This window comes from Caballeronia choica (assembly GCF_001544535.1).
Lineage (GTDB): Bacteria > Pseudomonadota > Gammaproteobacteria > Burkholderiales > Burkholderiaceae > Caballeronia > Caballeronia choica.
Genome location: NZ_FCON02000049.1, coordinates 1 through 54,003 on the forward strand (window position 1 = coordinate 1; position 54,003 = coordinate 54,003).

A 54,003-nucleotide genomic window follows, 5' to 3' on the forward strand; every position below is an offset into this window, starting at 1 on the left:
GCGCGCCTCGTCTACATGCCAACAACGATGAAACCCCGCTAACGACACTCCCCCGGTTGGACCACTCCGAGGGAACGGGCTAGAGGCACATGGCAAGCATTGGCGGTGGAAAGCTGCTTTCTTTGCTTACTTTCTTTGCAGCAGCAAAGAAAGTGAGTCCCGCCCCGGACAGGGGCAGAGCAAATAAACCACTAAGAAAACAAGTTCCATAGAAGCCCAAGCGCATCAAACGGTGTAAACATCACCCCACCCCCCAAGCGCCAGCGACAAAAATCACGCCACTCTTGAACGCCGCAAGAACGCAGGAATCGAAGTGACGATATCCGGCTTGCCCTGATTCCCGGCAATATAAGGACTCCACGGTTGCGCGCGAATCGCGGTCTTCGTCTTCCACACGACGTTGAACTGCCCGTCGCCGCGAATCTCGCCGATCATCACCGGCTTGTGCAAATGATGGTTGCCATCCATCGTCAACACGAACCCCGACGGCGCCGCCATTGTCTGGCCGATCATCGCGACGCGCACCTTGTCCACGTCCGCGCTCTTCGCCTTTTCAACCGCCTGCTTCCACATGTGAATGCCGACGAAAGTCGCTTCCATCGGATCGTTCGTCACCCGCTTCGAGCCGCCCGGCAGGTTCTGCGCCTTGACCCATTCGAACCATTCGGCTTCGAACTTCGTGTTGGTCCCGTTCTTCACCGACATGAAGTAGTTCCACGCCGCAAGGTGTCCGACAAGCGGCTTCGTATCGATGCCGCGCAGTTCCTCCTCGCCGACCGAGAACGCGACGACCGGCACGTCGGTCGCCTTCAGGCCCTGGTTGCCCAGTTCCTTGTAGAACGGTACGTTCGAGTCGCCGTTGATCGTCGAGATGACCGTCGTCTTTCCGCCCTGCGAGAAGGTCTTGATGTTCGCGACGATGGTCTGATAGTCGCTATGTCCGAACGGTGTGTAGACCTCTTGAATATCCTCATCCTTGACTCCCTTCGAGTGGAGGAAGGCACGCAAAATCTTGTTGGTCGTGCGCGGGTAGACATAGTCGGTGCCGAGCAGGAAGAAGCGCTTGGCGCTCCCGCCCTCAGGCCCCATCAGGTACTCGACAGCCGGGATCGCCTGCTGGTTCGGCGCCGCGCCGGTATAGAACACGTTGCGCGACATCTCTTCGCCTTCGTACTGCACCGGATAGAAGAGCAGGCCGTTGAGTTCCTCGAAGACCGGCAGCACCGACTTGCGCGACACGGAGGTCCAGCAGCCGAATACGACCGCGACCTTGTCCTGCGTGAGAAGCTGGCGCGCCTTCTCCGCGAAGAGCGGCCAGTTGGACGCCGGGTCGACGACGACCGGCTCGATCTTGCGGCCCATCACGCCGCCGTTCTTGTTGATGTCCGCAATGGTCATGAGCGCGGTGTCTTTCAGCGACGTCTCGGAGATCGCCATCGTGCCCGACAGGGAATGCAGGATGCCGACCTTGATCGGACCGGTATCGGCGGCTTGTGCTTTCGATATCGGCAACTGGCCCGCGAGGGCGAGCGCGCCGGACATCGAGCCGAACTTCAGGACACTGCGTCGTTTCATGTGTTTCCCCTTGCCGATATGTTGTGATGAGCCTGACGTGAGCCTGGGACCCAAGCATGTTCTGGCTGGCAGTCCGCCGTTGGCGGACAAGCAGCGCATTTCTTACTGCAAGGGATATGCCAATCTGCAACAGATGCTGAATTGGCGCGGGTTTGTGAGGCGCGAGGGCGTGCGGGGCCATCGGCTTTTCAGGCGGCGGTGGGGCGTTTTGGTGCATTGCGGGGAGGGCGTGCCTCTCGACGGTGCGTGGCGGCGCCTCGCTGAGGCCTTGCTGCTTTTGTCTTTCTATATGGCGGAACAAAGAAAAAGGGCTTCTGTCGCAGACAGAAGCCCTTGGGTCAGGCTGGTTCCCGGCGTGCGGGCGTCAGCGATTGACTGTCCGCGCCGGAACGCTCAACACGAGCAGCGCGCCGAGGATCAGGAATCCCGAGAGCATATACATCCCGCTCGAATTCGAGGCCGTCACCTGCTTGAGCCAGCCGACGAGATACGGGCTCAGGAACCCCGCGAGATTCCCGAGCGAGTTGATCATCGCGATGCCGGCGGCCGCGCCCGTGCCCGCGAGGAACGCCGTCGGCAGGCTCCAGAAGAGCGGCAGCGTCGTCAGGATGCCCATCGTCCCGAGCGTGAGACCGAGCATCGCGAGCGGCGTGTTGTTCGCCCAGATCACGGAGAGCACCAGCCCGATCGAGCCGACCAGCGCCGGGATCGCGATGTGCCAGCGGCGCTCGCCGCGCCTGTCGGCGCTCCTCGCGACGAGCAGCATCGCGACCACCGCCGCGCCGTACGGAATCGCGGAAAGCAGGCCGATGGAGAGCGCATCGGTGACGCCGGTCGCCTTGATGATCGTCGGCAGCCAGAAGCTCACGCCGTAGAGGCCCATCACGAACGAGAAGTAGATCAGGCTCATCAGCCACACGCGCGGGCTCGACAGGATCTTGCCGATCGGCATGTCTTCCTTCTCGACGTTGTCCGCGACGATGTTGCGCTCCAGCAGGTCGCGCTCTTCAGCCGTGAGCCACTTTGCTTTCGCGATGCGGTCGTCGAGCATGATGAGCACCAGGATGCCGACGACGATCGACGGAATCCCTTCCAGCAGCAGCAGCCATTGCCAGCCGTGCCAGTTGTTCGTCCCGTCGAAGTTCTTCATGATCCAGCCCGACACCGGCCCGCCGATCAGGCCGGAGAGCGCGATCGCCGTCATGAAGAGCGTGGTCATGCGCCCGCGCCGGTGCGCCGGATACCAGTAGGTGAGGTACAGGATGATGCCGGGAAAGAACCCGGCCTCCGCGACGCCGAGGAGGAAGCGCATGACGTAGAACATCGTCGGCGTGGTGATGAACATCGTGAGCGCCGAGATGATGCCCCACGTGATCATGATCCGCGCGATCCAGACCCGCGCGCCGACCTTGTGCAGGATCACGTTGCTCGGAATCTCGAAGATGAAGTAGCCGAAGAAGAAGATCCCGGCGCCGAAGCCGTAGACGGCGTCCGACAGACCCAGGTCGGTGCTCATCTGCAGCTTCGCGAAGCCGACGTTCACGCGATCCAGGTACGCGACCACGTAGCAGATCAGGAGCAGCGGCGAAAGGCGCCACGCGACCTTGCGATAAGTGGCTTCTTCGAACGCGGAAGGCGCCCCCGCGCCGGGGCGCGGCAGGGGATTGGCGGTGCTGGCCATGCTTGTCTCCTCGATTTTTTTAGGTGAAATGGTTCTGTAAAGAAGAACCCGATGCTGCTGGATTCTAGCCGCTTGGTTGGGCGCCAAGCGGCTAATCCTGATGGGGAAAACACCGATGAACGAACGCTGGTGCGCTCGTTCCGTGGCCTTCACACGCAGCGTCCGCCGTCGACTTCGAGGCTCACGCCGGTGATGAATTCGGCGTCGTCGGAGGCGAGGTAGAGCGCGGCGTTCGCGATGTCCTGCGGCGTCGAGAGACGCCCGAGCGGAATCGTCGCGAGGAATTTCTGGCGGTTCGCGGGCGTGTCCTCCATGCCCATGAATTCGGACAGCAGCCCGGTTTCGCCCATCACCGGATTGATGCAGTTCACGCGAATCCGGTCCGGCCCGAGTTCCACGGCGAGCGCCTTGCTCGCGATGATCACCGCCGCCTTGCTGCCGTTGTACCAGACGAGGCCGGGACGCGGCCGCACGCCCGCCGTCGACGCGATATTGATGAACACGCCGCCGCCCTGTGCGCGGAAGTACGGCACGAACTGCTCGACGCTCCAGTAGAGGCTCTTCACGTTGACCGCGTAGACGCGGTCGAACTCGGCTTCCGTCACGTCCAGCACCGGCTTGTTGCGGTGCGTCGTGCCGGCGTTGTTCACGACGACCTGCACGCTGCCGAAGTCTTCGATCGCTGCATCGAAGAGCGTCTTCCAGTCGTCGCGCTTCGTGACGTCGCCGGCCACCGAGATCGCGCGGCCTCCAGCCAGCGCGATTTCGCTTGCCACGCGCTCGGCGGCCGGCCCGTTCAGATCGTTCACCACGACGTTCGCCCCTTCGCGCGCGAACGTCTTCGCGATGCCCTCGCCGAAGCCCGAGCCGCCGCCGGTCACGATCGTCGTTTTGCCTTGCAGTCGCATGTTGTCTCCTGGTGGTTTGTTTTAGCCGTGCTTGATTGCAATCGTCTTGAGAACCGTGAAGCCATAAAGCGCCTCGAAGCCTTTCTCGCGGCCGTGCCCCGAATGCTTGACGCCGCCGAACGGCAGTTCGACGCCGCCGCCCGCGCCGTAGTTGTTGATGAACACCTGTCCCGAGCGCACGCGCCGCGCGAGGCGCATCTGGCGTCCGCCGTCGCGCGTCCAGATGCCGGCCACCAGCCCGTAGTTCGTGTCGTTGGCGAGCCTGAGCGCATCGTCTTCGGTATCGAACGGCATCGCGGCGAGCACCGGGCCGAACACTTCCTCGCGCGCGAGTCGGTGAGTCGGCGGGACGTCGCGCAGCAAAGTGGGCGCCTGATAGAAGCCCGCTTCCGGCGCGTCCGATACCACTTCGCCGTGCGCGGCCATCGCAATGCCGTCGTGCTGCGCATCGGAGAGGAAATCCCACACGCGCTGTTGCTGCTTCGCGCTGATGAGCGGCCCGCAGTCGAGGTCGAGCTTGCTCGGGCCCACCTTCAGTTCGGAAAACGCCTCCGCGAGCCGCGCGAGCAACGGCTCGTACGCCGCGCGCTCGATCAGCACGCGGCTGCCCGCCGAGCACGTCTGGCCCGCGTTCTGCACGATCGCCGCGACGAGCACGGGTAGCGCGGCGTCGAAATCGGCGTCGGCGAAGACGATCTGCGGCGACTTCCCGCCGAGTTCGAGCGTCACGGGGACGTGGTTGTCGGCGGCCATCTTGACGACCGCCGCGCCGGTAGCGGGCGAGCCGGTGAACGAAATGTGGTCGATGCCCGGATGCCGCGCGAGCGCCGCGCCCGCCTCGTAGCCGTAGCCCGTGACGATGTTCAGCGTGCCGTCGGGCAGGCCCGCTTCCGCCGCGAGTTCGGCGATGCGCAGGACCGACATGCACGCGTCCTCGGCCGGCTTCACCACGCACGCGTTGCCGGCCGCGAGCGCCGCCGCGACGCTGCGCCCGAAAATCTGCAGCGGGTAGTTCCACGGCACGATGTGGCCGGTCACGCCATGCGGCTCGCGGATTGTCAACACCGTGTAGCCGGTCTGGTAGGGGAGGGTCTCGCCGTGCAGCTTGTCGGCGGCGCCCGCGTAGAACTCGAAGTAGCGCGCGATGCCGGCCGCGTCCGCATGCGCCTGCTTGAGCGGCTTGCCGGTGTCGCGCGCTTCGAGTTGCGCGATCTCGTCGTGGCACGCGCCGATCAGCATCGACAGGCGCGCGAGGATGCGTCCGCGGTCGGCGGCGCTCGTGTGGCCCCACGGACCGTCGTAGGCGGCGCGGGCGGACTTCACGGCGCGGTCGATGTCGGCGGCGTTGCCGCGCGCGAGTTGCGCGAACATTTGGCCGTCGGAGGGATCGATCACGGGTATGGTTTCGCCGACGGCCGGCGCGACCCATCGGTTGCCGATGAAATGCTTCGCTTCTTCCATGCGTTGTTCCTCCTTACTCTGGTCCCATGCAAATCGCGGTTCCCTGGCTTCGGCACGCGTCTCGCGTGACCACACAGCCCGATTATCGCGCCATCGGACGAGTCTGATCGCGTGCCTCGATTGGCTATAATGACGCATTCGCGCATTTTCTTGCTTCTCTTGCGCGCGGGGCGCAGTGTCAACGCGTGGCCGGCGGCGCCCGTCGCCACGTCAGGCGGTGCGCGTCATCCGGCTTCAGAACCTCAACTTTCTCAGAGAGCGCTCATGAGCTTCAATAACGTACCCCCGGGCAAGGATCTTCCGCAGGATTTCAACGTCATCATCGAAATCCCCGCGCAAAGCGATCCGGTCAAATATGAAGCGGACAAGGACATGGGCCTGCTCGTCGTCGACCGCTTCATCAGCACCGGCATGCGCTACCCGGCCAACTACGGCTTCATCCCGCAGACGCTTTCCGGCGACGGCGATCCGGTCGACGTGCTCGTCATCACGCCGTTTCCGCTGCTGGCGGGCTCGGTGGTTCGCGCACGCGCGCTCGGCATGTTGCAGATGACGGACGAAGCGGGCGTCGATGCGAAGCTCGTCGCCGTCTGTCACGACAAGATCTGCCCGATGACGGCGCACATGAAGTCGGTCGACGACGTGCCCGAATACCTGAAGGACCAGATCAAGCACTTCTTCGAGCAGTACAAGGCGCTCGAAAAGGGCAAGTGGGTGAAGGTCGAAGGCTGGGCGGGCGTCGATGCCGCGCTCAAGGAAATCACGGACGGCGTCGCGAACTACAAGAAGTAAGCGGGTCGGTTCGGACGGTCGCAAACCAAAAGGCCGCGCGTGCTTCGAAGCACGCGCGGCCTTTCGTATTTTCGGCGCCGGTGCGCTAGGCAGCGCTTTCGGCGTCATCCGTTTCTTCACGCACCGGGACGACAGTCTCCAGTGTGCGCACGCCCGCGATCAGCGCGCGCTTCTCGATCGCGCTCAACCGCTTGACCCAATACTCGGCGCGCGACGCCTCCGATCTGCCCGTCAGTTCGAACGAAGCCAGCACCCGCAGCGGTTTGCGCGAACGCGTATAACGCGCGCCCTTGCCGCTCGAATGCTTTTCGAAGCGCGCGTCGACATCGGTCGCGATGCCGGTGTAGATGCTGCCATCGGAACATTCGATCAGGTACAGGAACCACGGCATGGCGTCGTGCGGTTGCTCGCGAGGAAAGGCGGGATTGCCGCGCATTATCGCCGAGAGCACCGCTTTGGGGCGAACTCAAAGCGAACTGCCTACGACTGCCCGGACGGCGCGTTTTTTCGACATGCGCGAGAATAAGCCCTTTCGCGGCGCGCGCCGCTCGTCAGTCGCGGCGCCGCGCATCGTTTATCCAGCGAGGAAGGCTCTTGAATCGCGACGTCGAAATACATGTGGTCGATACACTCGAAGGCGTCACCGTGCACGACTGGAACCGGCTCGCCGGCGACAATCCATTCGTGCGTCACGCGTTCCTGTCGGCGCTGCAGGACACGCGCTGCGCGATCGCGCGCACCGGCTGGCGCGCGCAGCATCTGCTGCTCAAGCGCGGCGGCCAGCTTGCCGGCGCGATGCCGCTCTATCTGAAGTCGCACTCGCGCGGCGAATACGTGTTCGATCACGCGTGGGCCGATGCCTTCGAGCGCCACGGCATCCGCTACTACCCGAAGGCTTTGTCCGCGGTGCCGTTTTCGCCCGTGACGGGTCCGCGCCTGCTCGCGGCGAATCACGAAGACCGCGTGATGCTCGCGCGTGGTGCAATCGAGTTGACGAAGCGCCTCGGTCTCTCGTCGCTGCATGTGCTGTTTCCGCAGGCGGAGGATCTCGAAGCGCTGACCGATGCGGGCTACATGCTGCGCGAAGGCGTGCAGTTCCATTGGGAGAATCTGCCCGGCGACGGCTACGGGAACTTCGCCGCCTTCCTCGCGACGATGAGTCACGACAAGCGCAAGAAGGTGAAGCAGGACCGCCGCCACGTGACCGACGCCGGCGTGACCTACACGTGGCTGCGCGGGGCACAAATCGACGACGAAGCGCTCGACTTCTTCTACTCTTGTTATGAGAACACGTACCGCGAGCACTGGAACCCGCCGTACCTGACGCGCGAGTTCTTCGCGCAGATTCACGCGGCCGCGCCCGAGAGCGTGCTGCTCGTGATCGCCGAAGCCGATGGCGAACGGCTCGCGTGCGCGCTGAACATGATCGGCGGCGACGTGATGTACGGGCGCTACTGGGGCACGCGCCAGTTCGTGTCGGGGCTGCACTTCGAGACGTGCTACATGCAGGGGATCGAATATTGCATCGAGCACGGGCTCGCTCGTTTCGAGGGCGGCGCGCAGGGCGTGCACAAGATGTCGCGCGGACTGCTGCCGACGCCGACATGGTCCGCGCACTGGATCGCCGACCGCCGCTTCGCGCATGCGATCGGCGAGTTCCTCGACGCGGAAACCGCCGCGATGGACCAGCACATCGAAGAGCTGGAAGCGCATACGCCGTTCAGGAAAAAGACGTAAACCCGCATGCGATAATCGTTTGCCTTCGAGCCCCGTTTCAGCGCATCCCTCACTTGCCGACATGAAAACCCGAATTGCACTAGCCCAGCTCAACGTCACGGTCGGCGATTTCGCCGGCAACGTCGCGAAAATCGTCGATGCCGCGCGCCGCGCGCATCACGATGGTGCGAAGCTTCTGATTGCGCCTGAACTCGCGTTGTCGGGCTATCCGCCGGAAGACCTGCTGTTGCGTCCCGCGTTTTATCGCGCGAGTGCCGGGGCGCTCTTCGAGCTTGCCGCGCAACTGAAGGCGTTCCCGGGCTTGCGCGTGATCGTCGGGCATCCGCATCGCGAGCATGACGAGACGCACAACAACGCTCCGATCCCGCGCGGCGTGCCGCCCGTCGACACGTACAACGCGGCGTCGCTGATCGTCGACGGGGAGATCGTCGGCACGTATCTGAAGCAGGACCTGCCGAACGCCGAAGTCTTCGACGAGAAGCGCTACTTCGCCTCCGACCCGAAACCGTTTGTGTTCGACCTCGATGGCGTGCGCTACGGCGTCGTGATCTGCGAGGACGCATGGCATGCGTCGGCGGCGCAGCTCGCGAAGGCGGCGGGCGCGCAAGTGCTGCTGATTCCGAACGGCTCGCCGTTTCATCTCAACAAGGAATCGGTGCGCTTCGACATCCTGCGCGCGCGCATCCGCGAGACCGGCATGCCGATGGTCTACGTGAATCTCGTCGGCGGACAGGACGAGCTGATCTTCGACGGCGGCTCGTTCGTGCTCGATGCCGAAGGGCAAATCGTCGCGAAGATGGCGCAGTTCGAAGAAGACATCGGCTTTGTCGAATTCGACGGCACCACGCCGGTGCGTGCCGCGATCGCCAGCGATCAGTCGCAAGAGGCGCAGGTGTACCGGGCGCTCGTGGTCGGCGTGCGCGACTACATCGGCAAGAACGGCTTTCCGGGCGTGATCATCGGCTTGTCGGGCGGCGTGGATTCGGCGCTCGTGCTCGCCGTCGCGTGCGATGCGCTCGGCCCCGAACGCGTGCGCGCCGTGATGATGCCGTCGCGCTATACGGCCGATATCTCCACCACCGACGCCCGCGAGATGGCGGCGCGCGTCGGCGTGAAATACGACGAGATCGCGATCGCACCGATGTTCGAGGCCTTCCGCGGCGCGCTCGCCGACGAGTTCAAGGACCGCGCCGAAGACGCCACCGAGGAAAACATCCAGGCACGCATTCGGGGCACGCTCCTGATGGCGCTGTCGAACAAGTTCGGCTCGCTCGTGCTCACCACCGGCAACAAGAGCGAGATGGCGGTCGGCTACTGCACGCTCTACGGCGATATGGCGGGCGGCTTCGCGGTGATCAAGGACATCGCGAAGACGCTGGTCTACAAGGTCTGCCACTACCGCAACCAGACCGATGCATACGGCCGCCGCGACGTGATTCCCGAGCGGATCCTCACGCGCGCGCCGTCGGCGGAGTTGCGCGAGAACCAGACCGACCAGGACAGCCTGCCGCCCTACGAAGTGCTCGACGCGATCATGCGCATGTACATGGAAGAGGACCGGTCGCTCGCGGAGATCGTCGCCGCCGGCTACTCGCCCGACGACGTGAAGCGCGTCACGCGCCTCATCAAGATCAACGAATACAAGCGCCGCCAGGCGCCGATCGGCATCCGCGTGACGCATCGCGCGTTTGGCCGCGACTGGCGTTATCCGATCACCTCGCGGTTTACCGAACCGCTGGCTTGATCAAAGGCGTCTAGAATCGAATGCATCTGTCCTGAGTTCCGACCATCCGATAGACCACCGAAACGAGGCAAGCCATGAAACGCATCACTGCAATCATCAAACCGTTCAAGCTCGACGAAGTTCGCGAAGCACTGGCCGAAGTGGGCCTCACGGGTCTGACGGTCACGGAGGTGAAGGGCTTCGGCCGCCAGAAGGGCCACACCGAGCTATATCGCGGCGCGGAGTATGTCGTCGATTTCCTGCCGAAGGTGAAGATCGAAGTCGTCGTCGCGAACGACCAGTCCGAGCAGGTCATCGATGCGATCGTCGGTGCGGCGCGCACGGGCAAGATCGGCGACGGCAAGATTTTCGTGGCCGACGTCGAGCGCGTGATCCGCATCCGCACCGGCGAGGAGAACGAAGCGGCGGTGTGATCGCTGCAGCGGATTCTTCGGAGTAGCAAGCTTTTTCATGACGACCGGGCGCGTGCACCATTGCGGCGCGCGCCCGGGACGCGCTCGAACGGCGCCGTCGCTTCGCGCGACCGGCCGCACGTATCCCGTTTCTGTTTCCCACCCACGCGCTTTTTTGAGACCGCTCGCGACCGTTGAAAGTCGATGCGGTAATATCGCCGTCTCTGTATACTTTTTGTAAGGATTTGTGGATGCACCACGCGATCGGCTTCATTCAGGATCTGGCGGTGATCATGGCGATCGCGGGCGTCGTGACGGTGCTGTTTCATCGGTTGAAGCAACCTGTCGTGCTCGGCTACATCGTGGCGGGCGTGATCATCGGGCCGTACACGCCGCCGTTCCAGTTGATCCACGACGAAGCCACGATCCAGACGCTCGGCGAACTCGGCGTCGTGTTCCTGATGTTTTCGCTCGGGCTCGAATTCAGCTTGCGCAAGCTCTTCAAGGTCGGCGCGACGGCGTTTGTCGCGGCGCTGTCCGAGATCGTGCTGATGATCTGGATCGGCTATGAGATCGGCCGCTGGTTCGGCTGGAACTCGATGGATTCGCTGTTCCTCGGCGCAATGCTCGCCATTTCGTCGACGACGATCATCGTCAAGGCGCTCTCCGAACTCGGCATGAAGGGCGAGGGCTTCGCGCAACTGATCTTCGGCATCTTGATCGTCGAGGACATTCTCGCGATTGCGATGCTCGTGCTGCTTTCCGGCATCGCGCAGACGGGGTCGGTGAGCGCGGGCGTCGCGTTCGTCACGCTCGGGCAACTGATGCTTTTCATGACGGTGTCGCTCGTGGTCGGCATCCTGATCGTGCCGCGCGCGCTCGATTACGTCGCGCGGGCGAAAAGCGACGAGATGCTGCTCGTCACCGTGCTCGGCTTCTGCTTCGGCTTTTGCCTGCTGGTCGTGAAGCTCGACTACAGCATCGCGCTCGGCGCGTTCCTGATCGGGGCGATCATGGCGGAGGCGCGGAGCCTCCATCGGATCGAAAAGCTGATCGCGCCGGTGCGCGACATGTTCTCCGCGATCTTCTTCGTGACGATCGGCCTCTTGCTCAACCCGGCCGTGCTCGTCGACTACGCGTGGCCGATCGCCGTCATCACCGTGGCGGTCGTGGTCGGCAAGATCGTGTCGTGCGGGCTCGGCACGTTCCTCGCGGGCAAGGACGGGCGCACGTCGATGCGCGTGGGCATGAGCGTCGCGCAGATCGGCGAGTTCTCGTTCATCATCGCGTCGCTCGGGTTGTCGCTGAAGGTGACGAGCAGCTTTCTCTATCCGATCGCGGTGGCCGTTTCCGCGCTGACCACGCTCTTCACGCCGTACCTGATCCGCGCCGCCGATCCGATCACCTTGCGCCTCGCGCGTTCGATGCCCGCGCCGGTCGCGAACACGTTCGGGCTCTATTCGCAGTGGCTCGCGAGCCTCGGGCCGGAATCCGGCGGCCCGACCCTCTTCAGCATGACGCGGCGCATCGTGCTGCAGATCGCGGTGAATCTCGCGCTCGTCGCGGCGATTTTCATGGGCGCGACGTACGCCGCGCCGTACGCGACCGGGTACCTGTCGCGCTGGCTGCAAACCAGCGACGCGCAGCGCGTCGTGCTGTGGAGCGCGGCGCTCGTCGTGTCGCTGCCGTTTCTCGTCGCGGTGTATCGCAAGCTCGGATCGCTCGCGCTGCTGCTCGCCGAGGTGAGCGTGCAGCCGGCAAAGGCGGGGCGCTTCACCAGCGCGATTCGCTCGACGATCTCCGGGCTGATCCCGATCGTCGCGATGTTCGGCGTCTTTCTGCTGGTGGCGGCGCTGTCGGGCGCGATCCTGCCGCCATTCGGCCTGATGATCGCGGTGCTGCTTTGCGCGGCGCTGTTGCTCACGGTATTGTGGCGCTGGTGCGTGAAGATCCACGCGACGATGCAGATTGCGTTGCGCGAGACCTTCGAGGAACCGCCCGATCATCCCTGATTCTTTTTGCGGGTTTCGCGATTTGTCCGGTTACGGCAATAATGTGAGCAATTGTTTGATGGTTTGCCGCGTCCGGACCAGAGGCGGATAATCAAAATCTGTCCATTCTCACAGCGCACCATGCGCCTGAAACGGAATGAGCGAAAACAATACGCCTGACGCCGGAACGACCGGCAATCAATCTTCTTCAAGCGCTGCGGCAGCGTCGGCCGGTACCGGCAGCAAACCGGCCGCGTCCTCGACGGCGCCTTCGAGTTCCACCTCTCCTTCTTCCGGCATTCCCGCGGCGGCTGCGCCGGGCCCGCAAGCGAGTGCCGCCGAGCGCGCCTCGACCGACCAGCCCGCCAGCGCGTCGAATGTCGAGCCTGCCGACAAGGCAGCCGCCCAACGCGCCGAAGCACGCGCAACCGCCGCGCAGGCAGCCGGTTCGCAGACGAGCAGCGAGGCGTCGGCGAAGGCGAGTCTTGCCGCGAAGATCGAGACCGCGACGGAAGCGGAGGCCGCCCTGGCGGCCGAGGATGTCGAATCGGTCGAGGTCCGCTCGACGAGACTGCCGCCCGAATTCAGCGCCACGCCCGATCTCACCGCAGCGAATCCGCCGCCGATCCCGCCCGGCGCGCCCAACCCGACCCAGGCGCCGCCGGCCTATTTGCGGCGCACGGATTCTGCATGGTCGGTGTTCGGCCGCGTGATGGCGGCGCGGGCGCGCCAGATCTTCGACCGCGCCGGCCAGCGGATCACGCAGCGTACGTTGCGCATCGGCGTGTCGGCGCGCATCTTCCATCCGGAGCCAGGCGCGAAGGGCCTGCGCGGCAAGACGCTGCAGTATCTGGAGGAGTCGATTGCGCACTGGGTGATGTCGCGCGACGTGCTGGTGTTCATGATCCCGACGGTCGGCCATCAGGGCATGCTGCATCCGAGCAATATCCGGCTGCGCGATTACGCGAAGCATCTCGACGGCCTGTTGCTGCAAGGCGGCGCCGATGTCTCGCCGCAGTCGTACGAAGAAGCCGCGACGCGCCCCGAATGGCCCGGCGATCGCGTGCGCGACATGTACGAACTGGAGCTGCTGCACGAGTTCATCGAATCGGGCAAGCCCGTGCTCGGCGTGTGCCGCGGCTGTCAGCTGATCAACGTCGCGTTTGGCGGGACGCTGTATCAGGACATCGCCACCGATGTGCCGACAGCCGGTATCCACGTGAACGAGCAATACGACCAGCATCGCCACTCGATCCGCTTCCCCGACGGCTCGACGCTCGTCAACATGTTCCCGGGACGCCAGGAGGCGCTCGTCAACTCGATCCACCATCAGGCGGTGCGGACCGTGGGGCGCGACCTGAATATCGAGGCGGTGTCGGCCGGCGACGGCATCATCGAAGCGGTGCGCTACCGGCGCGCGCCGTTCGTCGTCGGCGTGCAGTGGCACCCGGAGTTCCACCGCGCCGGCGGCGACGAATTGCTCGATTGCACGCCGCTGCTCGACACGTTTCTGCGCGTCGCGCGGGAGACGCGGTTCTGATTTGCGCGTGTCGGTGAGCCGGCGCGAAAGGCGGGAAGCTCGAGGGAAGGCAGTCTTTCAGTCGAGCAGGTAATCCGCCGTTTGGGACGGCGGCACCGGCGTGCGTTCGAAGTCCGGGTCCGCCGCCATGTCGTGCAGCGCGATCTCCAGCGCCTCGCACATCGTGTTCAGCGCGAGGTCGTTCTCCTCCGTGCCGAACGGGTCCTCGATCTGCGCGGCAATCGCCTCCAGCGCCATGAACGCGTAGGCAAGCAGCAGCGCGAACAGCGGCGTCAGCAGCCCGGCTCCATCGACGAGACCGAACGGCAGCATCACGCAGAACAGATAGACCGTGCGGTGGATCATCACCGAATACGAGAACGGCAGCGGCGTCGTCGCAAGACGCTCGCATCCGCCGATCACCTCCGACAGCGCGTTCAAATTGTGCTCGAACGCAAGCAACGCATAACCGTCGATCGACCCTTCGCGCGACCGCGCGGCCACCCATTCGCCAAGCCACAGCAGGATCGTCGCGGGGCGGAATTGCGCTGCGAGCACGCGTGCGTACAGCTCGGGCGGCAGGCGCGGCGCGAGGTCGTCGCGGGCATCGGTGCCTCGCAACTGGTGACGCAGCGCGTGCGCGAAGCCGCCGAGCGCGGCGATGAACGGGCGCGTCCGGGCGGCGTCGGGTTCGCGCGGCAGCGTGAGCGCCTGCCGGGTCAGCGAACGCGCGCTGATCGCGAGCGTGCCCCAGAGCTTGCGGCCTTCCCACCAGCGCTCATAGCTTGCGCCATTGCGAAAACCGAGAAACACCGCGAGCGCGATGCCGACGAGCGCGAACGGCGGCGTGCCGAGCCCGGCGGGATAGCTGCGCAGGTGATCGTGCAGGAAGATCGCGACGATCGACAGCACGAAGATCAACGCGAGCCTCGGCAGAAGCTGCGGCAGGACGGACCCGCGCCAGACGAAGAGCATGCGGAACCAGTGGAGCTTGGGGCGGATGATCATGGGGTTCCTGATCAGCGTGCGGGGGATCGGTCAGGCATGGCCAGTTGCCTCGCTGCCGCCAGCAATCTCGCTATCTGTTCGCGGTTCGGCGTGATCGCATCAAGGCTCGTTCCCAACAAGTTTTGCAAGGTCATGCTCGCTTCCCACGACAAAGGTCTTCGGTTTCGACAGCAGGTCGAGCGCGAACGCATCGCCGCGCTGGACGCTGCTTCGCCAGTCGGCCGGAGCAATCACCTTGGGATTGATCTCGCGCCCGAGCGTCGACTGCGCCGGATATAGCTGCGTGACCGCGTCGGCGAAGCCCGTCGATCCGATCATCATCAGGTCGATGTCGCTATCCGCGCGCTCCTGCCCGCGCGCGACCGGACCGAAGATGAAGGCAACCTCGATGCTGGCGGCAAGCGGCGCGAGCGTATTGGCAATGACATCCGCGACGCCCGACGTCTTGCGCATGATGCTCGCGAGTTCATCGTAGATCGGCGAGGCGCGGTTGGCCAAGTAGGCCAATTGGTTACCGCGACGCTCGCTCTTGAGGATGCCGGCTTGGGCGAGCCTGCTGAGTTCCTTGTGGAGTGTTCCGGCTGATGTGCCGGTCAGGCGCGCAATCTCGCGGACGTGGAATGCTTCGTCCGGGCGCAAGAGCAAAAGCGCCAGGACGCGGCGGCGATATCCGCTGAAGAGCGTATCGGAGGGGGAACGTAGCATGATTGGCTACGATCGTAGCTTTTTTGGCTACGTTATTCAAGCCGCGTGCATGCATTGCGAGCGCTCTAAGTTTTAGTGGAACCTATCCAGACTCTCGACGGCGGCGCGCGTATCGGTCTGATTGCGCACGTCGATTTGCTGCGTCGTTGCAGCCAGCGAACGATGACCGCGGCGGATGCTGCTCAAGTTTGCCGATCTCATGCCGATATAGAGCCTGTATGTCCATTCGGCAAAACGATTTCATCAGTTGGAACACTCAAATGCAGAGACGACTACTATCGATTCTTATCGTGAGCGCAAGCACAGGTTTCTTCGGCGGATGCGCCGCTACGCTGCAGACCCAGGACAATGCGCCGTCGGGTGAAAGGACCTCGGTAGCCAGCATCGCTGTTCCACCTGCTTCAACCCATACAGTTGTTCTGCGCATGAACGGATCAAAGGTAGCCACGGCCTCGTCCGACTGGCCGCAGGTGCAGACAGAATGGCGGGAAGCCATGCAAGGTGCCTCAAACCCGGAAGGACTTGACTTCATCGATGAAACCGCAGGAATAGCATCCCGGAGCGGCGCCGGCACAGTCGTGGATGTCTATGTTGACGACTACCACTTCGTCTCTCAAGGTGCACGGATCGCATTTGGAATCATGACAGGCAATGCCTTCATGCGAGCCAAGGTGACTTTCCGCGATCTGCAGACTGACCAGGTATTCGGGGAGCGCTCCTACAACACCAAGTCTTCGGCATGGCAGGGCATCTTCGCACCGACTACCGACAGGCAGACCCGTGCCATCGTGGCTGATGTCGTGAAGCAGATTAATCCGCGTTAGCGCATCGCGTCCGCCGTGCAACGCGCGGTTGGCGTATCCGGTTTTAGCGATGCAGCAGAAAGCACCGCCCAATACGGATACCCCTTTTCTTGATTAGCGAAAACGCGCGGACCACCTCGCTTACAACGCCGCCCGCGCCGCCTTCACCGCCGCCCGAACCTGTTCCGGCGCCGTCCCGCCGGCATGATCGCGGCTCGCCACCGATCCTTCGAGCGTCAAATACTCGAACACGTCATCGCCAAGCAGATGCGCGACCCTCGGCAACTCCTCGCGCATTTCCTCCAGCGACAAATCCGCCAGATCGCAGTTGCGATCCACGCAGATGCGCACCGCATGCGCGACCGCTTCGTGCGCATCGCGGAACGGCAGGCCGCGCTTCACCAGATAGTCGGCGAGATCGGTTGCCGTCGAGAAGCCCTGCAACGCCGCCGCACGCATCGCGTCCGGCTTCACCGTGATGCCCGCCGCCATCTCCGCGAAGATCCGCAGCGTGTCGGCGACCGTATCGACGGTGTCGAAGAGCGGTTCCTTGTCTTCCTGATTGTCCTTGTTGTACGCGAGCGGCTGGCCCTTCATCAGCGTGAGGAGCGCCATCAAATGCCCGTTCACGCGCCCGGTCTTGCCGCGTGCGAGTTCCGGCACGTCCGGGTTCTTCTTCTGCGGCATGATCGACGAGCCGGTGCAGAAGCGGTCCGCCAGATCGATGAAGCCGACGCGCGGGCTCATCCACAGCACGAGTTCTTCCGAGAAACGCGAGACGTGCGTCATCACGAGCGCCGCCGCTGCCGTGAATTCGATCGCGAAATCGCGATCCGAAACCGCATCGAGCGAATTCGCGCAGATGCCGTCGAAGCCAAGCGTCTTCGCCACCGCGTGCCGGTCGATCGGATAGCTCGTGCCCGCGAGCGCCGCCGCGCCGAGCGGCAGGCGGTTCACGCGCGCGCGGCAGTCGCGCATGCGCTCGCTGTCGCGGGTGAACATCTCGACGTAGGCGAGCAGGTGATGCCCGAACGTCACCGGCTGCGCGACTTGCAAGTGCGTGAAGCCGGGCATGATCGTGCCGGCGTGCTGCTCGGCGAGATCGATCAGCGCGAGGCGCAATCCCTTCAGCAGATCGCCGATGCGGTCGATTTCGCCGCGCAGCCACAGGCGGATGTCGGTCGCGACCTGGTCGTTGCGTGAGCGGCCGGTGTGCAGGCGCTTGCCGGCATCGCCGATCAGCGCCGTGAGGCGCGCTTCGATGTTCAGGTGCACGTCTTCCAGATCGAGCTTCCACTCGAACTCGCCGCGCTCGATTTCGCCCCGGATCTGCGTCATGCCGCGTTGAATCGCTTCCAGGTCGTCCACGCCGATGATCTTCTGCGCAGCGAGCATCGATGCATGCGCGAGCGATCCTTCGATGTCGACGAGCGCGAGCCGCTTGTCGAAAAACACCGACGACGTATAGCGTTTGACGAGTTCCGACATCGGCTCGGAGAAGCGAGCCGACCAGGCTTCGCCTTTTTTGTGCAGTTGGGACGTCATGGTGATTTCAGGTTCGGGACAGTGAGCGGCAGCAGGCGGCGCGAAGCCGGGGAATCCGCGATTTTAGCATCGGAGTTTTCGTAAAACGCGCTCGTGCGCCGGCCCCGGGCGCGCCCGGGCGGCGCACGGGACGGCGCGCATCAAGCCGCCGGAATCACTTTCCCGGTGTAGACGACCGGCCCCGTCGGCCCGTTCGGATTCGGCGACCCGCCAAGCGGCTCGACCGACACCGCGAGCGCCGGGAACGCATTGACCGATGCCGCCTTGATGCGCGCCGTGCCGCCCGCCGGCAACACGCCGAGCGACACCGGATGGCCTTCTTTCGGAAGGCCCCAGAGTTGCATCGATTTGTCGGCGGGGTCGGCGGCTCCGCTCAGGCGGCGCACGGTCAGTTCCGAGGTCCGGTCGTCCCAGGTGACGAGCATGAACGCGCGCGCGTCCTTGTCGGCGAGTGTCACGACGTAGCCGACGTGCGGTTCCTGCGCGACTTGCGGCACCGGCACGGGCGCGGACACTGGCGCGGACGTCAACTGCCGCAGCGCGACGACGAGCGCGAGCGCGGCCACCGCCGTCGCGGCAATCGACCAGCCGCGCCAGAACGACAGGTTTTCGAACCAGCGCGGCGCGGGCCTCGGCTTCGCTGCGACGACGGCTTCCCGCGCGGCGCCCGGGAGATTCAGGCGCCGCTCGATCGCCGCCCAGACGGATGGCGGCGGCGCGGCGCCCGGCGCGAGTTCGCCGAGCGCCTCGACATGCGCTCGCCACGTTTCGATCGCGACGCGAATCGCCGGATCGCGTTGCGCGATGCTTTCGAAGCGCCGCCGCGAAGGGCCGCGCATCACGCCGAGCGTGTATTCGGCGGCGAGCCGGTCGACGAGTCCTGCGTGCCGGTGCAGGTCCATCACAGACCTCCCAGGCAAGCCTTGAGCTTTTCGAGGCCGCGCCGGATCCACGATTTCACCGTGCCGAGCGGGACTTTCATCACCTCGGCCACTTCGCTGTGGCTCTGATCACGCAGATAGGCGAGCGCGACAGCCTGACGCTGGTTCGCTTCGAGCCGTTCCATGCAGAGCCTGAGCTGCCGTGCTTCCTCGCTCAGCAGCGTCTGTTCCGACGGATCGGCCTCGTTGCCGGGCAGGGTGTCGTCCAACGCTTCGCTCCATTGCGTCTCCGCGCTCGCGCCGTTGGCCTTCTGCCGCCGCAGGTAGTCGAGCGCGCGATTTCGCACGATTGCCGCCATCCAGGTCATCGGCGCGGAGAGTCCCGCGCGATAGTCGCCCGCATAGCGCCAGATGTTGACGAAAGCGTCTTGCAGAACCTCCTCGGCCCACTCGCGCTTCACCAATATACGAAGCGCGAGGCCGAACAGTTTCGACGAAGTGAGGTCGTAGAGCGCGCGCAGCGCGGCGGCGTCCTCGCTCGCGACGCGATCCAGCAGTTGCACGAGCGTGTCGGGTGTCGGATCGCGGGGGAGGGCTGTCGTCATGGGACCGGTCGCGTGAGGCCGTTCGAAGGGAGCGTTCGAAGGCGCGCGACCATCTTACAGAACTAACGGGCGTCGTCCGACCCCGTATTTTTCTGGATGAGTCTGCATCCGATTGGATCGCCGCAACGTAGGGAGGGTGACGGCGTGCAGGAAACGCGTGCATCCGCTCGAATCGATGCGGCGTAAGGAGAGACAACAGCCGGGAGACCGTTCGGGGAAACGAGAAACCAGAAACGCCGGGCGTCGCGCGCCGTGCGCGGCCACGCTCACCGCGTGTCCCCGTTTTCCCTGGCGCATCCGGGGAAGACGGTTTTTACCCGGCCTTCACGGCCGGGTATTTTTTGTGTGCTTCCGATGCGGCGCACTCATTCGCTTCCCACCAGGATCACGAGCTTCAGGTCTTCGCGATGCGCGGGCTTGAACGTGATCTGGTGATAGACGAGCCGCCCATGCGCCGGATGGTTGAACGCGCGTTCGCCGCCTTCCCGCTCACCGACATCCTGCGACGCCCAGAAGCGCGCAAACGCGTCGCTCGCCGAGCTCAGGCCGTCGATCAGCGCGCGGGTGGGTGCGTCGTTCAGATGGCGGATCGAATCGGCGCGAAACTCCGCGACCAGCCGCCGCGCGCGCGTCTCCCAGTCGACGACCAGTTCCTGCGCACGCGGCATCGTGAACATGTAGGTCAGCAGGTTGCGGTCGTTTTCGCCGTCGAGCCAGCCGACGAACAAGTCGGCGGCCTGCGGGTTCCAGCGCAGCGCGTTCCACTGCCGGTCGAGCACGTAGGCGGGCGCGCCGATCAGCGCGACCGTCTGCAGCAGCGCGGCCGGCGCGTCCTGCGCCGCCGGATCGGGCTCGGCGGGATCACGCTGGGCGGCCAGTTCGAACAGATACGCCCGTTCGGCGCGCGACAACTGGAGCGCGACGGCGATGCGCGCGAGCGCATCGGCGGAAGCGGACACCGGGCGGCCTTGCTCGATCCACGTGTACCAGGTCGGGCTGACGCCGCACAACTGCGCGACTTCCTCGCGGCGCAGGCCCGGCGTGCGGCGGCGCGGCCCGGGCGGCAGGCCGACGGCGAGCGGCGAAAGCCGCTCGCGATGCGCGCGGATGAAATCGCCGAGCGCGCGCGCGGGCGTCGCGTCGAGCGGAGGCGGAGCGGTCTCGTTTTTTTCTGTGGACGGCGTGATCATCAGACTCGGGGCCGGCTGGATAATCCGGCGGGTAGTTTAGATACCAGAATAATTGCTTGACTTGTACTGGTACAAGGCGGGCTCTATTGTAGCGGCTCGGACCCCCGATAACGCGCTGTCAAACCCACTGCACGGAGCATTCAATGAAACACCACGACCAGGTCGCCGACGCGTTCGGCACCACCGCCGCCGCCTATTTGACGAGCGCCGTCCACGCGACGGGCGCCGATTTGCAGGAACTGGCGCGCCAAGTCGCCGCGACACCGGGCGCCGTCGTCCTCGACCTGGGCTGCGGCGCGGGTCACGTGAGCTTCGCGGTGGCGCCGGGCGCGCAATCCGTGGTCGCCTACGACATCGCCGAGCCGATGCTCGCGACGGTCGCCGGCGCGGCGCGCGAGCGCGGCCTCGACAACATCCGCACGCAGCAAGGACCGGCGGAGAAACTGCCGTTCGCCGATGCCTCGTTCGACTGGGTGCTCTCGCGCATGAGCGCGCATCACTGGCACGGCGTGCCGGCGGCGCTCGCCGAGGTCCGGCGCGTGCTGAAGCCGGGCGGACGCGTGCTGTTCGTCGATATCGCGGGCGCCGATCATCCGCTCCTCGACACGCACATCCAGGCGATCGAGTTGTTGCGCGACGGTTCGCATATCCGCGACTATCGCGCCGACGAGTGGATCGCGTTGTTTGAAGGCGCGGGCTTTCAGGCAAAGGTGAAGAGTCGCTGGCGCCTGCCGCTCGAATTCGACGCGTGGGTTAAGCGCATGCGCACGCCGCCGGAGCGCGTGGTCGCGATCAAGTCGATGTGGAACAACGCGCCCGACGAAGTGCGGCAGTACTTCGCGGTGCAGGAAGACGGCTCGTTCGAACTCGACGCGTTGATGATCGAGGCGAGCTGATTTCCTGGAGGCACCAATAAAAACGGCACGGATCATTTCCGTGCCGTCGTTTTTTCAACGCCGCCGATCAGCCCGTATTGCGCAATCCCGCCGCGATGCCGTTGATCGTCAGGTGAATCCCGCGCCGCAAGCGCACGTTCTGGTCGCCGGCGCGGTGACGCTTCAGTAGCTCGACCTGCAAGTGATTCAACGGATCGAGATACGGGAAGCGGTTCTTGATCGAACGCGCGAGGAGCGGGTTGTCGGCGAGGCGTTCGCTCTTGCCGGTGATCTCCGCCAGCACGTTCGACGTGCGCTCCCACTCGCCGACGATCCGCTCGAACACGTGCTTCCTCAACTTCTTGTCCGCGACGAGTTGCGCATAGCGAGAGGCCACCGCGAGATCCGTCTTGGCGAGCACCATGTCCATGTTCGACAGCAGATTCGCGAAGAACGGCCAGGTCTTGTGCATCTTCTTTAGCGTGGCGAGACGCTTGTTGCGCTCGGCGTCGGTGTCGGCGCTGTCGAGATATTCACTCACCGCGCTGCCGAAGCCGTACCAGCCGGTCAGCAGCAACCGGCATTGACCCCACGAGAAGCCCCACGGGATCGCGCGCAAATCCTCGATCTTGCGCTGCTTCGGGTCTTGGAGCTTGCGCGAAGCCGGCCGGCTGCCGATGTTGAGTTCCGCGATTTCCACGATCGGCGTCGAGGAGAAGAAGTAGTCGGTGAAGCCCGGCGTTTCGTAGACGAGCGCGCGATAGGACGCCATTGCCGCGTCCGACAGCGTCTGCATCGCCGCTTCGAAGAGCGGCAATTGCGCGGGCGCGTTTTCGTGCGGCAACAGCGACGCTTCGAGCGTCGCCGCGACGACCGTCTCCAGGTTGCGCCGCCCGATTTCCGGATTGCCGAACTTGCTCGCGATCACTTCGCCCTGTTCGGTCAGCCGGATTTGCCCGTCGACGGTGCCGGGCGGCTGCGACAGGATCGCCTGATAGGTCGGGCCGCCGCCGCGTCCGACCGTGCCGCCGCGTCCGTGGAACAAACGCAAAGTCGTGCCACGCTGCTTGAACAGCGCGACGAGCGCCAGTTCCGCGCGATACAACTCCCAGTTCGACGTGAGAAAGCCGCCGTCCTTGTTGCTGTCGGAGTAGCCGAGCATCACTTCCTGCTCGCCGCCCTGGTTTTCGACGAGCGCGTCGATGCCCGGCAGCGCGAAGAATTCGCCCATGATGTGCGGCGCGTTGCGCAAGTCGGCGATCGTCTCGAAGAGCGGAATCACCATCAGGCCGTTGCGCGCGGCGTCGTCGTCGCTGCCGAGACGCCCTTGCAGCACGCCCGTTTCCTTTTGCAGCAGCATCACTTCCAGCAGGTCGCTGACGGTTTCCGTATGCGAAATGATGTAGTTGCGCACGGCGCGCTCGCCGAATTTCTCGCGCGTCACGCGGGCCATTTCCAGCACGCCGAGTTCGCTCTTCGCGAGATCGGAGTAGTCCGCGTAGGGCAGGCGCAGCGGCCGCGGCTGGGCGAGTTCCTTGAGCAACAGGCTGCGCTTCTCTTCTTCGGAAAGCGCGGCGTAATCCGCCTCGACGCCCGCGCGCGCGAACAATTCCGTGATCACCGCCTCGTGGATGTCCGAGCTCTGCCGCAAGTCGATACTCGCCAGATGGAACCCGAACACTTCGGCCGCGCGAGCGAGCGGCGCGAGACACTGCGTTGCGAGCGACGCGCCGTGATGCTGTCCGAGCGAATCGATCAGCACGTGCAGATCGCGCGCGAACTCGGCGGCATCGGCGTACGGCGTCGCGCGAACCGGTGCGGCGCCGCGCCCGGGGCTCCGCACCGACACGACGCCTTCGCCGAGCCGCACGCGGGCGCTCGCCGCGAGCCGGGTATAGATGCCGATCAGCGCGCGCCGGTACGGCTCGTCGGTGCGATGCGGCGACTGGTCGGGCGATGCGTCGGCGAGCGCCTTCAGCGCATCGCTCGAACCGCAGAGCAGGTTCGACACCGACAGTTCCGCGCCGAGCTTGTGCACCTGCTCCAGATAGTGTTCGAAGATCACCGTCGCCTGCCGCGTGATGGCGGTTTCAAGCGTCGGGCCGGTGACGTTCGGATTGCCGTCGCGATCGCCGCCGATCCAGCTTCCCATCTGGAAGAACGGCGGCAGTCGCGCGGCCAGACCGTGCTCGGCGAGCGCGTTCTCGATGTCGGCGTAGAGCGCGGGGATTTCGGCCAAAAAGGTCGCGCGGTAATAGGAGAGCGCGTTCTCGATTTCATCGCCGACGGTCAGGCGCGCGTCGCGCAGCATGCGCGTCTGCCAGAGCGACGTGACGCGTGCGCGCAGCAGCGATTCGTTGTGCGAGCGCTCGCGGGCCGTCAATTCCTGGTCGCGCTCGGCGAGCAGGCGCGCGATGTCGTGTTGCGCGTCGAGAATGCTCTTGCGCTGGACTTCGGTCGGGTGCGCGGTGAGTACGGGGACGATCAGCGCGTCGTCGAAGAATTTCTGCAGCAGCCCTTTTGTCTCTTCGCCCTTCGACTTGGCCTGCATCTGCTCGATGGCATAGGCGATTGTGCCGGCCTGCGGCGCGGACCCGGCGAGCGCGTGAATGCGGCGACGCCGGTTGTGATGCCGGTCTTCCGCGATGTTCGCGAGATGCGAGAAATAGCTGAACGCGCGCACGACGCTGACCGTCTGTTCCGGCGTCAACTGGCGCAGGCGCTTTTCGAGCGTCTGCGACGCCTCGCCGTCATCTTCGCGGTGGAACTTGACGGCCGTCTGGCGAATCGCTTCGACGACGTCGAATACCGCGTCGCCTTCCTGTTCGCGCAGCACTTCGCCGAGCAGGCGGCCGAGGAAGCGGATGTCTTCGAAAAGCGGCCGGTCCTTGTCTTCGCGGGCGCGGGTGGGCGCGCGTTTCGACGATTCCGCCGGCGCTGCGTCCGCGCCGTTCGGCTTGTCCGCCGCCGCGGGTTTCACAGCCGCGGGCTTTGCAGCCGACTTCGGCGTCTTGACCGCGACGGCCGTCTTCGACGCCTTCGTGGCGGTCGCGGCGCGCGTGACGACGGTGGATGACAACGACGGCGCCGGACGCGAAGCGTCGGACGGGGAGTCGGGCAAAGCAGCATTGCGGCGCGCGCGGCGCGCCGATCCGGAAGACGTCACGTTGGGTTCCTCATGGAAGCCAAGGCCCATATACAGAGGGAGACGGCATCGCGGCGCAATGGGCGCTCATCGAATGCACTGCCGCTCTGTCGATCGTGCGTGCGAGGAGAGGGTGAAGCACCTGCAGTCCGGGACCTCGCGGTCCCTCGTCTCCTTCCACGACGCCCGCCTGACGGCCTTGCACAGGCTCTAGGCGGGTTATCCGTCTGTAAATGGACCCTGGCGTGCGTGCTACCATTGTTTGTTATCCATCCCGTCATTCGATCGAGCATCAATGAATTCCGAGACACATTCCACGACACCACCCAAGAGCCTTGTGATCGCTTCTAGGGAAAGCCGGCTCGCCATGTGGCAAGCCGAGCACGTGCGGTGTGCGCTGCACAAATTATATCCATCTTGTGACACAAAAATCCTCGGAATGACGACGCGCGGCGACCAGATTCTTGATCGCACGCTCTCGAAGGTGGGCGGCAAGGGCTTGTTTGTAAAGGAACTGGAAGCCGCGCTCGCCGAAGGCCGCGCGGATCTCGCCGTGCATTCGCTGAAAGATGTGCCGATGGAATTGCCCGACGGCTTCGCGCTCAGCACGATTCTCGAACGCGAGGATCCGCGCGATGCGTTCGTGTCGCAGTTCGCTTCTCTGGCGGAGTTGCCGGAAGGCAGCATCGTGGGCACGTCGAGCCTGCGTCGCGAGGCCATGCTGCGCATGCATTTTCCTCACCTCGACGTGCGTCCGCTGCGCGGCAATCTCGACACGCGGCTCGCCAAGCTCGATCGCGGCGACTACGCGGGGATCATCCTTGCCGCGGCCGGTTTGAAGCGGCTCGGGCTGGAGGCACGCATCCGCGCGCTGCTCGATGTCGACGAAAGCCTTCCGGCCGCAGGGCAGGGCGCGCTCGGCATCGAGATTCGCGCCGATCGCGCGGACCTCGCCGCGTGGCTCGCGCCGCTGCATCATCCGCAGACGGCCGCGGCGGTCGAAGCGGAACGCATGGTTTCGCGCTCGCTGGGCGGTAGCTGCGAAGTGCCGCTCGCCGCGTACGCGACATGGCACGACGGCACGTTGCGCCTGCGCGGTTGCGTGGCGACGCCCGATGGCCAGCGCGTGCTGACAGCCGAAGGCACAGCGGCCGCGCCGGACCTCGAAGGCGCGCTGGAACTGGGCCGGCGCGTTTCCGCCGATCTCGAAGCGCAGGGCGCGATGGAGATCGTGCGCGCGCTTTCCACGGCAAGCGGCGCGCGCGTGCCGCCCGCCGCGACGCCCGCCGCCTGATGACGAGCGCGCGTCGTGCAACCGTAGTCGTCACCCGGCCGATCGGCCAGTCCGCCGCGTTGCTCGCGCGTCTCGCCGCAGACGGCTTCGACACACTCGAATTCCCCCTGATCGACATCGCCCCCGTCAGCGACGACGCCCTGCTGCGCGCCGCGCTCGACGAGCTCTACGGCCCGCGCAAGTACGCGCTGGTGGTGTTCGTGTCGCCGAACGCCGTCGACTACGCGTTCGGCAAGCTCGGCGCTTCGTGGCCGGCGGATGTGCCGGTGGGCGTCGTAGGTCCAGGCAGCATCGCGGCGCTCGCGCGGCAGGGCGTGGCGGCGCCCGGCTATTGCGTGATCAGCCCATCGGCCGAACACCCCGATCCGCGTTTCGATTCCGAAGCGCTCTACGTCGCGATCGAAGCGCACTTCGGCGCCGAAGGACGCGGGGGCCTCGAAGGCAAGCGCGTGCTGATCGTGCGCGGCGACGGCGGCCGCGAATGGCTCGCCGAGCGGCTGACCGAAGCCGGCGCGACGGTCGAGAAAGTGGCGGCGTACCGGCGCATCGTGCCCGAGCCGTCGATGCAGAAGTGGGAGCGCATCCACGCGTTGCTCGCCGACGTGTCGAACGGCGCACACGGATGGCTGCTGACGAGTTCCGAAGGCGTGCGCAATCTCGAGGAACTCGCACGCGAGCATCTGAGCCGCGATGAAACCGCGCAATTGAAGCGCGCGCCGCTCGTGACGCCGCATCCGCGTATTGCCGAAGCCGCGCGGCAGGCGGGTTTTGATAGGATTACGGTGTCCGGTGCCGGCGACGAGCGCATCGCGGAGGCGATCAGGGCAACGCTTGCCGCCACAGACGCAGCCCCGGCCGCACGAGATGCCGCTCCCCAGTCGACGCAATCGAGACAATCGACCATCGACGCTTCGAAGAACTCCAATGCGGAATCCGCGCCGACGGATTCCAAACCGGCCGCAGCGCCGGCCCACCAACCGGCTCAATCACGCATGACTGATTCGAACGATTCCAAGAAAGCCCCACCTCAGCCGACTGTGACACCGCCCTTGCCGCCGAACACGCCATTCACGCCCTACGAGGCGCAACCGAAGCGCGGCGGCGGCGCGGGCACTGCGTTGTTGTGGGCCGTGATCGTGATCGTCGCGGTGGCGGCGGGCGCGGGTGGCTTCCTGATCAACCGCAAGTTCGAGCGAACCGACCAGCAGTTCGCCCAGCGCCTGCAAGCAGCCGACACCGAAGCCGCCGACCTGCGCGCCAAAGCCGATCAGGCCGCGAGTTCCGCGGGCGCGCTCAACACGCAGATCATCCAGTTGCAAGGCAAGCTGAACGACGCCGAGACCCATAGCCAGGCGTTGCAGCAGCAGTACCAGGATCTCGCCAGCAACCGCGACGACTGGACCATCGCCGAAGTCGAGCAGATTCTCTCCAGCGCGAGCCAGCAGTTGCAACTCACGGGCAACGTCCAGCTGGCGCTCTTCGCGCTGCAAAGCGCCGACACACGCCTCGCCGCGACGAACGGCCCGCAGGTCGTCACGATCCGCAAGGCCGTCGCGCAGGATATCGACAAGCTGAAGTCCACGCCGAGCACCGATCTCACCGGCCTCGCGATCAAGCTCGACACCGCCATCGACCAGATCGACCACTTGCCGCTCGCGGGCGAGGCGCCGATCGATCGCGCCACCGCGCACGCGGCCGCGCCCGCGAACAGCGCGACGATCGCGGCGGCGACCGGCCAGCCGCGCTGGAAAGTGCTGTGGCAGCAGTTCACGAGCGGCATCGGGCAACAGTTGTCGAGCCTGGTTTCGGTGCGCCGCATCGACAACGCCGACGCGATGCTGACTTCGCCCGACCAGGGCTATTTCGTGCGTGAGAACGTGAAGCTGCGCCTGCTGTCGGCGCGCCTGTCGCTGCTCTCGCGCAGTGAGCCGACGCTCAAGTCCGACCTGCACGCCGCCGATGCCGCGCTTGGCCGCTACTTCGACCCGTCGTCGAAGAAGGTCCAGGCCGTGCGCGATCTCGTCAAGCAGGTCGACCAGGCGTCGCTCGCGGTCGCCGTGCCGAACCTGAACGCGAGCCTCGCGGCCGTCCACCAGTTCAAGCGAGGCGGATGATGACGATTCGTGGACTCATCTGGCTGGCGCTGCTGTTCGCGGTCGCGGTCGTGGTCGCCACCGTCGGCGGCTTCGATGGCGGGCAGGTGCTGCTCGTCATGCCGCCGTATCGCGTGGACGTGTCGCTAAACCTGTTCGTCGTGGCGCTCGTCGTGCTGTTCATCGTGCTGTACTTGCTGATCCGGGCCGTGCGCACGGTCTGGAAGATGCCGCAGCGGGTGGCCGCCTATCGCGCGCGCAGCAAGCTGGCGAAGGCGAACGCGTCGCTGCGCGATGCGATCGGTCATCTGTATGCCGGGCGCTTCTCGAAGGCGGAGAAGGCGGCGCGCGATGCGCTCAACGTCGACGAGAACAAGGGCGCAGCCGGCCTCGTCGGCGCGAACGCCGCGCACCGGATGCACGAGTACGCGCGCCGCGACGAGTGGCTCGGCCAGATCACGGGCGCCGACTGGCAGGACGCGCGCCTGATGGCGACCGCCGACATGCGCGCCGACGGCCGCGATGCCGACGGCGCGCTGGTCGCGCTGACCGAGATGCAGGCGCAGGGCGGCCGGCGGCTACACGCGCAGCAGATCGCACTGCGCGCGCAGCAGCAGTTGAAGAACTGGGGCGAGGTGCTGAAACTCGTCAAGACGCTGGAAAAGCGCGAGGCGCTGCATCCGGCGGTGGCGGTGCGTCTGCGGCAAGTCGCGGCGGAAAACCTGCTCCGCGATCGCCGGCACAACCCGGACGCGCTGCTGGAACTGTGGCAGTCGTTGTCGCCGGCGGAGCGTCAGTCGCCGCGTCTCGCCGACCTCGCCGCCGAACTGCTGATCGCGCTGGATCGGCGGACGGAGGCGCGCAGGATCGTCGAGGAAGCGTTGGCGCACAATTGGGACGCGCGCTTGCTGCGGCGTTATCCCGACTGCGTTTCCGGCGGCGATGCGTTGCCGCTCATTCAGCGCGCGGAAGCGTGGCAGAAGGAGCGGACCGAAGACGCCGACTTGCTGTTCACGCTTGGGCGCTTATGTCTGCATCAGCAGTTGTGGGGCAAGGCGCAGGCGTTCCTCGAATCGGCGCTCAAGCTAGCGGATAACGAACCGCTCAAGATTCGCACGCATCGCGCGCTTGCTCGGTTGCACGAACAACTCGGCGATACCGAGAAGGCGAGCATGCACTATCGTGAGAGTGCGCTGGCGATGAATGTGGTTTGAGCCGCCGCTGGAAGGGACAAAAAAAAAGCCGCATGCGCTTCAAACGCATGCGGCTTTTTTATCGGTGGGGCCGGCAGGGCGGCGGACGCTCAATAAACCGGCACGCCCGGGTCAACCTGACGCGACCACGCATCGATACCACCGTAAAGGTTGTACACGTGCGTGAACCCACGCGATTCGAGGAACATGCCCACTTGCGCGCTGCGCGCGCCGTGATGGCAGATGCAGACGATTGGCGCTTCGTCGTCGAGTTCTTCGCTGCGCGCGGGAATGTCGCGCATCGGAATCGCCACGATGTTGGCCATTTTCGCGGTCTGAAGCTCCCACGGCTCGCGCACATCGAGCAAAACGGGCGCGGGACGCGACGAATCGGCGAGCCACGCGGCGAGGTCGGTGACGGACAGGTTCTGCATGATCAGAACTTGAAACGCGACGGCTGCACGGCGTTCTTCAGCGGCGCGACGAGCGTTTCAAAGATATCGGAGACGCGGAACTGCTTCTCGTCGACGCGCGTGATGATCTGCGCCTTCATGACCGGTGCGTCGCCGACGAACGCCGCGATCCGGCCGCCGACCTTCAACTGTTCGAGGAATTCCTGCGGCATCAGCGGCAGGCCGCCCGACACGCAGATCACGTCGTAAGGCGCGCCGTCCGGCCAGCCGAGCGAGCCGTCACCGGTGACGACGTGCGCATTCGACACGCCGTTCGCCGCCAGATTCTGCTCCGCGAACGCGGCGAGTTCCGGCGCAATCTCGACGGTCGTCACGGCGCGGCCGCGCGCCGCGAGAAGCGCGGTCATGTAGCCCGAGCCGGCGCCGATTTCAAGCACCGTTTCACGCTTCGTGATCGCGAGTTCCTGCAGCACGCGCGCCTCGACCTTCGGCGACAGCATGCGCTCGCCGCCCGGCAGCGGAATTTCGAGGTCGGCGAACGCGATATTGCGGTACGCCGCGGGCACGAAGTTCTCACGCTTGACCAGCGACAGCAGGTTCAGCACGTCCTGGTCGAGTACATCCCAGGGACGAATCTGCTGCTCGATCATGTTGAAACGCGCTTGCTCGATGTTCATGTTCAGTCTGCGGTTGATCGCGGGGGTTGATCTATTGGGGACTGGCTGATTGTAGCAAATCGCAATGCGGCAAGCGTCGTTGGCGCTAGTGCGGCAACCGGATGTCAAGCTTGAACGTGACGAGCCGCGCGACGAGGATAAACGCCGTAGACAGCAGTACGTTGTAGATCGTATCGACGTCGAAGCGCTCGAGCGCCAGATACATCCAGCAGCCCGCGAACGCGCACACGGCGTAAGGCCGCGAGTCGCGCAGGATCAGCGGCACCTCGTTGCACAGCACGTCGCGCATCACGCCGCCGAACACGCCGGTCACCACGCCCATCATCACGGCGGTGAACGCGGGCATCTGCGCGTCGAGCGCGATCGACGTGCCCGAAATGCTGAACAGGCCAAGGCCGATGGCATCGGCGACGAGCAGCATGCGTTCGTCGACGAGCCTCGTCGTCATCCTGAGCAGCATCGGCGCGAAGATCGCCATCACGAAGATGACCACCACGTACTCCTGGTGCTGGACCCAGTAGAACGGGCGGCGCGAGAGCAGCACGTCGCGCACGGTGCCGCCGCCGAACGCGGTCGCGAGCGCGACCATGAACGCGCCGACCGCATCGAGCCGGCGCTTTCTTGCTTCGATCAGGCCGGAGATCGCATAGGCAAAAAGCGCGAGCGCCTCCATCACGGAGATGGCGAGCGTGAGCCTAGGATGCACTGCCGGGGTCCTTGCGCGGGCCTTTGTCCTGCGGATGCCCGTGATGGCGCGGCGTGCCGCCCGGCTGCAGCAGCACGAGCACAGCCCCCGCGCCGCCGTCGTGCGGCCGGGCCTGACAGAACGCGATCACTTCTTCCTTCTGCACGAGCCACGCGCGGACCTTGCCCTTGAGCACCGGCTCCCGCCCGATCGAGCCGAGCCCTTTGCCATGGATCACGCGCAGGCACCGCAGCCCGCGCTTCACGGCCTCGCGGATGAATTCCGCCAGCGCCTCGCGTGCTTCGTCGCGGCGCATGCCGTGCAGATCGAGTTGCGCCTGCACGATCCACGCGCCGCGCCGCAGCTTTCGCACGACTTCCTGGCTGATGCCATTACGGCAGTAGGAGAGCGTTTCGTCGATTTCGAGCAGGCTTTCGGGGTCGTATTCGTCGGAAAGCGCTTCGTGGAGCACCGCTTCCTCGTCGCGTTGGGTCTGCAACGGGAGCGGCAGCGGCGGGACGCGCGTCGCCGTGTTGCGCGGCGGGGTTTTCAGCGGCTCGACCTCGCCGATCGAGCGGCGAAACACGTCGGCGTCTTCGTTGGCTTCGCGCTCCGCGCGCTCCACCGTCACGCGTTCGATTTCGCGTTTCGCGGTGTCGGCTTTCAGCGCACGGCGCAACGTGCCCAACCCCGCGAGGCCGTCGCGCTTGACGGCTTGCTTGACGTCGTCGAGCGTCGCGGACGGCTTTTCCGCGGGCGCAGCGTGCCGCGGGGCGGGGTTGCGTCTCGGCTTCGGTTCGTTCGGATGCGGCAGATTCTTGGGCATCGCACTTGAGGCGGGTAGGGAAGCGGTGCTTGCGGGAGGCTTCGGATTCGGGAAATGTCGAGCGCTCTTTCTAACACGGCCGGCATGAAAAAGGGCCGGCGGGAAACCGCGCGGCCCTTGTCATGCGTCCGAATGCAAAGGCGCCGGCTTCGAATCGTCGCCGGCTTCGAATCGTCGCCGGCGCCCTGATTTCAGAATCGTTCAAAAGCGCGGCGACACCATTTTACCGGCCCGCCGTGCCGCTCGCGTTTCAACGATCCTTTTCGTGGCTCATCGAATGCGGGGTCGGCGTTTCGTCGATGCTTTCGAGGTAGCGCTGCGCATCGAGCGCGGCCATGCAGCCCGTGCCGGCGCTCGTGATCGCCTGGCGATAGATGTGGTCCTGCACGTCGCCCGCGGCGAACACGCCGGGGATGCTCGTCGCGGTGGCGTCGCCGCTCGTGCCGCCCTTCGTGATGATGTAGCCGTTCTTCATCTCCAACTGGTTGATGAAGAGATCGGTGTTCGGCTTGTGGCCGATCGCGACGAACACGCCTTGCAGTGACAGGTCGGTCGTGTCGCCGGTCTGCGTGCTCTTGATCCGCAGCGCGGTCACGCCGGTTGCGTCGCCCTGCACTTCGTCGAGCACGTGATTCCACTTGATGTCGACGACGCCTTCCTTTTCCTTCGCGAGCAGGCGGTCGATCAGGATCGGCTCGGCGCGGAACTTGTCGCGGCGATGCACGACCGTCACCTTCTTCGCGATGCCCGCGAGATAGATCGCTTCCTCGACGGCCGTATTGCCGCCGCCGATCACGGCCACGTCTCCGTTCTTGTAGAAGAAGCCGTCGCAGGTCGCACAGGCGGATACGCCCTTGCCCATGAACAGTTCTTCCGACGGCACGCCGAGATACTGCGCCGACGCGCCCGTCGCGATGATCAGCGAATCGCAGGTGTATTCACCGGAGTCGCCGATCAGGCGCAACGGCCGTTCGTTGAGCTTCGCGGTGTGAATGTGGTCGAACACGATCTCGGTGTTGAAGCGTTCGGCGTGTTCCTGGAAACGCTGCATCAACTCCGGGCCTTGCACGCCCAGCGGGTCGGCGGGCCAGTTTTCGACATCGGTGGTCGTCATCAGCTGGCCGCCCTGCGCGAGGCCGGTGATGAGCAGCGGCGACAGGTTGGCCCGCGCCGCGTAGACAGCGGCCGAGTAGCCAGCGGGACCGGAACCGAGAATCAGCACTTTGGCGTGTTTGGGCGAGGACATGAGAGCAATTCCGTTGTGGATGGTTTGATCGAAGGGGCAGGTTTCGGGGCCGAGCGGCGGAGAGTTCGCGCTTTGGCCCCGTGGCAATCTGCTTCGATGAACCGTAGTTGGGTGCAAAGCGGACATTATAAAGGTCCACAAGAAGACTCACCCGAGTGAACCTTTCAATGGCGGCGATAGCAGCCGCAAGCCTTTCGGGCGTGTTACAGGATGCAACGAGCGCCCGTTTTTGACCGTTCCCCGCAATGCAGCGTTTACAATGGGCGACCGACACATTCGGCCCCGCGGTTTCGCTGCGAGGCCGTGAAAAAAGCCTCACGGATCAATGGCAAAAGCTACCTATTCTGCGAGCGCGCAGGCGTTGCCGCACCGCATGTCGCGCCTCTTCACCGAAATTCGCTGGATTCTCCAGGTCGCGGTCGGTCTGTTCCTGCTGATGGCGCTCGTGAGCTACAGCCGGCGCGACCCGAGCTGGACGCACGCCGCGACCGTCGATCACATCGGCAACTGGGCGGGCCGCGTCGGCGCCTGGACATCCGACATCCTGCTCCTGCTCTTCGGCCTGTCTTCGTACTGGCTGATCGTGCTGCTGGCGCGGCGGATCATCGCGAACTATCGCCGCATCACGCAGCCGGTGGCGCCTGTCGAGGACGGCGCGAAAGACCGCACCTGGCTCGCCGAGGCCTTCGCGTTCGTGCTGGTGCTGCTCGCGAGCGACGGCGTCGAGGCGTTGCGCATGTGGTCGCTCAAGGTGCAACTGCCGCGCGCGCCGGGCGGCGTGGTCGGCGAGGCGGTCGCGAAGCACATGTCGCACGCGTTCGGCTTCACCGGCGCCACGCTGTTCCTGCTGATCGCGCTCGCGATCGGCTTGTCGCTGTATTTCCGCTTCTCGTGGCTCTCCGTCTGCGAAAAAACCGGCGACGGCATCATGTCCGCGATCACCGGCGCGCGCCTGCGCCGCGAAGCCGGGCGCGACCGCAAGCTCGGCGAGGAAGCCGCGTCGACGCGCGAAGGCAAGGTCGTCCGCGGCCGCGTCAAGATCGAGGATCACGAGCCGGTCGTGATCGTGCCGCCGGTCACGACGCCGGCGAAGTCCGAGCGCGTCGAGCGCGAAAAGCAGGTGCCGCTCTTCAAGGACCTGCCGGGCGATTCCACGCTGCCGCCGATCGCCTTGCTCGACGCCGCGCCGGAAGTGAAGGAAACCATCTCCGCCGATACGCTCGAATACACGTCGCGGCTGATCGAGAAAAAGCTGAAGGATTTCGGCGTCGAGGTGAGCGTGGTCGCGGCGTATCCGGGGCCGGTCGTCACGCGCTATGAAATCGAGCCGGCTACCGGCGTGAAGGGCAGTCAGATCGTCGGATTGGCGAAGGATCTGGCGCGCTCGCTGTCGCTCGTGTCGATTCGCGTCGTCGAGACGATTCCGGGCAAGAATTTCATGGCGCTCGAATTGCCGAACCAGCGCCGCCAGACGGTCAAGCTCTCCGAAATCCTCGGCTCCGAGGTCTACGCCGACGCCGCCTCGCCATTGACGATGGGCCTCGGCAAGGACATCGGCGGCAAGCCCGTCTGCGCCGATCTCGCGAAGATGCCGCACTTGCTGGTCGCCGGCACGACGGGCTCGGGCAAGTCGGTCGGGATCAACGCGATGATCCTGTCGCTGCTCTACAAGGCGAGCGCCGATCAGGTCCGCATGATCCTGATCGACCCGAAGATGCTCGAAATGAGCGTCTACGAAGGCATTCCTCATTTGCTGTGCCCGGTCGTCACCGACATGCGGCAGGCCGGCCACGCGCTCAACTGGGCGGTGGCGGAGATGGAGCGCCGTTACAAGCTGATGAGCAAGATGGGCGTGCGCAATCTCGGCGGCTTCAACAACAAGATCGACGAAGCCGCCAAGCGCGACGAGAAAATCCCGAATCCGTTCAGCCTCACGCCGGACGAGCCGGAACCGCTCACGCGGCTGCCGAGCATCGTCGTGGTGATCGACGAACTCGCCGACCTGATGATGGTCGTCGGCAAGAAGGTGGAAGAGCTGATCGCGCGGATCGCGCAGAAGGCGCGCGCGGCCGGCATCCACCTGATTCTCGCGACGCAGCGGCCATCGGTCGACGTGATCACTGGCCTGATCAAGGCGAATGTGCCGACGCGCATGGCGTTCCAGGTGTCGTCCAAGATCGACTCGCGCACGATTCTCGACCAGCAGGGCGCCGAGTCGCTGCTCGGCATGGGCGACATGCTCTATCTGCCGCCGGGCTCCGGCCTGCCGGTGCGCGTGCACGGCGCGTTCGTGTCGGATGAGGAAGTGCATCGCGTGGTCGACAAGCTGAAGGAGCAGGGCGAGCCGAACTACATCGAAGGCATTCTCGAAGGAGGCCTCGCCGGCGACGGCGACGAAGGGTCGGCGGGCGCAGCGGGAACCGGCGGCGCCGATGGCGAGTCCGACCCGCTATACGATCAGGCCGTGGAAGTCGTGATCAAGAACCGGCGCGCTTCAATCTCGCTCGTTCAGCGGCATTTGCGCATCGGCTACAACCGCGCGGCGCGGCTGCTCGAACAGATGGAGAATTCGGGGCTGGTTTCGGCGATGTCGTCGAATGGCAATCGCGAAATCCTCACGCCGGCACGCGACGCCGAGTAAGCGCTTCATCCTTGGAGAAATATATGCAGCACAAGTGGCTCAATCGCACGTTCGGGGCGTGGCTCGCCGGTGCGTCGATGCTGATTGCCTCGCAGGCGTTCGCAAGCGGCACCGAGCAGTTGAAGGCGTTCGTCTCGCAGGTGCATGCCGCGCGCGGCACGTTCGTGCAGCAGGAAGTCAAGGCGCCGAGCAAGGCGAATGGCGCGAGCCAGACGGTCGCGCCGAGGCCCGGAGGCGGGACGTCGAGCGGCACGTTCCTGTTCGCGCGTCCCGGCAAGTTCATCTGGTCGTATGAGAAGCCGTATTCGCAAATCCTGCAGGCCGACGGCGACAAGCTCTACGTCTACGACAAGGACCTGAACCAGGTCACGGTGCGTCCGCTCGGCGGTTCGCTCGGCGCGAGTCCGGCGGCGATTCTCTTCGGCAGCAACGACCTGGACAAGAACTTCACGCTGCGCGACGCAGGCGTGAAGGGCGGCATCGACTGGCTCGAACTGACGCCGAAAGCGAAGGACACGCAGTTCCAGACGGTCGGCATCGGCTTCAAGGACGGCAATCTCGAAGCGATGGAACTGCACGACGTGTTCGGCAACGTGACGCTGCTCACGTTCTCGAACATCCAGAAAAATCCGCCGCTGAAGGCCGACACGTTCAAGTTCAGCGTGCCGAAGGGCGCGGACGTCATCAACGGCTGACCTGCGTTTCACCCACCACCGCGTGCGCGGCGTTCATGTCCTCGATGAACGCCTCCACGATCTCGTTTCTCAATTGCCGGCCGCGCGTGACCATCTGGAACGCGACGCGGTAGCGCATCTTCGCCGGGTTCAGCGGCGCGAGCAGTCCCTCTTTTTCATACGGCGCGGCGAAGTGCCCGGGCAGGTAGCCGAGATGTCGCCCCGATAGCACGAGCATCGCGACGGCTTCCATGTTGTCGGCGACCGCACTGATGTTGCGCGGCGCCATCGCGTCGGCTTCCGGCAGCGGATAGCTGCGCCACGCCCATTCGAAATCGGCGGCGTAGTCGGGATCGATGTCGCCGGCCTGCTCGAAGAGCGGATGGCGGCGCGCGCAATACGCGAACTGATCCTCGGCGTAGATCTGCGCATAGTCCAGCGACGGCACGCGATGCCAGAAATAGCCGATCGCAACCTGAATCCGCCCGGCCAGCAGCAATTCCTCCAGTTCGCCCGGCGAGCGCACCAGCACGGCAAACCGCACCGATTCGTCGCGCTCCCTAAACCTCGCGATCGCCTCGCTGATGCGCGCGCTCGCGCTGATCGGCGTATGGCCGATGATCCCGATCGTGAGCGTTCCCACCAGTTTTTTGCCGACATTGCGCGCGGTCATGTCGAACGTATCGACGGCCGCCAGCAGCGCGCGGCACGCCTCCACGAACTGCTCGCCGCGCGAGGTCAGCGCGAAACCGCCGCGTCCGCGCTCGCACAGCCGGTAGCCGAGACGGGTTTCGAGCGTCGCGAGCTGCGTGCTGATCGTCGACTGGCCGACGTTGAGCGTCGCCTGCGCGGACGAAATCCCGCCCGCATCGACGATCGCGAGAAACACGCGGATCAGCCGCAGGTCGAGATCGGAAAGATGCGTGAACATGATTGCGCCCGATACATCGATGGAGATCGATGTGAAGTTAATTTCGTCGCCATTTTAACTTCCGCCGCGAACGCCTATTAATGTGGGGTGAACCGATCAATCTTCAACGGGAAATCATCGAACGCCATGAATACATCCTCGCTTTTCGCTCCCGCCGAGCACTTCGACTCCCATTTCACCGCGCCGGATCATCGCAACGAGCGTCCGCAGCCCCTCTCCGGCAACCAGATGCCGCGCTGCGGCGGCATCACGACGATGATGCGCTTGCCGCATGTCCACTCCGCGGCGGGGCTGGACGCGTGTTTCGTCGGCGTGCCGTTCGATCTCGGCACCTCGAACCGTACCGGCGCGCGCTTCGGCCCGCGTCAGGTGCGCAGCGAATCCGTGCTGCTGCGCCCGTACAACATGGCGACGCGCGCCGCGCCGTTCGATTCGCTGCGCGTCGCCGATATCGGCGATGTCGCGATCAATCCGTACAACCTGCTCGACTCGATCGACCGCATCGAACGCGCGTACAACGAAATCCTCGAACACGACTGCAAGCCGCTCACGATCGGCGGCGACCACACGATCGCGCTGCCGATCCTGCGCGCCATCGCGAAGAAGCACGGCAAGGTCGGGCTGATTCACATCGATGCCCACGCCGACGTCAACGACACCATGTTCGGCGAGAAGATCGCCCACGGCACGCCGTTTCGCCGCGCGGTGGAAGAAGGCCTGCTGGATTGCAAGCGCGTCGTGCAGATCGGCCTGCGCGGCACGGGCTACGAAGCCGGCGACTTCGACTGGTGCCGCGAGCAGGGTTTTCGCGTCGTGCAGACGGAGGAGTGCTGGAACAAGTCGCTCGCGCCGTTGATGGCGGAAGTGCGCGCGCAGATGGGCGACGGCCCGGTCTACATCACGTTCGACATCGACGGCATCGACCCGGCTTTCGCGCCGGGAACGGGCACGCCGGAAATCGCCGGGCTGACCGTGCCGCAGGCGCTCGAAATCATTCGCGGCGCGTACGGGCTGAATATCGTCGGCGCGGATCTGGTCGAAGTCGCGCCGCCGTACGACCCGTTCGGCACGACGGCGCTGCTCGGCGCGAATCTCGCGTTCGAACTGCTGTGCGTGCTGCCGGGCGTAGAGCGGCGGGCCTGAAGTCCGCTGAGTTTTGCCGAGCAGGGCGCCCCGCGCCTTCCAAGAAAGACATAGTGAGACGATTTACGCATGAACAAGCAAGAAGCAATCGGTTTGCCCCAGGTCGGACCGGCCATTGAAGTCGAGAGCCATTCCATCGACTACATTCCCGAGAACGAGCGGCACGCGCGCCTGTCCAGCCAGGGGCCGTTCTGGTTCCTCGGCAACTTCCACTTCTTCACGATCTCGATCGGCTTCGTCGGGCCCGGCATGGGGCTGTCGGCCGGTTGGACCACGCTTGCCGGCGCGCTCGGCATCATGTTCGGCACGATCTTCATGGCGTTCCACGGCTCGCAGGGGCCGGAGATGGGCTTGCCGCAGATGATCCAGTCGCGCGCGCAGTTCGGCTATCGCGGCGTGATCCTCGCGCTGTTCGCGACGCTCTTCGTGTTCGTCGGGTTCAACGTGGTCAACGTCTCGCTGATCACCGACGGCCTCAAGCACGTGTTCGGATTCGACCCGACGATCGTGGCGGTCGTGGCGATCGCCGCCGGTGCGCTGCTGTCGATCTACGGCCACGACCTGATGCACAAGGCGTTCAAGTGGGCACTGATCGCGACGCTGCCGCTCTACGCGCTCGTGACGATCGCGCTGATCTTCGGCGTGGGTCACGCTCCCGCGGCGGCGCAGGTCGCTCAAGCGGCTGCGGCGCCGCATCTCGGCTTCAGCTGGATCGCGTTCGCGACGCAGTTCGCCATCGGCGCGAGCTACAACATCTCGTACGCGCCGTACGTCTCCGATTACTCGCGCTACCTGCCGAAGAACACGAGCCGCACCAAGCTGATCGCGGCGATCTTCCTCGGCGCGGCGCTCTCCGGCACGTGGATGATCGGCCTCGGCGCGTGGCTCGCGCAGGAGTTGAAGGCGTCCGATGCGCTCGTCGCGCTGAACCAGGTCGGCTCGTCGATGCTGCCCGGGCTCGGCAATGTGATCGTCGCTATTTCCGTGTGGGGATTCCTGCCGATCATCGCGCTGAATACGTATAGCGCGATGCTCACGCTGCTGACGGGCGTCGATTCGATCCGCAAGATCACGCCGACGCGCCGTGCGCGCGTGGCGTCGGTCGTGGCGATCAGCGCGGTGGTGCTGATCTGCGTGCTCGCGATCAAGGGTAACGGCATCGCGCTGCTCAATACGTTCCTCGTGCTGATGCTTTACTTCCTCGTGCCCTGGACGGCGGTCAATCTCGTCGACTACTTCTTCGTGCGCCGTGGCCGCTACGCGATTCCGCATTTCTTCACGCCGAAGGGCATTTACGGCGCGTGGCAGGCGCGCGGCATCGTGGCTTACGTGGTCGGTTTCGTCGCGATGATTCCGTTCTTCTTCGTCTACGACGCGGCAGCCGAGAAAGCCGTCTTCGAGGGCTACTTCGCGCGCTTGCTGGGCGGCGTCGATATCGCGTGGCTGGTCGGGCTGATCGTTTCGGGCGGCGTGTACTGGCTGCTCAGCCGCTCGCTCGATCTCGCTGCCGAGGAGCGGGTGATTCGCGGCATCCGCGAGAGCGATTTCGCGCCGGGTGCGAAGCGCACTCAAAGCGGCGAATGATGATGACGGCTCCGCGCATCCGGCTGATCCAGTCGACGCTCGTCGATGGCGACATCGGGCGCAATCTCGACTGTGCATTGCAAACCATCGCGGCGGCGCGCGGCGAGACCGATCTGGTCGTGTTCTCCGAAACGTACGTGTCGGGCTTTCCGACGCCCGCAAATGTCGCGCGACTGGCCGAGCCGCTCGACGGGCCGTCGATCTCGGCCGTGCGCGCGGCCGCGAAAGAGGCGGGAGTGAGCGTCGTGATCGGTTTCGCGGAAAACGACGGCGGGCGCTTCTACAACACGGCGGTGCTGATCGACGAGAGCGGCGCCGTCTTGCTGAAGTATCGCAAGACGCATCTGTACGAATCGGACGAAGGCGTGTTCGAACGAGGCGATGCGTTTCCGGTTTGCGACTGGCATGGCGTGCGCGTCGGCTTGCTGATCTGCTTCGACCTGGAATTTCCCGAGACCGCGCGCATGCTGGCCCGGAACGGCGCTGAACTGATCGTGATCGCGGACGGCATGATGAATCCGTACGGGCACGTCCATCGCCGGATGATTCCGGTGCGCGCGATGGAGAATCAGGTGGCGGTGGTGATGGCGAACCGGGTCGGTGAGGGCGAGCGCTATACGTTCTGCGGCCAGAGTCAGGCGGTCGATCCGGACGGCGAGCGCATCGCGATCGCGGACGCCGCGCGTGAGGACGTGCTCGACGTGACGCTCGATCTAGAGGCCGTGGCGCGCGCCCGCGAGGCGTTTCGTTATGTCGATCTGGCGGCGCTTGCGCCGGTTCCGGCGCGGCACGCCTAGCAGGTCGAAGCGCCGCTGTGACATTCAAGAAGGGCCGTTCCCGGTTGAAGGAACGGCCCTTTTTTTCAGTGCATTTCGACCGTGCGGACTCGCGCAAACGCGAACGATCGACCCCGCATCAAGCCAGTGCCGCGCGCCTGCCCGACACCAGCAGCAGATAGCAGACCGCCCCGAGCAGCAACGCCGGCAACGTCGCGCCGAGGTTCGGCAGCCATTGGTTGATCGCGTGATAGGCCGCAATCCCGATCGCCCACGCGACGAACGCGCTCATGTGCCAGCCGCCCGAAAAACCATAGCGGCCGTTGATATCGGCGAGCACCGCCGCATCGATGCGTCGCCGTCTCACGATGAAGTGATCCGCCAGCACGACGCCGAACAGCGGCGCGAACACCGAGCCGATCAGCAGCAGGAAGTTCTGGTACTTGCCCATCTCCACGACGAGCGCCACCAGCGTGCAGAGCGCGCCGAACGCCGCCGACAGCACCGGCACGCTCGCGCGCGCCCAGAACGTGCCCGTCGATACCGCCGCCGAGTGGATGTCGGCGAACGCGTTGTCGATTTCGTCGATGAGGATCAGGAGCAGCGCCATGCCGCCGCCCGCCTGCGCGAAGGCGACGGTCAGGAGCGCGTCGCCGCCGCCCGCCTGTAGCCCGTAGATCGCGCCGAGCGCATAGAACCAGAGGTTCGCGATGCCGTACCCGAGCAGCGTCCCGCGGAACGTGCCGCCCGCGCTGCGGCCGAAGCGCGTGTAATCGGCGATCAGCGGCAGCCACGAAAGCGGCATCGCGACGACCAGGTCGATACCCGCGCCGAACGCCATCTCGCCCGTCCCCGGCCGGTTCATCAGCGCGGCGAGATCGTGCTTCGCAAGCAGGTTCCACGACAGCCAGCCCGCGCCGCCCAGCAGCAGCCAGATGCCCCAAGTGCGCAGGAAGCGGCGCACGAAGGAGAGCGGGCCGGTGATTGCCAGCAGCGTCGCGAGCACGCCGAAGGCGAGCGTCCAGATGAGCGGCATCGAGAGACCGAACGACTGTTTGGCGAGCGCATCGGCGGAATCGCGCATCACGATGATCTCGAACGAACCCCAGCCGACGAGCTGAACCGCGTTGAGCACGGCCGGCACCGACGCGCCGCGCACGCCGAGCGTCGGCCGCAGCGACGACATCGCGGCGAGCCCCGTATCCGTCCCGACCACGCCCGCGAGCGCGAGCAGCACGACGCCGATCGCCGTGCCGATCGCGATGGCCGTCAGCGCGTGCGGCAGCGACAGCCCCGGCACGAGCAGCGCGCCCGCCTGCGCGACCAGCAAGCCGATGCCGAGCGAGAACCAGAGCGCGAAGGCGTCCGACGTGGCGAAGGCGCGGCGCTCCGCGGGTACCGGCAAAAGCGGCGCGTAGGTCTCACCGGCGGTTTCGTTCAATTGAGTGCTCTCTTGTCCCATTGGAGTTTCGTCCCTATCTTGTCGTGTCCAGGCGGCGGTTCTGGCGATCGGCGGCGATTGGCTGCGACCGGCGCGGCACGATCCGTGCGCGGCCCCCGACTGTCATAATGACCCGTTTTCCGGCGCGCCTGTCCTTGCGCCGGCTTTCGCCGCGAGTCCATCCCGAAAAGCGAAAGATTATCGCCGCCTTTGCCAACCTGCGTCACTCAAAGCTCATGTTCGAAGAAAACCGTGGCATCGTCCCGCTCGCCGAGCGCCTGCGTCCCCGCACGATCGACGACGTGATCGGCCAGAAGCACCTGCTCGGGGCCAGCAAGCCGTTGCGTGTCGCGTTCGAATCGGGCGAGGCCCATTCGATGATCCTCTGGGGCCCGCCCGGCGTCGGCAAGACGACGCTTGCGCGCCTGATGGCCGATGCCTTCGACGCGCAGTTCATCTCGCTGTCCGCGGTGCTCTCGGGCGTGAAGGACATCCGCGAAGCCGTCGAGACCGCGCAGATCCATCGCGCGAACGGGCATCAGACGCTCGTGTTCGTTGATGAAGTGCACAGGTTCAACAAGAGCCAGCAAGACGCATTCTTGCCGCATGTCGAGTCGGGGCTGTTCGTGTTCGTCGGCGCGACGACCGAGAATCCGTCGTTCGAAGTGAACAGCGCGTTGCTGTCGCGGGCGGCGGTGTACGTGCTGAAAAGCCTCGACGCCGACGAACTGAAGGAGCTGCTCGATCGGGCGCAACTGGAACTCGGCGGCCTGACCTTCACCGACGAAGCCCGCGACGCGTTGATCGGTTCCGCCGATGGCGACGGCCGCAAGCTGCTGAACAACCTGGAGATCGTCGCGCGCGCGGCCGCGCAGAAGAAGACGAAGGACATCGACGGCGCGCTGCTCGGCAGCGCGCTCGCAGAGAACCTGCGCCGTTTCGACAAGGGCGGCGACGCGTTCTACGACCAGATCAGCGCGCTGCATAAATCGGTGCGCGGCAGCAATCCCGACGCGACGCTCTACTGGTTCTGCCGCATGCTCGACGGCGGCGCGGACCCGCGCTACCTCGCGCGGCGCATCGTGCGCATGGCGTGGGAGGACATCGGTCTCGCCGACCCGCGCGCGGGCCGCATCGCGCTCGATGCTGCTGAAACCTACGAGCGGCTCGGCACGCCCGAAGGCGAACTGGCGCTCGCGCAGGCGCTGATCTATCTCGCGGTCGCGCCGAAGTCGAACGCGGGCTACAAGGCGTATAACGAGGCGCGAAGGTTCGTCGGCAAGGATCAGTCGCGCGGCGTGCCGGTGCATCTGCGCAACGCGCCGACCAAGCTGATGAAGGAGCTGGGTTACGGCCACGAGTATCGGTACGCGCACGACGAGCCCGACGCGTATGCGGCGGGCGAGACGTATCTGCCGGACGGCATGCGTGATCCGCACTGGTACGAGCCGACGCCGCGCGGGCTGGAAGGCAAGATCGGGGACAAGATGGCGCGGCTTGCGGAACTCGATGCGCAGTGGCGGCGCGAGCACAAGGACGAGAAGAAGCGGTGAGCCGCTTTTCATCGCCATTGGTTTTCTAGCGGCGATTGCGACCGCGCTTGAAACAACGCGGGGTTTCGTCAATCCCGTCGGCAATTTCGCGGAATTGCCCGGCCATTTGCGTGGGCCCGCCGCGCCCGTGCGCTAAAATCGCCGCTTCCGATTACTCAATAAGCAGCCCCGCCATGCTCGACATCCAACTCCTGCGCAAAGACCTGGACGGCGTCGCGAAACGTCTCGCCGATCGCGGCTACACACTCGACGTCGCCGCGTTCTCGTCGCTCGAAGCCGAGCGCCGCGAGATCCAGACGCGCACCGAAGAACTCCAGGCGCGCCGCAACAGCCTGTCGAAGCAGATCGGCGCACTCAAAGGGCGCGGCGAGGACACGTCGGCGGTGATGGCGGAAGTCGGCGGTATCGGCGACACGATGAAGGCATCGGCGGCGCAACTCGACGAGATCCAGAAGCTTCTGCAGGACCTGATGCTCGGCGTGCCGAACCTGCCGCACGAAAGCGTGCCGGTCGGCGACGATGAAACGCAGAACGTCGAAGTGCGCCGCTGGGGCACGCCACGCACGTTCGATTTCGAGGTGAAGGATCACGTCGATGTCGGCGCGCCGCTCGGCCTCGATTTCGAGACCGGCGCGAAGCTCTCGGGCGCGCGCTTCACGCTGTTGCGCGGACAGATCGCGCGGCTGCATCGCGCGCTCGCGCAGTTCATGATCGACACGCATACCGAGCAGCACGGCTACACCGAGGCGTACACCCCGTACATCGTGAATCCGGAGATTCTCTACGGCACGGGCCAGTTGCCGAAATTCGCCGACGACATGTTCCGCGTCGAGAAGGGCGGCGAGGAGAACACGGTCACGCAGTACCTGATCTCGACGTCCGAGATTTCGCTGACGAACACCGTGCGCGACAGCATCCTCGATGCGGACGCGCTGCCGGTCAAGTTGACGGCGCATTCGCCGTGCTTTCGCTCGGAGGCGGGGTCTTACGGGCGCGACACGCGCGGCCTGATTCGCCAGCATCAGTTCGACAAGGTCGAGATGGTGCAGATCGTGGCGCCCGAGGAATCGTACGAGACGCTCGACGAGATGGTCGGGCATGCCGAAGCCATCCTGCAGAAGCTGGAGCTGCCGTATCGCGTGATTACGCTGTGTACGGGCGACATGGGCTTCTCGGCATCGAAGACGTTCGACCTCGAAGTGTGGCTGCCAGCGCAGAAGACCTATCGCGAGATTTCGAGTTGCTCGAACACCGAGGCGTTCCAGGCGCGGCGGATGCAGGCGCGTTTCCGGAACGCGCAGGGCAAGCCGGAGTTCGTGCACACGCTCAATGGCTCGGGGCTGGCGGTCGGCCGTACGCTCGTGGCCGTGCTGGAGAACTTCCAGAACGCGGACGGCTCGGTGACGGTGCCGGTGGCATTGCGTCCCTATATCGGCGGGATCGAGCGGCTCGAAGTCGCGAAGGCCAAGTGATTTTTCGCAGAAGATGCAAAAAGGGGCTTGGCGAGCGAAAACGGCTTCGCTATAATCTTGAACTTCGCTCAGCAACGACCCGCTAGCGAAGGCCGGAAACGGTTGGTTTTAAACGGAAAGGTGGCAGAGTGGTCGAATGCGCTGGACTCGAAATCCAGTGTACCTTTAGGGGTACCGTGAGTTCGAATCTCACCCTTTCCGCCATCCAGCCTTGTCTCACAAGGCTTCGCAGGACGCACCTGCAAAATTCCCATACTTCATCCCATATAGCACGCTCACGATTCGCTGCACCGCACGAGGCGTGTGCACTCGCGCGCGCGGGGCCGCCACTGGTTTCCCTTACGATGGCTCGTTTCCCTTTTCGAATCGGACCGCGTCGCGCGACGTGATGAGCACGCCGCTTCCGTCCGGTTCACGAATTTTGACAGAGAGCGTTCGCGGCCCGCTGTTACTCGGCCGGCAGGTATGCCGAATCTGATTCTGCGTACGGCGAATCATCCTCGCGTCTCGGACGTTGTCGACAGAACAGTGCGGCCGCGCTACTAGTTCGGCGACGAGCAACCGATCAAGGAGCGCGCCGGTGCTTTCACCACGTCGCCGATGATTGGCTAGCAGGCATTGCAGTCGTTGTGAAACAAATACACTGATGCGCCTATAACCTTCGGCTTTCAGGTGTTCGCGGTGCCTTGCGAGCGCCGCAACGTCAAACTTCGTCATATACGCCCCCGGTATGACCATCTATTGTGCGGCCGGAAAAACGCGATCCGGACGGACCGATCTGCATGTTCGCTAACGATGGTTTCCCTCCGGAAAGCGATATCCGAAGCAACTGAGTGAGCCCGCACCCGGCAAAACCGCAGATTTCGCATTTTTGCACGGGATGGCTCCCCGACAACGCTGCTCTCATGGAAGGCAACCGTCGAGCGAGCGCGACCGGCGCCTCACGACCCGCATCGGCGCCTCACCCGGCGTAACCATATCGGCCGCTTCCAAGGTGAAGCGGTCATTCGTGTTCATTCGGTCGGCACGTGCTCGATACCCGACGACAAAGAACACGGTGAGGGCGTCACTAAACCTCACTGCACACGTAACGAGCTTACGGCCGTACGCGTCCACGAGAAAGCCGAGGCCGATGTAGCCGACAATGGCGCAGACGTTGTACGCCATGCCTGCAAAGCGCGCCCAGCGCGCGGCGGGCCGCCGCCTCCGCAAGATTTCACGAAGCGCCAAAGATTATGGCTGAATGGAATGAGTGATGCGAGGACCACGAAAGTCGTCCGACCGATCGAGCCGGTTGAGATTTGATACAACGGCGCTGTCGCCTGCCAAACAGGGTTCGCCTTTTGTGCGAGAAAACCAGATCAATCGATCAGGCTTTTCATGGAAAGCATCCTTAATCGTTGATGAAAGTCGGACTATCCTTGACAGAACGTCGTTTTCAACCTAGCTTCAACTGGCGGGGCAATCCGATTTGTGCAGGTTCTTTTAAGTTCCCGCTCATTCTTAAATGATAGCCCGGGGGTAATCATGATAATTACCGTGTTGGTAGCCATACCGCTGGCGGTCGGCGGAACAGTCACGAATACGCTTGACGTCGTAGCACAACAACGGTATGTAAATGCCAGAGAAAAACCGGTGGCCAATCCTGAGACGCTGCTGGCGCAACCTACGACCCCGCCGCCGCCGCCCTCGTCGTCAGGCAATGGAGGCGGTGGATAGTTTCGCGTTTATATTGATATGAGGAGCGCTGCCGGGGTGGATTAACTCGTGATGGCGGCACTCTGCCGGCTTGAGCGCCTCCTTGCCACCTTCACGGGATGATTTTTCATTTTGATACACGACCGTTTACTCTTCTAAAAATGGCGTCGACAAATATATGCTCGGACGAGCCGACGAGCCTTATAAAGATCATGGGTTAGTTTGTCCATTCGTGAGAGCGATGGTCCTTTCTCACGATCGGACGGCTATAGATTCCGCATTAGCGTTTCCGTAGGAAAAAACCTTGAAAAAATTCGACACTTACCTTTCCTTCGGGTTCGGGGTGGTGTTTTGCATAAGTATTTTGGCTGTTGCAGTCGTAGTACCGCATCTGTCTTCGGCGGCACTCTTTGTTTGCCAAATACTGTTGGCATTAGCAGCCGCATCCGTTACCACCATCCTCTTACAGCACATAAACATCCGCACGCGCATCATCCGGAGCGGTGCACCCATTTTTGTGTTTTGCTTTGTTGGATTCGCTAATCCGCCCAGGCTGATTGCTGAAGCTAATTATGTACAGTCGAATCAGCTACTAAGCGATGCAAGGCAACTATTCTTTAACGGCGATCTTGCGAGGGCAGTTGAGCAATCTCGAAAGGCTTCTGAACTTACGGAAAAGACCTACATCGAACTACCATATTACCTCGCAATTCAGGATATAGACAATTCCCGTTATTTAAGTGCGAAAGAGCACTTGGAGACCGCACTTTCGTTATACAAGGACGTCCATGAAGAAACTCCGATAAGTGAATCGGACATCCACTGGAATTTGGCGATCGTTGAAGAAAGCTTGGGTAACATCCAAGGGGCGCTGGATGAGGACCTCGAGCGAAAGAAAGACAGCAAAACCCCTGGCGGTCTGTGTGCAGCCAACCTAGATATTGGGCGACTGTCGCTACTTCTTCGGCAGGCCACGCGTGTCCATCAAGGCGATGACTTACTGAACTACGCGTTAGCAATGCTTTCGACGCCTAACTGCGAATGGCCGACCCACAAGGCGCGAATTTGGGGAACCTACTCGCTGGCGTGCGCCTATGCTCTCAAAGCGAAAGCCGAGACAAATCCAAGTACGGCGCTGCGATATTCTACTCAATCAAAAGAAAAAACAAAGGAGTTCGTCCGCCTAGTAAAGTCACTTCGCGGGCATCAAAGCTTTGACACGAGAACAATCGTCGGCATGCTCCTTTGGAAGCGGCAGGTGCATCTTTATGGCACCCCAGCGCCTTGCAGCGAGCCCCTAGACATTGCCGAAATTGAGCCTACCTACGTCGAATAGCCTGGATCCTCTCGTCCGGAATTTTTGCGATCATCAATCCATGTTCCTATGAAAATTTTCAATGAAAGAATGTTGGCTTTCGCTTTTGGGGTGTCGTTTTCCGCTGCCATCTTATTTCTAGTGGCGCGTACACCCGATCTCAGTCCCAGTGCCTTCAGGACTTGTAGAATCATTCTAGCGATCGCGGCTGCTGGCGTAGCGTCACTCATCCCCGATTTCCTGGAAATCAATCTGAAAGTGCTTCGCATTGGTTCCGCGCTCGTTGCCGCAACCGCGACCTATGCCTTAAATCCTCCCGCTGTAGTCAGGACAGAAAGGCAGACAGTCGCGGATCTCGCTGTGCGAAACGCTAACGGATTAATGGTCAAGGGCGACTATGTAGGCGCATCTCGAACCTTGGCGGAGGCGGTCGCTAAGGTCCCGAAATGCAGGACGATTCTGTACAACCAAGCGACATTGAGCGAACAACTCGGGGACTACCATGCCGCGCGCGATTTCCTTGTGAAAATTACGCGCCTTAAAAAAAATGAAAGTTGCGCCGAAGCATTTACCCAGGCGGATCTACTAAATCACCTGGCGCTAGCGCAAGAAGGAAGCGGAGACTTCAAAACTGCATATACGACACGGCTTGATCAAAAGCGACAGGCCGAAAGCGATACATCCGCAGCCTATCTGTCAATTTATCATTCAGGCCGCCTGGCACTTGCGATTTGGTTGCAACAGAAAGCTACGCAAGACGCAGTTTACCTCAATCGCGCGGAGTATTATCTTACTCTTCTTTTGGAAAAATATGCTGCCCCCCCCTACCTTCAACGGCTAGCAAGATATCATCTTGCTTGCGCACTTTACGAACTTGCCAAATTAGCCAATTCGCCCCAAGACAAAGAGAGATATTTTCAGCGCGCCTTGGCGATACGCGATGAATTGGCAATGTCCTTGCGCGTGCTCGGAACGACGCAACGCTATTTCATATGGACGTTTTTTTATGAAGCTTATAATTCAGAGCGAATACCTTGGGCGGGGGCGCCCCTTAAATGCGATTCAGGACTGCCGCCTGATCAGTTCTTCTTAAAACCATCCAGCTAGCTCCGGAAAAAATGATACGGACGCCGAAACAGGACTCCCGCCGTCGAGAGGGTTTCGCTGAGGAGCTGACTTCGTCGCGCTGGGTATTCTCTTGACATCCTAAGGATTCCCGCCTATTTTGCAAAGAGACGCGTACGACGCATGTTTCAAGTGAATACAGAAAACCGGAGCACATTTTGATAATTACAATACTCATGACGGTGCCTCTTTCCGTCTATGGCTCGCCCACGCCACCGTCCAGCGTCGAGCCATTACCACTGCGTTCTCACAGCAACGTCAGGCCGGATCGTTCGTCTACCCTGATTTTGGCCCAACCCACCACGCCAAAAAGCCCCCCGCCGCCTCCGGACGGGCCTTGAATAAAGCGGGTAGCTCTGGGCATTACAAATCTTAATTCAATCTATGGCACGCCTCGATACCTATCTAGCATTTGCATTTGGAACCTGCTTCTGCGCGGTGCTGCTATTCCTAGCCGTGGTGATTCCTGAACCGAGCAAGAACACCGCGTTCATTTTTCGCGTAGTGCTTTCTGTCGCCGCCGGAGGTGTTGGGGCCGTAATTCCGGGAATGCTGAAAATCAGACTGCCTTACGTTAGAGCGGGGGGCGCCTTTGCCCTTGCCGTGATGGTTTATAGCTTTAATCCGCCCGCGCTATTGTAAGGAGATGTGCACGAAAATTGCCCACTGGTTAGATTCGGCATAAGTTCTGCATGGATGCATTAGATTTCTCGTTCCGGTCAGTGCCGCATGGGCTCCGCACTGCCTTAAGTCGCCGATAGTTTGCGTTTCCTGAAAAGGCGGGTTGTGTCGGATAGATCGCAACCGAATTCCATTAGCGCGCATGGTCCGGTGCGTGATGTCTAGCAATTTATCTACTGGGCTGATGTCATTAATAGAGCAAAGTTGGATTCGCGTATAAATGTTCACTAAGAGCACGTTGCTAGTCTAGGAGGGTGCCGCAAAATTGTCTGAAGAACGCGTCTATCAAATCGTAAAACGGGAAAGGATTGGAGCAAGCGCGCGACGGACGCAAAAGGGCACTCCCAATAGCTATTTGAATTCCGGAGGGCGAGCATGGAATTACTGGCTTATCGACATGGTTTTCCATTTGACATGAAACTCGTTCGATCGAGCGTGGACAGGGTTTGGATGGACGCAACAAGTCAAAGGTATGCTTACCGATGTCTCCCTATGGTGCTCGCAAATCAGTTGGGCTGGAATATATTAAATGATAATGCGTTTCGGGCGTTGTGGCGGGGTGGGGATTTAGCTGAGGATGTTATATTCGAACCGGAGTTGCCTTCGCCTTCGTCCGTGATCAGCCATTTTGGTCATGGAATTATCACGTTCATGCTACCCTTCCTTTTTAGAGTTCCCGCTGGCTTCCAACTTTTGCTGAGAGGGCCTGCAAATCTTCCGAAGGATGCCATACAGTCTTTGGAAGGGTTGGTTGAAGCAGACTGGGCCGTTGCAACAGCAACGATGAATTGGAAGTTCACACGATCGGACATTTGGGTGACGTTCGAACGTGCGGAACCAATATGTACGATTGTTCCTCTGCAAGTCGCGGTCCTAGAAGCGATGACGCCCCGAGAGTCGCATATATTGGACGATCCAATCTTAAAGACGCGTTACGAAGCGTGGGCTGCGAGCCGTGAAGCCTTCCACAACGATTTAAAATCTTTGCGACCCGAGGTTATCAAAGCCGGATGGCAGCGCCACTACTTCCAGGGCACGTCTCCGGGCGCAGACGGCGTGCCTTGCATCAATGCGTCCGAACACCGTACACGCATTGCCTTAAAGGAATTCGAGAAGATTAGAGATCAAGGCACAGCCAGTCCAGTGCAGGCGGTGGACTAGCTCGTGGACTCGCCCATCGCGTTACACACATTTGTCGTCGTCGCGTAACAAGCGCAATGTTTTTGCGGCGATATGAACTTCTCTGAGTCCGAGCCAGATGGTTTTCGCGCCGGGTTCGCCGTCGCTCTTGCGCCCGAGGAATCCGCCCAGGCTTGCGATCAGTCCCAACACTTCGTTGAGCTTCGGCTGTGCCGGGCGGCGCACTTTCGTCAGCAGGTAGGCACTGCGAATTTCGTCGGAATCGAAGACCAGATGCGCGTCCAGATCGGGGCTGGTGCGTCCCAGCCGCATCAGATAGGCCACGGCGCCAAGCCACTATCAGGAACAGCGCCAGTGCGCGCTCAAGCTGTTGGATCGAGCCTAACTGCAGCGCCTCGACGCGGCAAGCATTCTTCAAGATGTTGAACAACATCTCGATTTCCCGGCGCGCTCGATACCAGTCGATCAATTCGATCGCCTCTTCCAAGGTCGTTGCCACGCGGTTGGTCAGCAAGCGCCATTCGATCGGCTTGACGCCCGCAGGGAGCGTCGAACTCGCGTGCCACCAGACAGGTCGCAGCGACGCTTTTGCCTTCGACCCGCGCGGCGACGCTAATTTTGATGACGACTGTGCTCGACAACCAAAACAGCATCCGACGTTTGCTATGGGTAGCGATAGTATTGCTCGCGCTTATCGCATTCAAGCTTCTCTAGTCTCGCAAGCCGTCAGCCCACATGGACCCTCGGCGCCGGATGCGATTTAACTCCAGGCGTCGGTCGTGGATCCAAGCCGGTCAGGTCACGTACCAGCGCGGCAATTTCGCGCTCGTCGCCGTTGCCCCTGGTTCGAGATTTCGCGGCCATGGGTTCACGCTGCCGGCTGCGGCAATCGGGGGTACTGACAAAACCGACAGAAGGGGCTCTTGTCAGTAACCGGGGCAGTAGTTTTTTGATTTTTTGCCTGCGGGCCTTTTCGCTCGCTCCCTAGCGCCCTCGCTAACATGATCTCGCTCCCATTTTTCTGACGGGAACAGCGGGAACATCGGGAACCACCTCGCCTGGTAAAGCTTTGTGCCGTTCCCAGTGCCCCGCATCAGGTGTGAACAGTGGGAACAGAAGCCATCGTGTTCCCGATTGTTCCCGGTCCATAGAGTCAGCGGGAACAGCGTAAATGCACGTCAAATAAAGGTTGTTCCCGGTGTTCCCGATGTTCCCGGTCAAAAAAGCGCATTCCTGCTTCGCTATTCGCTATTCGCCAGACGGCAGGGCATCCGGGCTGACGTGATAGAGCTTCGCGAGCGTGCCGTCCGGCTTGCGGGTCGTTTTCGTCAGACGTCCGGTTTCCTTCGCCAGCGCGCCCGCTTGATCCAGTGCCGCCTTAACGCGTGAGAAGTCAAAACCCTTCGTCGCATCCTCGAGCCCGCCCGATGTGAACAGGTAGAGCCGACTCTCACCGTCGTGTTTCCAGTACCCGGCCCGGTCGCGGATCATCTCGCCGCTACCGTCGATGTTCGAAAAGCGGCTGTCGCCGTGCCGCTCTATATAGTCCGCGACGGCCCGGAGAATCGCTGCGTGCTCGGAACCCTGCGCACTGTCCTGACGCCTGCCGCGCCACAGATTGAACGCACGGACTGCGGCCTCAGTCGGCTCGCCCGCCGTCCACGGCACGACGCCCCAGCGGATCGCAAGCTCGCCAGCGAGCGCGCACACGGCGAACGTCTGCGCTGCGCGCCGGTGCTGTCCGTCCAGCGCGCCGAATTTTTCGAGAACCGGCCTCAGCAGCGCGGATAGCTCCAGACCGGTCGCAAGTTCGCGAGCGAGCGATTCGACGAACAGCGGCCCCGCGTGGCCATAGTGGCTGCCTGCGAGTTCGCGAATCTCGTCGGACAGAGCGCCGCCCGATGTGCGACCGTGCAGCGTGTCGAACAACCCCCAGGTCGCCTCGCACGGCACGTCGAGAAAACGCATCTCCTGACCTGCCTTTGCGGTGATGCCGCCGGCAGACATGCGCGCTGTAAGCGTCGTTTCGCCGGTACTCAGCACAAATACCCGCCAGCGCGCCGCCTGCCTCGCTTCGCCGTACCTATTCGCACGGCTTTTGCCGGTGCCGTTGACGAGCGCGTAGGCGATTTCGTACAGCTGGCGCGAGTCGATCTCGCCGATTTCGTCGAGCGGCAAAAGCGTATCAGAGTGGATCAGGCCCGCGCCCTCCAGTCCGTTCGCCGTCGCGCGCCATGTGCGCGGGAACTGCTCACCGCCCCATACGCTCGCGCCGCCGCGCAGCACAGTCGTCTTGCCGATGGACGAATCGCCGAACAGATGTAGCGCCGCACCGCTCATCCCAAGTGGCTTGAGCAGCGGCCCTGCAAACGCCGTCATGATGCCGAGCATCAACAGCGGATTGCCGCTCGCGAGCGCGGCCAGTTCGCGCCAGCCGTCCATCGTTCCTGCGCACGCATACGGCGCAACGCGGCCCATCGTCTGGAACCAGATATCGTCCGCGCCGATCACCCGCGCGGGCAGCACGAACGCGCCGTCATGCCAGCCGGTTGCAGTCGCCGCGCGCATGGTGCGCTCAGGTGTCTGGCTGGCGATGTACTGCAACACGCCGTTGCGATTGTGCAGATAATCGAATGTCAGGCCCGCACCCAGCAGTACGGCGCGCGCCTCGCTGCCATCGCTCGCGAGCATCGCCATCGGCATCGCCCATTTTTTCCAATGGCCCGACGGCGATCGGATTTCGAGCAGGCGGCCATATTCGGCATCCTTGGAGCGCGACAATTACAGTGTCCGGTCGTTGACAACTATCCTGGCCGGTGGTGAGGAGTCGAAGGCGGCGTAGCCG

41 protein-coding genes, 1 tRNA gene and 1 pseudogene are annotated in these 54,003 nt (G+C 63.7%); 22 read left to right on the forward strand and 21 right to left on the reverse strand.

Going from position 1 to position 54,003, the window contains the following annotated elements:
• Positions 1-273: 273 nt before the first annotated feature.
• The 4 genes from urtA to AWB68_RS21205 form a co-directional block, all read right to left on the reverse strand.
• A complete protein-coding gene (urtA, locus tag AWB68_RS21190) occupies positions 274-1,575 on the reverse strand; it encodes an urea ABC transporter substrate-binding protein (RefSeq protein WP_087646310.1) in 1,302 nt (433 codons plus the stop codon).
• 364 nt (positions 1,576-1,939) lie between these two features.
• Positions 1,940-3,256, reverse strand: a complete 1,317-nt coding sequence (locus tag AWB68_RS21195; protein ID WP_087646311.1) for an MFS transporter — start codon at positions 3,254-3,256, stop codon at positions 1,940-1,942.
• 149 nt (positions 3,257-3,405) lie between these two features.
• Positions 3,406-4,164: an SDR family oxidoreductase gene (locus tag AWB68_RS21200; RefSeq protein WP_087646312.1), complete on the reverse strand. Its 759-nt coding sequence runs from the start codon at positions 4,162-4,164 to the stop codon at positions 3,406-3,408.
• A gap of 21 nt (positions 4,165-4,185) precedes the next feature.
• Positions 4,186-5,625: an aldehyde dehydrogenase family protein gene (locus AWB68_RS21205; RefSeq protein WP_087646313.1), complete on the reverse strand. Its 1,440-nt coding sequence runs from the start codon at positions 5,623-5,625 to the stop codon at positions 4,186-4,188.
• A gap of 264 nt (positions 5,626-5,889) precedes the next feature.
• On the opposite strand from AWB68_RS21205, the gene ppa reads away from it, so the two are divergent.
• The gene (ppa, locus tag AWB68_RS21210) at positions 5,890-6,417 is read left to right on the forward strand and encodes an inorganic diphosphatase (protein ID WP_087646347.1); all 528 of its coding nucleotides are present in this window, start codon (positions 5,890-5,892) and stop codon (positions 6,415-6,417) included.
• 85 nt (positions 6,418-6,502) lie between these two features.
• Here the strand turns inward: ppa and AWB68_RS21215 are convergent, their stop codons facing one another.
• The gene (locus AWB68_RS21215; RefSeq protein ID WP_087646348.1) at positions 6,503-6,808 is read right to left on the reverse strand and encodes a GIY-YIG nuclease family protein; all 306 of its coding nucleotides are present in this window, start codon (positions 6,806-6,808) and stop codon (positions 6,503-6,505) included.
• A gap of 203 nt (positions 6,809-7,011) precedes the next feature.
• Between AWB68_RS21215 and AWB68_RS21220 the strand changes: the two genes are divergently transcribed.
• The 5 genes from AWB68_RS21220 (at position 7,012) to AWB68_RS21240 (ending at position 13,821) form a co-directional block, all read left to right on the forward strand.
• Positions 7,012-8,154: a GNAT family N-acetyltransferase gene (locus tag AWB68_RS21220; RefSeq protein WP_087646314.1), complete on the forward strand. Its 1,143-nt coding sequence runs from the start codon at positions 7,012-7,014 to the stop codon at positions 8,152-8,154.
• Between the two features lie 61 nt (positions 8,155-8,215).
• Positions 8,216-9,898 carry an NAD+ synthase gene (locus AWB68_RS21225; RefSeq protein WP_087646315.1) on the forward strand — a complete coding sequence of 561 codons (1,683 nt, stop codon included), beginning with the start codon at positions 8,216-8,218 and terminating at the stop codon, positions 9,896-9,898.
• 74 nt (positions 9,899-9,972) lie between these two features.
• Positions 9,973-10,311 carry a P-II family nitrogen regulator gene (gene glnK / locus AWB68_RS21230; protein ID WP_087646316.1) on the forward strand — a complete coding sequence of 113 codons (339 nt, stop codon included), beginning with the start codon at positions 9,973-9,975 and terminating at the stop codon, positions 10,309-10,311.
• 230 nt (positions 10,312-10,541) lie between these two features.
• The gene (locus AWB68_RS21235) at positions 10,542-12,302 is read left to right on the forward strand and encodes a cation:proton antiporter (RefSeq protein WP_087646317.1); all 1,761 of its coding nucleotides are present in this window, start codon (positions 10,542-10,544) and stop codon (positions 12,300-12,302) included.
• A gap of 136 nt (positions 12,303-12,438) precedes the next feature.
• Complete coding sequence (locus AWB68_RS21240) at positions 12,439-13,821, forward strand: gamma-glutamyl-gamma-aminobutyrate hydrolase family protein (RefSeq protein WP_087646318.1); 1,383 nt, start codon at positions 12,439-12,441, stop codon at positions 13,819-13,821.
• A 57-nt stretch (positions 13,822-13,878) separates the two neighbouring features.
• Here AWB68_RS21240 and AWB68_RS21245 read toward each other — a convergent pair whose 3' ends face one another.
• Positions 13,879-14,808 (reverse strand): bestrophin family protein, encoded by a 930-nt coding sequence (locus AWB68_RS21245; RefSeq protein WP_087646319.1) that lies wholly within the window; start codon positions 14,806-14,808, stop codon positions 13,879-13,881.
• Between the two features lie 99 nt (positions 14,809-14,907).
• On the reverse strand, positions 14,908-15,513 hold the full coding sequence (locus AWB68_RS21250) for a helix-turn-helix domain-containing protein (protein WP_087646320.1): 606 nt from the start codon (positions 15,511-15,513) through the stop codon (positions 14,908-14,910).
• Between the two features lie 218 nt (positions 15,514-15,731).
• Between AWB68_RS21250 and AWB68_RS46675 the strand changes: the two genes are divergently transcribed.
• Positions 15,732-16,337: a hypothetical protein gene (locus AWB68_RS46675; protein ID WP_125482989.1), complete on the forward strand. Its 606-nt coding sequence runs from the start codon at positions 15,732-15,734 to the stop codon at positions 16,335-16,337.
• 120 nt (positions 16,338-16,457) lie between these two features.
• On the opposite strand, the gene argH is transcribed toward AWB68_RS46675, so the two are convergent.
• The 4 genes from argH to AWB68_RS21275 all read right to left on the reverse strand — a co-directional run bounded on the left by argH (position 16,458) and on the right by AWB68_RS21275 (position 20,537).
• Positions 16,458-17,861: an argininosuccinate lyase gene (gene argH, locus AWB68_RS21260; protein WP_087646322.1), complete on the reverse strand. Its 1,404-nt coding sequence runs from the start codon at positions 17,859-17,861 to the stop codon at positions 16,458-16,460.
• 140 nt (positions 17,862-18,001) lie between these two features.
• Complete coding sequence (locus AWB68_RS21265; protein WP_087646323.1) at positions 18,002-18,763, reverse strand: anti-sigma factor; 762 nt, start codon at positions 18,761-18,763, stop codon at positions 18,002-18,004.
• On the reverse strand, positions 18,763-19,347 hold the full coding sequence (locus tag AWB68_RS21270; RefSeq protein WP_087646324.1) for a sigma-70 family RNA polymerase sigma factor: 585 nt from the start codon (positions 19,345-19,347) through the stop codon (positions 18,763-18,765). The genes AWB68_RS21265 and AWB68_RS21270 overlap by 1 nt, the downstream gene beginning before the upstream one ends.
• A 365-nt stretch (positions 19,348-19,712) precedes the next feature.
• Positions 19,713-20,537, reverse strand: coding sequence for a helix-turn-helix transcriptional regulator (locus AWB68_RS21275; RefSeq protein ID WP_087646325.1), 825 nt, complete (start codon positions 20,535-20,537; stop codon positions 19,713-19,715).
• Positions 20,538-20,680: 143 nt separating this feature from the next.
• On the opposite strand from AWB68_RS21275, the gene AWB68_RS21280 reads away from it, so the two are divergent.
• Complete coding sequence (locus AWB68_RS21280) at positions 20,681-21,433, forward strand: class I SAM-dependent methyltransferase (RefSeq protein WP_087646326.1); 753 nt, start codon at positions 20,681-20,683, stop codon at positions 21,431-21,433.
• Positions 21,434-21,500: 67 nt separating this feature from the next.
• Here AWB68_RS21280 and ppc read toward each other — a convergent pair whose 3' ends face one another.
• Positions 21,501-24,578, reverse strand: coding sequence for a phosphoenolpyruvate carboxylase (gene ppc / locus AWB68_RS21285; protein WP_087646349.1), 3,078 nt, complete (start codon positions 24,576-24,578; stop codon positions 21,501-21,503).
• Between the two features lie 274 nt (positions 24,579-24,852).
• Between ppc and hemC the strand changes: the two genes are divergently transcribed.
• The 3 genes from hemC to AWB68_RS21300 are packed head-to-tail and all read left to right on the forward strand — an operon-like array spanning position 24,853 to position 29,158.
• Positions 24,853-25,851 carry a hydroxymethylbilane synthase gene (gene hemC / locus AWB68_RS21290; RefSeq protein WP_087646327.1) on the forward strand — a complete coding sequence of 333 codons (999 nt, stop codon included), beginning with the start codon at positions 24,853-24,855 and terminating at the stop codon, positions 25,849-25,851.
• On the forward strand, positions 25,851-27,965 hold the full coding sequence (hemDX, locus tag AWB68_RS21295) for a fused uroporphyrinogen-III synthase HemD/membrane protein HemX (RefSeq protein WP_087646328.1): 2,115 nt from the start codon (positions 25,851-25,853) through the stop codon (positions 27,963-27,965). The genes hemC and hemDX overlap by 1 nt, the downstream gene beginning before the upstream one ends.
• Positions 27,965-29,158: a heme biosynthesis protein HemY gene (locus AWB68_RS21300; protein ID WP_200828754.1), complete on the forward strand. Its 1,194-nt coding sequence runs from the start codon at positions 27,965-27,967 to the stop codon at positions 29,156-29,158. The genes hemDX and AWB68_RS21300 overlap by 1 nt, the downstream gene beginning before the upstream one ends.
• Before the next feature lie 89 nt (positions 29,159-29,247).
• Here the strand turns inward: AWB68_RS21300 and AWB68_RS21305 are convergent, their stop codons facing one another.
• The 5 genes from AWB68_RS21305 to trxB form a co-directional block, all read right to left on the reverse strand.
• Positions 29,248-29,571, reverse strand: a complete 324-nt coding sequence (locus tag AWB68_RS21305) for a rhodanese-like domain-containing protein (RefSeq protein WP_087646330.1) — start codon at positions 29,569-29,571, stop codon at positions 29,248-29,250.
• 2 nt (positions 29,572-29,573) lie between these two features.
• The gene (locus tag AWB68_RS21310; RefSeq protein ID WP_087646331.1) at positions 29,574-30,227 is read right to left on the reverse strand and encodes a protein-L-isoaspartate O-methyltransferase family protein; all 654 of its coding nucleotides are present in this window, start codon (positions 30,225-30,227) and stop codon (positions 29,574-29,576) included.
• A gap of 85 nt (positions 30,228-30,312) precedes the next feature.
• Complete coding sequence (locus tag AWB68_RS21315; protein WP_087646332.1) at positions 30,313-30,933, reverse strand: trimeric intracellular cation channel family protein; 621 nt, start codon at positions 30,931-30,933, stop codon at positions 30,313-30,315.
• Entirely contained in the window at positions 30,923-31,738 is an 816-nt protein-coding gene (locus AWB68_RS21320) for a Smr/MutS family protein (RefSeq protein WP_087646333.1), read from the reverse strand. Before AWB68_RS21320 ends, AWB68_RS21315 begins: the two co-directional genes overlap by 11 nt.
• Positions 31,739-31,988: 250 nt before the next feature.
• Positions 31,989-32,984: a thioredoxin-disulfide reductase gene (trxB, locus tag AWB68_RS21325; RefSeq protein WP_087646334.1), complete on the reverse strand. Its 996-nt coding sequence runs from the start codon at positions 32,982-32,984 to the stop codon at positions 31,989-31,991.
• 325 nt (positions 32,985-33,309) lie between these two features.
• On the opposite strand from trxB, the gene AWB68_RS21330 reads away from it, so the two are divergent.
• Positions 33,310-35,625 (forward strand): DNA translocase FtsK, encoded by a 2,316-nt coding sequence (locus tag AWB68_RS21330; protein WP_087646335.1) that lies wholly within the window; start codon positions 33,310-33,312, stop codon positions 35,623-35,625.
• 23 nt (positions 35,626-35,648) lie between these two features.
• Complete coding sequence (lolA, locus tag AWB68_RS21335; protein WP_235028437.1) at positions 35,649-36,320, forward strand: outer membrane lipoprotein chaperone LolA; 672 nt, start codon at positions 35,649-35,651, stop codon at positions 36,318-36,320.
• On the opposite strand, the gene AWB68_RS21340 is transcribed toward lolA, so the two are convergent.
• Entirely contained in the window at positions 36,310-37,230 is a 921-nt protein-coding gene (locus AWB68_RS21340) for a LysR family transcriptional regulator (protein WP_087646336.1), read from the reverse strand. The genes lolA and AWB68_RS21340 overlap by 11 nt on opposite strands.
• 126 nt (positions 37,231-37,356) lie before the next feature.
• Here AWB68_RS21340 and speB point away from each other — a divergent pair, with 126 nt between their 5' ends.
• The 3 genes from speB (at position 37,357) to AWB68_RS21355 (ending at position 40,754) form a co-directional block, all read left to right on the forward strand.
• Positions 37,357-38,373 (forward strand): agmatinase, encoded by a 1,017-nt coding sequence (gene speB, locus AWB68_RS21345; RefSeq protein ID WP_087646337.1) that lies wholly within the window; start codon positions 37,357-37,359, stop codon positions 38,371-38,373.
• A gap of 69 nt (positions 38,374-38,442) precedes the next feature.
• Complete coding sequence (locus AWB68_RS21350) at positions 38,443-39,957, forward strand: purine-cytosine permease family protein (RefSeq protein WP_087646338.1); 1,515 nt, start codon at positions 38,443-38,445, stop codon at positions 39,955-39,957.
• A gap of 2 nt (positions 39,958-39,959) precedes the next feature.
• Positions 39,960-40,754, forward strand: coding sequence for a carbon-nitrogen hydrolase family protein (locus AWB68_RS21355; RefSeq protein WP_087646339.1), 795 nt, complete (start codon positions 39,960-39,962; stop codon positions 40,752-40,754).
• A gap of 118 nt (positions 40,755-40,872) precedes the next feature.
• Here AWB68_RS21355 and cytX read toward each other — a convergent pair whose 3' ends face one another.
• A complete protein-coding gene (cytX, locus tag AWB68_RS21360; RefSeq protein ID WP_087646340.1) occupies positions 40,873-42,195 on the reverse strand; it encodes a putative hydroxymethylpyrimidine transporter CytX in 1,323 nt (440 codons plus the stop codon).
• Positions 42,196-42,410: 215 nt separating this feature from the next.
• Here cytX and AWB68_RS21365 point away from each other — a divergent pair, with 215 nt between their 5' ends.
• The 6 genes from AWB68_RS21365 to AWB68_RS21395 all read left to right on the forward strand — a co-directional run bounded on the left by AWB68_RS21365 (position 42,411) and on the right by AWB68_RS21395 (position 51,179).
• Positions 42,411-43,727 (forward strand): replication-associated recombination protein A, encoded by a 1,317-nt coding sequence (locus AWB68_RS21365; RefSeq protein ID WP_087646351.1) that lies wholly within the window; start codon positions 42,411-42,413, stop codon positions 43,725-43,727.
• A 173-nt stretch (positions 43,728-43,900) separates the two neighbouring features.
• Positions 43,901-45,199, forward strand: coding sequence for a serine--tRNA ligase (gene serS, locus AWB68_RS21370; RefSeq protein ID WP_087646341.1), 1,299 nt, complete (start codon positions 43,901-43,903; stop codon positions 45,197-45,199).
• Between the two features lie 114 nt (positions 45,200-45,313).
• Positions 45,314-45,403: transfer RNA gene (locus tag AWB68_RS21375), tRNA-Ser, on the forward strand.
• Between the two features lie 1,798 nt (positions 45,404-47,201).
• The gene (locus AWB68_RS21385) at positions 47,202-48,233 is read left to right on the forward strand and encodes a hypothetical protein (RefSeq protein ID WP_087646343.1); all 1,032 of its coding nucleotides are present in this window, start codon (positions 47,202-47,204) and stop codon (positions 48,231-48,233) included.
• 48 nt (positions 48,234-48,281) lie between these two features.
• Positions 48,282-49,319, forward strand: a complete 1,038-nt coding sequence (locus tag AWB68_RS21390) for a tetratricopeptide repeat protein (protein ID WP_087646344.1) — start codon at positions 48,282-48,284, stop codon at positions 49,317-49,319.
• A gap of 1,074 nt (positions 49,320-50,393) precedes the next feature.
• The gene (locus AWB68_RS21395) at positions 50,394-51,179 is read left to right on the forward strand and encodes a DUF6065 family protein (protein WP_125482990.1); all 786 of its coding nucleotides are present in this window, start codon (positions 50,394-50,396) and stop codon (positions 51,177-51,179) included.
• Between the two features lie 21 nt (positions 51,180-51,200).
• Here the strand turns inward: AWB68_RS21395 and AWB68_RS49575 are convergent.
• Positions 51,201-51,745: pseudogene (locus tag AWB68_RS49575) on the reverse strand (IS4 family transposase); the annotation flags it as partial.
• A gap of 661 nt (positions 51,746-52,406) precedes the next feature.
• Positions 52,407-53,939 carry a DUF927 domain-containing protein gene (locus AWB68_RS21405; RefSeq protein WP_087646346.1) on the reverse strand — a complete coding sequence of 511 codons (1,533 nt, stop codon included), beginning with the start codon at positions 53,937-53,939 and terminating at the stop codon, positions 52,407-52,409.
• Positions 53,940-54,003 lie beyond the last annotated feature (64 nt).

What these genes read in the sequence shown, in the direction of transcription:
- urtA (WP_087646310.1), bottom strand. Translation starts at nt 1,575, where the DNA reads ATGAAACGACGCAGTGTCCTGAAGTTCGGCTCGATGTCCGGCGCGCTC.
- AWB68_RS21195 (WP_087646311.1), bottom strand. Translation starts at nt 3,256, where the DNA reads ATGGCCAGCACCGCCAATCCCCTGCCGCGCCCCGGCGCGGGGGCGCCT.
- AWB68_RS21200 (WP_087646312.1), bottom strand. Translation starts at nt 4,164, where the DNA reads ATGCGACTGCAAGGCAAAACGACGATCGTGACCGGCGGCGGCTCGGGC.
- AWB68_RS21205 (WP_087646313.1), bottom strand. Translation starts at nt 5,625, where the DNA reads ATGGAAGAAGCGAAGCATTTCATCGGCAACCGATGGGTCGCGCCGGCC.
- ppa (WP_087646347.1), top strand. Translation starts at nt 5,890, where the DNA reads ATGAGCTTCAATAACGTACCCCCGGGCAAGGATCTTCCGCAGGATTTC.
- AWB68_RS21215 (WP_087646348.1), bottom strand. Translation starts at nt 6,808, where the DNA reads ATGCCGTGGTTCCTGTACCTGATCGAATGTTCCGATGGCAGCATCTAC.
- AWB68_RS21225 (WP_087646315.1), top strand. Translation starts at nt 8,216, where the DNA reads ATGAAAACCCGAATTGCACTAGCCCAGCTCAACGTCACGGTCGGCGAT.
- glnK (WP_087646316.1), top strand. Translation starts at nt 9,973, where the DNA reads ATGAAACGCATCACTGCAATCATCAAACCGTTCAAGCTCGACGAAGTT.
- AWB68_RS21235 (WP_087646317.1), top strand. Translation starts at nt 10,542, where the DNA reads ATGCACCACGCGATCGGCTTCATTCAGGATCTGGCGGTGATCATGGCG.
- AWB68_RS21240 (WP_087646318.1), top strand. Translation starts at nt 12,439, where the DNA reads ATGAGCGAAAACAATACGCCTGACGCCGGAACGACCGGCAATCAATCT.
- AWB68_RS21245 (WP_087646319.1), bottom strand. Translation starts at nt 14,808, where the DNA reads ATGATCATCCGCCCCAAGCTCCACTGGTTCCGCATGCTCTTCGTCTGG.
- AWB68_RS21250 (WP_087646320.1), bottom strand. Translation starts at nt 15,513, where the DNA reads ATGCTACGTTCCCCCTCCGATACGCTCTTCAGCGGATATCGCCGCCGC.
- AWB68_RS46675 (WP_125482989.1), top strand. Translation starts at nt 15,732, where the DNA reads ATGTCCATTCGGCAAAACGATTTCATCAGTTGGAACACTCAAATGCAG.
- argH (WP_087646322.1), bottom strand. Translation starts at nt 17,861, where the DNA reads ATGACGTCCCAACTGCACAAAAAAGGCGAAGCCTGGTCGGCTCGCTTC.
- AWB68_RS21265 (WP_087646323.1), bottom strand. Translation starts at nt 18,763, where the DNA reads ATGGACCTGCACCGGCACGCAGGACTCGTCGACCGGCTCGCCGCCGAA.
- AWB68_RS21270 (WP_087646324.1), bottom strand. Translation starts at nt 19,347, where the DNA reads ATGACGACAGCCCTCCCCCGCGATCCGACACCCGACACGCTCGTGCAA.
- AWB68_RS21275 (WP_087646325.1), bottom strand. Translation starts at nt 20,537, where the DNA reads ATGATCACGCCGTCCACAGAAAAAAACGAGACCGCTCCGCCTCCGCTC.
- AWB68_RS21280 (WP_087646326.1), top strand. Translation starts at nt 20,681, where the DNA reads ATGAAACACCACGACCAGGTCGCCGACGCGTTCGGCACCACCGCCGCC.
- hemC (WP_087646327.1), top strand. Translation starts at nt 24,853, where the DNA reads ATGAATTCCGAGACACATTCCACGACACCACCCAAGAGCCTTGTGATC.
- hemDX (WP_087646328.1), top strand. Translation starts at nt 25,851, where the DNA reads ATGACGAGCGCGCGTCGTGCAACCGTAGTCGTCACCCGGCCGATCGGC.
- AWB68_RS21300 (WP_200828754.1), top strand. Translation starts at nt 27,965, where the DNA reads ATGACGATTCGTGGACTCATCTGGCTGGCGCTGCTGTTCGCGGTCGCG.
- AWB68_RS21305 (WP_087646330.1), bottom strand. Translation starts at nt 29,571, where the DNA reads ATGCAGAACCTGTCCGTCACCGACCTCGCCGCGTGGCTCGCCGATTCG.
- AWB68_RS21310 (WP_087646331.1), bottom strand. Translation starts at nt 30,227, where the DNA reads ATGAACATCGAGCAAGCGCGTTTCAACATGATCGAGCAGCAGATTCGT.
- AWB68_RS21320 (WP_087646333.1), bottom strand. Translation starts at nt 31,738, where the DNA reads ATGCCCAAGAATCTGCCGCATCCGAACGAACCGAAGCCGAGACGCAAC.
- trxB (WP_087646334.1), bottom strand. Translation starts at nt 32,984, where the DNA reads ATGTCCTCGCCCAAACACGCCAAAGTGCTGATTCTCGGTTCCGGTCCC.
- AWB68_RS21330 (WP_087646335.1), top strand. Translation starts at nt 33,310, where the DNA reads ATGGCAAAAGCTACCTATTCTGCGAGCGCGCAGGCGTTGCCGCACCGC.
- lolA (WP_235028437.1), top strand. Translation starts at nt 35,649, where the DNA reads ATGCAGCACAAGTGGCTCAATCGCACGTTCGGGGCGTGGCTCGCCGGT.
- AWB68_RS21340 (WP_087646336.1), bottom strand. Translation starts at nt 37,230, where the DNA reads ATGTTCACGCATCTTTCCGATCTCGACCTGCGGCTGATCCGCGTGTTT.
- speB (WP_087646337.1), top strand. Translation starts at nt 37,357, where the DNA reads ATGAATACATCCTCGCTTTTCGCTCCCGCCGAGCACTTCGACTCCCAT.
- AWB68_RS21350 (WP_087646338.1), top strand. Translation starts at nt 38,443, where the DNA reads ATGAACAAGCAAGAAGCAATCGGTTTGCCCCAGGTCGGACCGGCCATT.
- AWB68_RS21355 (WP_087646339.1), top strand. Translation starts at nt 39,960, where the DNA reads ATGACGGCTCCGCGCATCCGGCTGATCCAGTCGACGCTCGTCGATGGC.
- cytX (WP_087646340.1), bottom strand. Translation starts at nt 42,195, where the DNA reads ATGGGACAAGAGAGCACTCAATTGAACGAAACCGCCGGTGAGACCTAC.
- AWB68_RS21365 (WP_087646351.1), top strand. Translation starts at nt 42,411, where the DNA reads ATGTTCGAAGAAAACCGTGGCATCGTCCCGCTCGCCGAGCGCCTGCGT.
- serS (WP_087646341.1), top strand. Translation starts at nt 43,901, where the DNA reads ATGCTCGACATCCAACTCCTGCGCAAAGACCTGGACGGCGTCGCGAAA.
- AWB68_RS21390 (WP_087646344.1), top strand. Translation starts at nt 48,282, where the DNA reads ATGAAAATTTTCAATGAAAGAATGTTGGCTTTCGCTTTTGGGGTGTCG.
- AWB68_RS21395 (WP_125482990.1), top strand. Translation starts at nt 50,394, where the DNA reads ATGGAATTACTGGCTTATCGACATGGTTTTCCATTTGACATGAAACTC.